The sequence below is a fragment of the Serratia sp. BNK-23 genome, from assembly GCF_047456145.1.
GTDB lineage: Bacteria > Pseudomonadota > Gammaproteobacteria > Enterobacterales > Enterobacteriaceae > Serratia > Serratia nematodiphila.
Window position 1 is genome coordinate 3,238,259 of sequence record NZ_CP179900.1, and the last position, 54,899, is coordinate 3,293,157.

The following is a 54,899-nucleotide window of genomic DNA, read 5'->3' on the forward strand; positions in this document are numbered from 1 at the left end:
TACAAAAAATGGTTCCAGCAGTAATACGCCCAAATGAATGAATTACAACCTTTAGCAAGCGCCGCCGGCATGACCGTCGGCCTTGCCGTTTGCGCCCTGATCCTCGGGCTGATTCTGGCGATGCTGTTCGCCGTATGGGAATCGTCCCGCTGGAAAGCGGTCAGCTGGCTCGGCACCGCCTGGGTGACCGTGTTGCGCGGCCTGCCGGAAATCCTGGTGGTGCTGTTTATCTATTTCGGCTCGTCGCAGCTGCTGCTGATGCTCTCCGACGGCTTTACCCTCAACCTCGGTCTGTTCCAGCTGCCGATTCAGTTGGCGATCGACAATTTCGAAGTCAGCCCGTTCCTGTGCGGGGTGATCGCCCTGGCCCTGCTCTATTCCGCCTACGCCTCGCAGACGCTGCGTGGCGCGCTCAAAGCGGTGCCGCAGGGGCAGTGGGAATCCGGTCAGGCGCTTGGACTGAGTAAGGCGGCGATCTTCTTTCGCCTGATCATGCCGCAGATGTGGCGCCACGCCCTGCCCGGCCTCGGCAATCAGTGGCTGGTGCTGTTGAAAGACACCGCGCTGGTGTCGCTGATCAGCGTGAACGATCTGATGCTGCAAACCAAGAGCATCGCTACCCGCACCCAGGAGCCTTTTACCTGGTATGTGATCGCCGCGGCCATCTACCTGCTGGTGACGCTGTTCAGCCAATACGTCATCAAACGCATTGAGCTGCGCGCCACGCGCTTTGAGCGGGGGCCGGCCTGATGATTGAATATTTGCCGGAGATCCTCAAAGGGTTGCACACCAGCCTGACGCTGACCGTCGCCGCGCTGATCGTCGCGCTGGTGCTGTCGCTGCTGCTGACGGTGATCCTGACGCTGAAAACGCCGATCCTGACGCCGCTGGTCAAGGCCTATGTGACGCTGTTCACCGGCACGCCGCTGCTGGTGCAGATCTTCCTGATCTACTACGGCCCCGGCCAGTTCCCGGCGATCCGCGACTACCCTTGGCTGTGGAACCTGCTGTCGCAGCCCTGGCTGTGTGCGATGATAGCGCTGGCTCTGAACAGCGCGGCCTACACCACGCAGTTGTTCTACGGCGCGGTGCGCGCCATTCCCGCCGGGCAGTGGCAATCGTGCGAAGCGCTTGGCATGTCGCGCCGGCAGACGCTGCGCATTCTGCTGCCGTTCGCCTTCAAGCGCGCGCTGTCGTCTTACTCCAACGAAGTGGTGCTGGTGTTCAAAAGCACCTCGCTGGCCTATACCATCACGCTGATGGAAGTGATGGGCTACAGCCAGCTGATGTACGGCCGCACCTACGACGTGATGGTGTTCGGCGCCGCCGGCCTGGTGTACCTGTGCGTCAACGGCCTGCTGACGCTGCTGATGCGCCTGGTGGAGCGTCGCGCGCTGGCGTTTGAGCGTCGCAACTGAGGCCGCCGCCCCCATGAGCCCCGCCATTGTGCGGGGCTTTTTTTATCCTCAAGGCAATACTTAATCATTTATATTGCATTTTAATTCACTCAATGGCAGGGTTAACAACAGGCATTCGCGCAAAAACCTCTGGCGATTACCAGTAAAAACAAACGATAGCGAATAATCACTTTCAGGATCCAGACAGGAGCTCTACGCATGAAAAAACTGCTGCTTGCCGCGACGATGTTAGCCGGGATGACCTTTAACGCCACCGCGGCCGAAACCATCCGCTTCGCCGCCTCCGCCACCTACCCACCGTTCGAATCGCTCGACGCCAACAACCAGATCGTCGGCTTCGATATCGATCTGGCCAACGCGCTGTGCAAGCAAATGCAGGCGCAGTGCACCTTCACCAACCAGGCGTTCGACAGCCTGATCGCCGCGCTGAAATTCAAGAAATACGATGCGGTGATTTCCGGCATGGATATCACGCCGGAGCGCAGCAAACAGGTCGCTTTCACCCAGCCTTACTACGCCAACTCGGCGATCGTGATCGCGCAAAAAGGCAAGTTCAGCTCGCTGGCGGATCTGAAAGGCAAAAAGCTCGGCATGGAAAACGGCACCACCCACCAGAAATACATGCAGGACAAGCATCCGGAGATTAACACCGTTTCTTACGACAGCTACCAGAACGCCATTCTGGAGCTGAAAAACGGCCGCATCGACGGCGTATTCGGCGACACCGCCGTGGTGAACGAATGGCTGAAAACCAACCCGCAGCTGGCGCCGGTGGGCGAGCACATCACCGATGCGCAATACTTCGGCACCGGTCTCGGCATCGCGGTGCGCCCAGACAACCAGGCGCTGCTGGCCAAGCTGAACGCCGCGCTGGACGCCATCAAGGCCGACGGCACCTACAAAGCCATCAACGACAAGTGGTTCCCGCAGTAAGTCCGCGTGTGGAGTCGCCCTCCTTCGGCGGCTCCATCTAATTGCCACCCCATCCGGTTAGTGCTAAATTTAATACTGAATTTAGCATCAAGGATAACATCATGACGGTTCAACCCATTCTTGCCGACTCGGCAGTCAGCATCAGCGATTTTAAGAAATCGCCCAACGCCGCCCTTAAAGAGGCACAAGGGCAACCGGTCGCCGTCCTGACCAACGGTAAGATTTCGGGATATTACGTCTCTCCGGAAACCTGGGAGGCGATCGCGGAGTACCTGGAAGATATCGAACTCGCTGAAATCGTTCGTTCACGGATGAACGGCAAACGCATTAAGGTCAATTTGGATGACTTATAAGCTTGAATTCGAAGAACATGCGCTGAAGGAATTTAAAAAACTGTCCCCGGTGATCCGGGAACAGTTCAAAAAAAAGCTGGCATCGGTGCTGGTTAATCCCCACATCCCCGCCAACAAACTCGCCGGTTTGCCTGATTGCTACAAAATCAAACTCAGAGCCTCAGGCTTTCGTTTGGTATATCGCGTCATGGAAACGGAGATCGTGGTTCTGGTCCTGTCTGTGGGCAAACGCGAACGTTCAGCGGCTTACACGGCTGCCAAAAAGCGCCTTTAACGCCGCACCAGCAGCGTCAGCACTTCGTAGTGCGAGGTATGCGGGAACATGTCGAACAGCTGCACCCGTTCGATGCGATACCCCGGCAACATCTCGATATCTTTCGCCATGCTCTCGGCGTTGCAGCTCGAATACAGAATATAGTCCGGCGCCATCCGGCTCAAATAGTCGCACAGCGCCTGGCCGATGCCGCGCCGCGGCGGATTGACCAGCACCAGCTGCGGCACCTGGCCTTCGGCGGTGGCGAAGCGGGTGGAATCGAGCGCTTGAAAATCTACCTGCAACAACCCTAACCGCTGCGCCGACTGGCGCGCACAGGCGATCGCCTCCGCGCTGATTTCGATGCCGGTCAGGCGCGTCTGCGGCTGCGCGCAGTGCAGACCGAAACCGCCGACGCCGCAGAACAGATCCCACATGCTGTCGATACCCAGCGCGCGCACCCAGTCGCGGGCGGTGGCATACAGATCGGCGGCCACCTGCGGGTTGGTCTGAAAGAAGCTTTGCGGGCGGATGAACAGCGGCACCTGATTGAACTGTTCCTCCAGCGCCTGCTGTTCGGTCAGCGCGATCTCGCGCTCCCCTTCCATGATCGCCATATGCACCGGTTGAATATTGGCGGAGATCACCCTGAGCTGCGGCAGCTGCTGCTGCAGCCACGGCAGCGCGGCGCGCAGCTGTGCCAGTTTGGTTTCCGAGCGCAGCACGAAACGCAGCATCACGCCGCCGTCGAGCGTGCTTTCGGTCAGCAGCAGGTATTTCAGCTCGCCACGTTTGCGCGCCACGTTATACGGCGTCAGGCCGGCGCGGGCGATAAAGCTTTTCAGCACAGCAAACATCGGCGCAAAGCCGGCGGGGTACAGCGGGCAGTAGCTCAGATCGACCGGCGTGCCGTCGCGGTGCAGCATGCCGAGCAGCGGTCGCTCCACGCTGCCGCTGACCACCATCTTGGCTTTATTGCGAAATGCGCTCAGTTCCCCCGCCACCGGCTGCAGCCACTGCGCGACGTCGCGCCCGGCCAGCAGCGATTGCAGGTGATGCTGTTTGTCGGCCAGTTGCTGCGGATAGGGCTTTTCCAGCCACTGACAGGAACGGCAGGTGCCCGCCGTATACAAAGCGCAATGCATGAAGATTACCGTGAAGTTCAGGATGACGAATTAAGGGCGCAGAGTTTACCACTCCGCGCGCCTAAAATCTCACTTGCGCGCGGTGAAGAAGCGGCGGCTGGCGGCAGGAACGAACAGCAACGCCAGGATCACCACGTCGGGGATCTTTTGCAGGATCAGAACGTGCAGGATTTGGCCGCTGGTTTCCCCCTCCACGGTGAACACCTCGGGGAAGACGCTGCCGATGGTGGCCAGCAGCAGGTAAAGCACCACGATGCACTGGCAGACCACATAGCCCCAGCGCCCCCAATTGCGGCCGCGCATCACCGCAAAGCCGCAGCTGATTTGCAGGCACAGCAGCATCAGGCCGGCCAGAAAGATAAAGGTGGAATCCCACGCCTGCGCGCTGGTGTTGACGAACTCCTGCGCGCCGTCGACGCCCAGCTCACCCAGCAGCAGCACCACGCTGATGCACTTGATCGCCACCATGGCGGTGCCCGCCACCATCACCGGCACCGGCGCATCCGAAGTCGATCCCATTCCCTGCCCGCTTTTCAGCATGTCTGACATATCCGTGTTCCGCTACGACGCGCCACCTATACAGGTGGCGCATGTAAAGTCAGGTAGTTAGTTGCAATATTTATTGATTGCAAAAATAGCAGGTTTGTTACGATTCAGCTACGGGCCGCCCGCTGCAATTCACGCGATCGTTGTTTTTCCGAGCGCGCCATAAACCACCAGGCGATCAGGCCGAGGATGCCCACCACCAGCAGGATCAGGCTGGCCAACGCGTTAATTTCCGGGTTCACCCCCATGCGCACGCTGGAAAACACCAGCATCGGCAGCGTGGTGGCGCCCGGGCCGGAGACGAAACTGGCGATCACCAGGTCATCCAGCGACAGGGTGAACGCCAGCATCCAGCCGGAGATCAGCGCCGGCGCAATCATCGGCAAGGTGATGACGAAGAACACCTTCAGCGGCGGCGCCCCCAGATCCATTGCCGCCTCTTCAATCGAGCGATCCACCTCGCGCAGACGCGAACTGATGACCACCGCCACATAAGCGGTACAGAAGGTGACATGCGCCAGCCAGATAGTGAACATGCCACGTTCCGACGGCCAGCCGAAGGCATGCCCCATCGCCACGAACAGCAGCAGCAGCGACAGGCCGGTGATCACGTCCGGCATCACCAGCGGCGCGGTCAGCATAAACGCGAAGCCGGTTGAACCGCGAAAGCGGCCGAATCGCACCATCACCACGGCGGCGATGGCCCCCAGTACCACCGCAGCGGTGGCGGAGGCGGCGGCGATGGTCAGGCTGAGCCCCACCGCGCTGATCATCGCCGAATCGTGGAACAGTTCGCTATACCAGCGCGTGGACCAGCCGGCCCACACCGTCACCAGCTTGGAGCTGTTGAAGGAGTAGATCACCAGCATCAGCATCGGCGCATACAGGAAGGTAAAGCCGACAGTCAGGATGGCGATGCGCCACGGTGAACGCACTACCGGCAAGTTGTTCATTCCTGCCCCCCTATTTCCTTGTTCTGGTGTTTGTGGAACCACAAAATTGGCACGATCAGCAACAGCAGCATGATGGTGGCGACCGCCGAGGCCACCGGCCAGTCGCGGTTATTGAAGAACTCCTGCCACAGCACGCGGCCGATCATGATGCTGTCCGGCCCACCGAGCAGTTCCGGGATCACGAACTCCCCCACTGCCGGAATGAACACCAGCATCGAACCGGCGATGATGCCGCCGCGCGTCAGCGGCACGATCACGCTGAAGAAGGTTTTCAGCGGCCGGGCGCCCAGATCCAGCGACGCCTCCACCAGCGAGTAATCCAGCCGGATCAGCGCCGTGTAAATCGGCAGCACCATAAACGGCAGATAGGAATAAACGATGCCGATATACACCGCCAGGTTGGTGTGCAAGATCACCAGCGGTTGATCGATCACCCCTAGCCACATCAGAAAGTTATTCAGCGTGCCGTTGTTTTTCAGGATCCCCATCCAGGCGTAGACGCGGATCAGGAACGAAGTCCAGGAAGGCAGGATCACCAGCAACAGCAGAATGTTGCGGGTCGACGCCTTGCTGTGCGCCACCGCCCAGGCCAACGGATAGCCGATGATCAGGCAACACAGCGTCGAGACCGCCGCCACGCGCAGCGACTGCAGGTAGGCATCGATATACAACGGATCGTCGGTCAGCTGCAGGTAGTTGGCGAAGTTGAGCGCAATGTTTAGCTTGCCGTCCACCCAGCTCATCAGCTCGGTGTAGGGCGGCACCGCCAACGCCAGCTTCGCCAGGCTGATCTTGAACACGATCAGGAACGGCAGCATAAACAGCAGCGTCAGCCATAAATACGGCAATGCGATCACCAGCTTGCGGCCGTGAGCCATCAGCAGGCGATGGAACAGGGCCTTGAGGGTGGAGGGCGTTTTGGCCGGCGGTTCCGGCGTGCGTTCAGAAAGCAGGGTCATACGGGTTACTCCTCACCGGCTCTACTACACCGTCAACACGACGCAGCTGTCGGTTTCCCAACACAGACGCACTTCATCGCCCCAGGTGGGCATCCCCTTGCGGAAACGATGGCCGTTTTGCAGCTGGGCGCTGATAATCTGCCCGCTGTGCAGCTTCACGTGGTAGATAGACAGATCGCCCAGGTAGGAAATGTGCGCCACTTCCCCCACCGCAAAGTTGCAGCCGTCTTCCGGCACCCGTTCGCACAGCAGGATCTTTTCCGGCCGCAGCGCCACCTGGATCGGCACACCGTCCACCACCGAGGCGTCCGGATCCACCTTGATCGCATGGCGCAACCCGGGGCTTTGCAGGATCAGCGCATCGTCGTGGCGCTCTTGCAGCACGCAGTCGAAGACGTTGACCGAACCGATAAACTCGGCGCTGAAGCGGCTGTTCGGATGCTCGTAGATCTCTTCCGGCTCGCCGATCTGCACGAACTTGCCGCGGTTCATGATGGCGATACGCCCCGCCATGGTCATCGCCTCCTCCTGATCGTGCGTCACCATCACGCAGGTCACGCCGACGCGCTCGAGAATGTCGGTCACTTCCAGCTGCATGCGATCGCGCAGCTTCTTGTCCAGCGCGCCCATCGGTTCATCCAGCAGCAGCAACTTCGGCCGCTTGGCCAGGCTGCGCGCCAGCGCCACCCGCTGCCGCTGGCCGCCGGAAAGCTGGTGCGGTTTGCGTTTGGCGTACTCCTGCATGTGCACCAGCGCCAGCATTTCCGCCACCCGTTCGGCGATCTCCGCCCGCGGCATTTTGTCCTGCTTCAGGCCGAACGCGATGTTCTGCTCCACGGTCATGTGCGGGAACAGCGCGTACGACTGAAACATCATATTGATCGGCCGCTGGTACGGCGGCACGTGCGACATATCCTGCCCGTCGAGCACGATCTGCCCTTCCGTCGGCTGTTCAAAGCCGGCCAGCATGCGCAGCAAGGTGGACTTGCCGCAGCCGGACGGGCCAAGCAGCGCAAAGATCTCGCCCTTGTAGATGGTGAGGCTGACGTCTTCGACCGCATTCTGCCCGTCGAAGGTTTTGGTGAGGTTACGGATTTCCAGCAGAGGGGTGAAAACCTTCTGCGACTTGGCTTGAGGACGAGGAATAGCGTCGTTCAATCGGGGTGCTCTCCGGCGTAAAGCGGCACAAAACCACGGCGAGCGCCGTGGCCCAAAACGGCAATGCAGGCGGGGAGCGCCCGCCTGCCGGTTTACCGACGATGGGGGGGATCCCCCCATCATCACTTCCCGCTTTTAACTTTAGTCCATGCGCGGGTAATGACACGGTCCAGCTTCGGCGACTGCACGTTGAGCGTGAACAGCTTGGCGCGCAGATCGGCCGGCGGATAGACGTTCGGGTTCTCGCGCACTTCGGCGTTCACCAGCGGCGTGGAGTCTTTCACCGCATTGGCGTAATAGACATAGTTGCTGATGCCCGCCATCACGTCAGGTTTCATCAGGAAGTTCAGGAACTGGTACGCGGCGTCTTTGTTCTTGGCGTCCGCCGGCATGGCGAACATGTCAAAGTAGGTCAGCGCTCCCTCTTTCGGGATCGCGTAGGCCACGTTCACGCCGTTCTTCGCCTCTTTGGCGCGGTTGGCCGCCTGCATCACGTCGCCGGACCAGCCGATCGCCACACAGATATCACCGTTAGCCAGATCGTTGATGTACTGAGAAGAGTGGAAGTAACGAATGTTCGGCCGCAGTTTCAGCAGCAGATCGTTGGCCGCGCCGGTGTAGTCCGCCGCATTGGTGCTGTTGGGATCCTTGCCCAGGTAGTGCAGCACGGTGGCGTAAACCTCGCTCGGCGCATCGAGGAAGGAGACGCCGCAGCTTTTCAGCTTCTCGAGGTTTTCCGGCTTGAGGATCAGATCCCAACTGTCGACAGGCGCGTCTTTGCCCAATGCCGCCTTCACCTTGTCGACGTTATAGCCGATGCCGGTGGTCACCATCAGGTATGGGATGCCGTATTTGTTGTCTTTGTCGTTGTGTGCAACCAGCTTCAGCATCTCGGGATCGAGATTCTTGTAGTTGGGCATTTTGCTCTTGTCGAGCGGTTCGAAGATGCCGGCCTGCGACTGGCGTTCGAGGAAGTTGGATGAAGGAACCACCAGATCATAACCGGTGCTGCCCGCCATCAGTTTGCCTTCCAACACTTCGTTGGAGTCAAAGACGTCGTACACCACTTTGATACCGGTTTCTTTCTGGAATTTGGCCAGGGTATCCGGCGCGATATAGTCGGACCAGTTATACACGTGCAGCGTTTTCTCTTCGGCTGACGCATTGACGGACGCGGCCATCAACAGGCTGGCAACCACACCCGATAACCACTTTTTACGTTGGGTGACCATCCGTAACTTCCTCCAAAACAGGGTGAATCATAGAATTGAACTTGTATCTGCAGCGATACAAAACCTTTCCTGATTGAGCGCAATCGTTGCAACCGCGAACTGAATGGCTATGCATATGATTGCATGCGCCTTTTTCACTGCCCTGCTCGCGTGGTCACAAGGGAAATCGCAAGCCCTTTGCAGAATCAGCAGCATAGCCGCTGCCATCGCAACCCGCCAGCCCCCAGGGTAAAAAACGCCTTTTATCGATTTTTTATGCAATTTTTCTCTATGTGATACGCCATTAACGGCGTAAAAGCCGAGAAAGATCGGGCGGCAGAGGCCAAAGTGCAGAATATTTAATTGCGGAGGGGAGTCACGGCAGCATGCCGCCGGAGCGACGGCATGCTTAAGGTATGGCGAGGATCAGTGCAGCATCGGCTGACGCACGGCGCCAGCGGGGATCTCTTCTTCGTCACCCATAAACAGCAGATCGTTCGCCCGCGCCTCGAGGATCACCATCGAGACCTGCTCTTCACCCTGCTGCATGAAGTGGGTGAACTGCTCGTAGGTGATGCCGACCGCCACGCTCAGCGACTGGCAGACGATCAGCTTCGGCAGGTTGTCGTCCTGAATGTCAACAAACGCCTTGATGGTCAGCGAGCTGGCGTTGATCTGGCTCAGGTCCGCCACCAGCGGGATCAGCGCGGTCGGCTTCACTTCGGCCAGCGCGGAGAACAGAATGACGTTGTCCACCAGATCTATCTTGGCGTCGAACACGCCGTCGAAGTTCTGCATGTGCGGCAGGTGCAGCGCCTGGCAGGAATCGCACTCAAAGAAAGAAATGCCCGACTGATCCAGCCAGCGCCGCAACAGCGCCAAATCGGGGACAATGAGTGAATCCATAATAACCAGCCTCACAATATTCAATACGCGAAAAGGCGCATAGCTTACGGAATATTCACCCGATACGCCACGATCAATGCGGCTTAATTCACTAATTCAGATATTGCACGGCGGGAAAGGCGCACCGCCCGCCCCGTCAACCGCCGGATTTCAGGCGGAAGCCCGGCCGGCCGCGCTGCTCAATGTATTCAATCATCATGCCGGCGATGTCCAGCCCGGTGGTGGTTTCCACCCCTTCCAGCCCCGGTGAGGCGTTGACCTCCATCACCAGCGGGCCGCGCTGGGCGCGCAGGATATCCACCCCGGCGACGTCCAGCCCCAGCGTGCTCGCCGCTTTGACCGCGATCGCCCGCTCCCTGGCGGTGATGGTCACCTTGCGGGCGGTGCCGCCGCGGTGCAGGTTGGAGCGAAACTCGCCGGGCTTCGCCTGCCGCTCGATGGCGGCCACCACTCGGCCACCCACCACCAGACAGCGCACGTCGCACCCCTGCGCCTCGCGCACGTACTCCTGCACCAGGATGTGGGCGTTCAGGCCGCGAAAGGCGTCGATCACGCTTTCCGCCGCCTGACGGGTTTCCGCCAGCACCACGCCGATGCCCTGCGTGCCTTCCACCAGTTTGACCACCAGCGGCGCGCCGCCGACCAGCTCGATCAGATCGCCTGTGTCGTCCGGCGAATGGGCAAAACCGGTGATCGGCAGATCGATGCCATGCCGCGCCAGCAGCTGCAGCGAACGCAGCTTGTCGCGGGCGCGGGTAATGGCCACGGATTCGTTTAGCGGGTAGCTGCCGAGCAGCTCGAACTGGCGCAGCACCGCCGTGCCGTAAAAGGTAATGGCAGAGCCGATGCGCGGGATCACCGCATCGTAACGTTCCAGCTGACGGCCGCGATAGTGAATGGTCGGCGCCGCCGGGTTGATGTTCATATAGCAAGAGAGCGGATCGATGATATCGATACTGTGCCCGCGATCTTCCGCCGCTTCACGCAGCCGCTTGCACGAATAGAGCGATCCGTCGCGAGAAAGAATGGCAATTTTCACTCGTCACCCCAAAAGCCAACGCCTGCCCGGCAGGCGGGTTAGCGGCCGCGGCGCTCAGGCGCGCGGATCGCGATCCTGATTATCTTTCGATGCGTCTGCATCTTGCGGTTTGCGGCGATCGTTTTCCGGCGGCAAGCCGCCGCGCATCAGCGGCCCGAACCCCTGCACCACGCGCCATACCAGAAACGCCGCCGCCGGCACCATCAGCGCCACGCCGAGGAAAATCATGCCGACCGCCGCCTGTTGCGACGCCAGCCAGCCCGGCAGCTGCAGGTGGCCGTGAATACTGAGGTAGGCCAATACCAGCATCACGATGCCCAGCCCTTCCAACACCAGCACCGGGCGCGGTAAGTCACCGAATGAACGCATATTTTTCTTCTCCAGAAGGTCTGCCCCCAGTGTAGTGAATTCCCGCCGACGGCGACAGCCCCGGCAGACTAATTGGTTACATGAATCAGATTAACAGGTAATTCCTGCTTTTTTTTCACCGCCTCAACGGGCATAGTAGGCGCCATCTGACGCAGGTAATGACTTTTTCGGTGACGGGATGTCGTTGCAATCGCGAATAATTTATCGAAAATCCAATTAAGGAGCGTTGCATGTTTGCAGTAATCTTCGGGCGTCCTGGCTGTCCTTATTGTGTCCGCGCTAAAGAACTGGCGGAAAAACTGACTGAAGAACGCGACGATTTCAACTTCCGTTACGTTGACATCCACGCGGAAGGCATCACCAAGGCCGATCTGGAAAAAACCGTCGGCAAACCGGTTGAAACCGTGCCGCAGATCTTCCTGGATGAGAAGCACATCGGCGGTTGCACCGATTTCGAAGCTTACGCTAAAGAACACCTGAACCTGTTCCAGTAAGTTTTTGAACGACAAAAAGGCGCTTAATGCGCCTTTTTTTATTGCCGCTGCCGCCGGTGCAATTGCTGGAGCGTGTGCAACAAACCGAGGGCGAACAGCATCAGCATCGCGCCGAACACGCACCAGAATACCGCGCTGGTGGCGTAAGCCAGTTCCTGCCAAAACGACGAGGACGGCGTCAGCCAGAAGTGGCGGATCAGCAGGCACAGCGGCAATGCATACAGCGCGCCAAGCAACGGGCAAAGCAGCCGCTTGCGGCTCGACAAATAGCTGGCGATCGCGCCGGGGATCACAAACAGCAGCAAGCCGGTTTCACCGTGGTGCTCATGATCCGTGCTGCCGAACAGGCCGGTTTGCTGGCCGAGAAACACCAGGCTGAACAACAGAAAACAGCTGAGAATGCCCAGCCAATATCTATAACTCGTCATGCGAATTCTCCCCCGCCCAATTACCGCATCAATAGAAATCGGCCCAGTCACCCGTGCGGTGACGCTGAACCGAATTTTTTCCTTGGTCAAAAGAGAGTTAAATGCGCACGGCGGCGCAGGAAATCAGCTTTCTGTGCTGGCTGTCATCGGTCATAGCGTCTAGAATGAACGCCGCCGAACGATGGTTCGCTTCGCCTTACGCTGGTGGTGATTTATGATGTCGTTTTAAGGCTGAATTTATCTCTTATAGTTATCTATATCAAGCACTTACTGGTAAACAATAAGTTATCCTCCGTGAACATAAACGTCGCTAGTTTGTTAAACGGTAACTACATTCTGTTACTGTTCGTGGTACTCGCACTGGGGCTGTGCCTCGGTAAACTCCGTCTGGGCTCCGTCCAACTCGGTAATTCCATTGGCGTTTTGGTGGTTTCGCTGCTGCTCGGCCAGCAACACTTCGCCATTAACACCGAGGCGCTGAATCTCGGCTTCATGCTGTTTATTTTCTGCGTCGGGGTGGAAGCCGGGCCTAACTTTTTCTCGATTTTCTTCCGCGACGGCAAGAATTACCTGATGCTGGCGCTGGTGATGGTCGGTTCGGCCATGGTGATCGCCATCGGCCTCGGCAAGCTGTTCCACTGGGACATCGGCCTGACCGCCGGCATGCTGGCCGGTTCGATGACCTCGACGCCGGTGCTGGTTGGGGCCGGCGATACGCTGCGCAACACCATCGTCAACGGCCCGGCGCTGCTGGCGGCGCAGGATCATCTGAGCCTCGGCTATGCCCTTACCTACCTGATCGGTCTGGTCAGCCTGATCTTCGGCGCGCGTTACCTGCCGAAGCTGCAGCACCAGGATCTGTCCACCTCCGCCCAGCAAATCGCCCGCGAGCGCGGCCTGGACACCGACAGCCAACGCAAGGTCTACCTGCCGGTGATCCGCGCCTACCGCGTCGGCCCCGAGCTGGTGGCCTGGGCCGACGGCAAGAACCTGCGCGAGCTGGGCATCTATCGCCAGACCGGCTGCTACATCGAACGCATCCGCCGCAACGGCATTCTGGCCAACCCGGACGGTGACGCGGTGCTGCAGGTGGGCGACGAGATCTCGCTGGTCGGTTATCCGGACGCCCACGCGCGGCTGGATCCGAGCTTCCGCAACGGTAAGGAAGTGTTCGACCGCGATCTGCTCGACATGCGCATCGTGACCGAAGAGATCGTAGTGAAGAACAGCAACGCGGTGAACAAACGCCTGAGCCAGCTGAAGCTGACCGACCACGGTTGCTTCCTCAACCGCGTGATCCGCAGCCAGATCGAAATGCCGATCGACGACAGCATCGTGCTCAACAAGGGCGACGTGCTGCAGGTAAGCGGCGACGCGCGCCGGGTGAAGAGCGTGGCGGAGAAGATTGGCTTTATCTCGATCCACAGCCAGGTGACCGATCTGCTGGCGTTCTGCGCCTTCTTCATCATCGGCCTGCTGATCGGCCAGATCACCATTCAGTTCAGCAACTTCTCGTTCGGCATCGGCAACGCCGCCGGTCTGCTGATGTCCGGCATCATGCTCGGCTTCCTGCGCGCCAACCACCCGACCTTCGGCTACATTCCGCAGGGCGCGCTGAACATGGTGAAAGAGTTCGGCCTGATGGTGTTTATGGCGGGCGTGGGTCTGAGCGCCGGCGCCGGCATCGGCCACAGCCTGGGCGCGGTCGGCGGCCAGATGCTGATCGCCGGGCTGATCGTCAGCCTGGTGCCGGTGATTATCTGCTTCCTGTTCGGCGCCTACGTGCTGCGCATGAACCGCGCCCTGCTGTTCGGCGCCATCATGGGCGCCCGCACCTGCGCGCCGGCGATGGAGATCATCAGCGACACCGCGCGCAGCAACATCCCGGCGTTGGGCTACGCCGGCACCTACGCCATCGCTAACGTGCTGTTAACGCTGGCGGGTTCGCTCATCGTAGTGCTATGGCCGGGCATACTCGGCTGATCGATTAGCGGGAGAGATGGATCGGCGATAAAAATATTTTGATTTTTTTGTCGCCGGCCAGAACTTTCGTTGGGGGCCGCAGTCTGAATTAGTGCCACTGCTTTTCTTTGATGTCCCCATTTTGTGGAGCCCGATAATCCCGCCTTTTAGGTTCAAGATTATCGGGTTTTTTGTTGCCCGCACTCCACCGCCCGCGGGACCACCATCAGATGGCAGCAACACCTCAACTGACGACATACAGCGCCGCGTCCGCTCCTTCCTGAAACATCGTTTCTCTTAACGTTTAGTGTCGGGCGGTCGGCTATCAAACAATGCATTTCCCAAGGTTTGATTTCAGAAGGAGGAGAGCGGAGTAACTGTATTAATTAGCAAGTGGGGCTGAACTCAACAACGGCCTTATCAATATCTTAATATCAAAAAAAGCAAGACACCTACGGTGCCTTGCTTTTCTTTTTACATTAACAAGCGCCAAAAAGAACGACAGAGAACAGAACGGAACCGTTCAGATAAATAGTGGCCTTCAATCCCGTAGGAATAAAGGAACCACAGGTCTCTGCGCACACTTTAAGCTGCCCACCAATGGGAATTGGAATCGGCGAAGAAACGCAAAAGTCACCGTAGACAGGAATGGTAAAACAAATTTGGTTGTTTGCAGGATTATAACTGGCCCCAACGCAAACCGAAAGTTTAAGCGCCAACACGCCCTGCTGCTTAAGGTCTACAGGTACCGGCGCCGGTGTTTTTTGCGAAAATCCAACCGCAGTAAAATCAGCAACATGTTCATTTTGAGCATGCGGATCTTGTTCATTGCATTTACAATCAGCCATTGGAATATCCTCGTAAGTTTTTTTAGATATTAATTAGCGAACAATGTAATTGCCGTGGAGCTAATTACACTGATGAATCTAGCAGCACAATAATTAATTTCCATTCCTTTGCCATTAAATAAAATCAATAAAACAACAATAAAATGATTAATAAGAATATTTTTATTTATGTAACCGAAACGGTTTGTTATTACCGAAATAATTGCAATTCAAAATAATATAATCAGAGATGAAGGGAGATAAAAAATGAGGATATTGCGAGTGAAAATTAAAAAAATGCCCTTAAACCAAGGATGTTAACCTTGTTAGCTTGAGTCACTTTCCTTTTTCCCTCTGTAGGTTGAAAAAATTTGGCTAAGCACCCGGCTTTCCTACCTGAAAATAAAAAACCGCCTGAAGAGCCGCATATCATCGCAAAATGCTCTTCAAACGGTTTTGTACAAGATCATGTATTCACAGCGCTAATCGCGGATTACTTTGATTCAGCCTGGCTTACGGTATCTTCGGCTTTCCAGATGCGGTATTTCACTTCCGCGTCTTTCGGCGCATACACCACGATCGGCAGGCGGCTGTTGTAACGCTGCATCGCGGCGTCGCCCAGGTTGGCGGCGATGAATTTCTTGGTCTTGGTGTTATCCGGGCAGGCCATCATGGTCGAGGCCGGTTCGGACAGCTTCTCCAGCACCAGGTAGTCGTAGCCCCAGCCGGACAGGGTTTTGGTCTCCAGGGTGCCGCCAATCATATGGCGGTTGCAGTCCACTTCCAGCGTCTTGCCGATCAGCAGCTCTACCTTGTAGTTCTCTTCGTGCTCTTGCTTCGGCAGGTAGATCACCTGGCGGTTCATGCCCTTCTCGGCTTTCGGGTAAGGCGCGACCTTTTCCAGCGGCTGTTTGCTGATATCCGCATCGTCGCCAGAGGTGGCCGCCATGGCGCTGGCGGAAACGGCCATCAGCAGGCCGGAAAATACAACGGATGCCTTGTTCATGTTTATCCCTACACTTTTTGTCAAATAATCCGTCTATAAACTAATACACTACCGCCAAGCTCGCCACAGGTTTAATCTTCTTTACAATAGGCGATAAATAGTGACAATCGCCTGGTATCGTCGATTATCTGGAGCAATGGCTCAGTGTGTCTTCAGTTGGGCGATATAGGCCTTCACCACCTGATAGACGTAATCCTGGCACGCCAGCCCGGTTTGCGGATCGTATTTGCCCTGATTGGTGATGTTGTTGGACAACACGCGAATGCCGACGAACGGCACCTTGAACTCGGCGGCAATCTGCGCAGCGGAGGCGGTCTCCATCTCTTCGACCGACGTCCGGTAGCTGTCGTGGAAATAGCGAATGCGATCCAGCTCGCTGTTCCACACGTCGGCCGAACCGATCACCCCTTCCACTACTTTGCCCTGTCGGTAATCGCTCTTAACGCTTTGCGCAATCGCCAGCAGTTTGGGGTCGGCGGGAAACTGACGCAGGCTGTGCGCCTTTTGGTCCTCACCGGCGCTGCCCTTGGAAGCCAACAGATCCATCGGCTGCCACTGCCGCGAGTCGCTGCCTTCCCCCAATGCCTTGACCGGCGTTTTGAACGCCCCAAGATTGACCGAATATTTGCCCAGCACGATGTCATACACCTTAAGGGCCGGATCGTGACCGCCGGCAGTGCCCTGGTTGATGATCGCCACCGGATGGAACTGCGTGGCGGCGATCGCCGTGGCCGCCGCCGCATTGGACATGCCCTTCAGAGTCTCCGACACCACCACCGGGTAGCCGTCTACGGTGCCGTGCCAAAAGCGCCAGCCGCCGATCTGCTCCTCACGCGGGTTCTCCAGCCGCTGGGCGAAACGTTCCGCTTCCACCGGCATTGCGCCCTGCACCACGATCGGCCCAGTGGCCGCAGGTTGGCCAAAGCTCAGCGGAGAAAAGACCGCACCGGCGGCCGCCAACAGTAAGACACGCGCTTTATTCTTCATCACCACACTCTCATCCCGAAAAAAGCAAACGATTACCTTAGCCGAAGGCGGTAGCGTCGGATAGGGTTTTCTTACCGGCGGACTAAGGTTTTCTTAAGACAGAATTATTACAGTGGCGCTATTCAATACTGTCACCGAGCCTGCGCGTGAATCCAGAATCGTCATTAAATCAATCCTCAACGGCACAGCAAATTAAGACAACTGCCCTTTACTCCCTGCCGACATCCTTTTACCGTTGGCAAGTTTTTGGCCTGCTGATCAGCGGTTTGGTGTTCCTGTGGCTCTCCCGCAACGAACAGCTGGACTGGGCGATCAGCAACTATTGGTACGATGCCGCCAGCGGGCATTTCCCGTGGCAAAACAATTACTGGCTGGATCTGATCAATCACCGTCTGTTGAAGCAGATAGTGATCGTGGGCGCGGTGCTGACGCTGTTTTGGGGCATCTATCGCCGCAGCGCGCGCCTGATTGTCAGCATGCTGCTTCTCGGCATCGGCCCGCTGGTGGTGGGCATTCTCAAGGCCACCAGCGCGCACTCCTGTCCGTGGGATCTGATCGAGTACGGCGGCAAGGCGATGTCCTTCCCGTTGTTCGGCGCGGTACCGGCGCTGCCGGGCCCCGGTCGCTGTTTCCCCGGCGGGCACGCCTCGAGCGGTTTCGCGGTCATGGCGTTGTTTTTCCTGTTTTATCCGCAGCGCCCGCGCCTGGCCTGGTGCTGCTGGTGCGGCGGTATTGCGCTCGGCATGTTGATGGGCTTTGGTCAGATCATGCGCGGCGCACATTTTCTTACCCATAACCTGTGGGCAGGTTGGTGGGTTTGGTTAAGCCAGTTGGCGATTTATTGGATAGTTAGCGGCTATTGGCGCCGCAAGATGAGGTAACGGTTATGGAGCAGTTAAACCATGTTCTTTTCGCCTGGATCAATGCGACCCCGGCATCTCCCGAATGGATGATCGATTTCGCCACCTTTCTGGCGCGCGATCTTATCATTATCGTGCCGCTGCTGATCGTCGGCCTGTGGCTGTGGGGGCCGCGCAGCCAGCTGGTTTCGCAGCGCGAAGTGGTGGCGAAAACCACGATCGCGCTGCTGTTCGCCATGCTTGCCGCCTCCGCTATCGGCGCGCTGCTGCCGCATGAGCGCCCGTTCGTCGCCGGCGTGGGTTATACCTTCCTGGCGCACGTGCCGGACAGTTCGTTCCCCAGCGATCACGGCACCGCCATCTTTACCTTTGCGCTGGCGTTCCTGTTCTGGCACCGGGTCTGGTCCGGCGCGCTGCTGATGATTGTCGCCGTCGGCATCGCCTGGTCACGCGTTTACCTCGGCGTGCACTGGCCGCTGGATATGGTCGGCGGTTTCCTGCTCGGCCTGGTCGGCTGCCTGTTCGCTCAGCTGGTATGGAATCTGTTCGGCGATGTCCTCGCCGACAGGCTGTCGCGCCTGTATCGCTTTCTGTTTGCCTTCGCCATTCGCCGCGGCTGGGTGAAAGAATAACCGCATAACATGACAGGGGCGTTACCGCCCCTGCTTTCACACCACGCCGGTGGTCACGCAAAATGCCCGCGTTTTTCCCGCTCCCAGCATCACTCCCGCCTCCCCTTCCGGCGCGTTCGGCCGACAGTTTGCCGGCTGGATAAAAGCAAGCAGCCGCCTGTTGCCCTGGACAGCGATGCGCCGCAGGCCATAGTTGAATTGCCCGGTGGCAAAACGCGTCACATAGCGGCGGCCTTGCGGCGCCAGCATAAAGAACTCGGCCTGATCCACGTAGCGCGTCAGATCGTCGGAGCACAGCAGTTCCTGCCCGAGCGCCTCTCCCAACAGCGCCGGCGTCGGCAAGTTTTGGCGGAACACCGCGTCGGGAATGCAATCGTAGTTGAGGCGGCACACATAGCGCAGCGGCTGCGGCCGATCGGCCAGGTTGGTAACCTTCATCTCTATGGCGAACTGCGCGCTCTGGGCCGCCAGACGCAGCGCCGGGCCGATGCGCCAACGCCCGCCCAACCGCTCGCCTTCACCGTGCAACGTCAGCTCATCGCCCGCCAGCTGCAGCCACACGCGTTGCATCTGGAGCGGCGCGCCGTCGTGACTCGGCCAGGCGGGACAGAACGCGGCGTCGTCAGCGCGCTTTCTTCCGGCGCCCCGCACGCTGCGGCGGCCCGATTTCAGCGAATGTCCGTCAAACTCGGCGTCCCAGATCGCGAGGCCCTGATACGGCAAAACCGTCAGCGCGCCACGGCAGTTCGCCAGCGTCAGCATCGGCCCGCGTTCTGCGCAGCGATGCGCGCTCACCGCGAAATCCGCGTTACGGAACAGTTCCTGCCGATACGTCCCGAAAGCTTCAGGAGCCAGGTCGATGTTGATCTTCATCTTTTTTCCCTCGACGTTTCGCCCTCGCAGGCCGCGAGCGGCCACTGAAAATGTTATTTAAATAACAAACAACCCTCCTCTAAGTTATACATATAACAGTGAAGTAACTATGATCTCGTCGACATTTTTCAAATCCCGCTAGGTTTATCGACATTGCAATGTTATTATTTTCACATTATCTATCCATGCTCTTTTCTCAACTTCACTAAGGAACCGCGATGACCACCGAAAACATCGATTACGCCAGCTATGTTGACCACACCCTGCTGGCCATGGACGCCACCGAAATGCAGATCGCCAAACTGTGCGAAGAAGCGCAGCAGCACAACTTCTATGCGGTATGCGTCAACTCCGGCTACGTGCCGCTGGCGGCCCAGCTGCTGCAGGAAAGCACGGTGAAAGTCTGCTCGGTAATCGGTTTCCCGCTGGGCGCCGGCCTGACCGTCGCCAAAGCCTTTGAAGCCAAAGCGGCGATCGCCGCCGGCGCGCAAGAGATCGACATGGTGATCAACGTCGGCTGGCTGAAGAGCGGCCTGCTGGACGAAGTGAAAGCCGACATCGCCGCCGTGCGCGAGGTTTGCGCGGCGATCCCGTTGAAGGTAATATTGGAAACCTGCCTGCTCAGCGATGCGCAGATCGTCCAGGTTTGTGAAATGTGTCGCGAACTCGATGTCGCCTTCGTGAAAACCTCCACCGGCTTCAGCACCGGCGGCGCTCGGGAAGAGCACGTCAAACTGATGCGCGAGACCGTGGGCAGCGAAATGGGCGTGAAAGCTTCCGGCGCCGTGCGCGATCGCGCCACCGCCGAGAAGATGATCAACGCCGGCGCCACGCGTATCGGCACCAGCTCCGGCGTCGCCATCGTCTCCGGCGCTCAGGCGGCAGCGGGCAGCTACTGATCGTCGCTATGCCCTGAGGGGCATAGCCAATACACTCCGATGCGGGACAATACGGGCGGTTGATGCGGCCCGATATTGCCCCGCATCGTTCTGTTTAGCGCCGGAAATGCCGGCTCGCCTTTTATCTCTACTACCTGTGGGAAGACGGATCTATGGAAACGCGGCGCGAAGAACGTATCAACCGGTTAGTTCAGGCGTTAAAACGCGCTGACAAGATCCACCTGAAAGAAGCCGCCGTGCTGCTGGGGGTCTCGGAGATGACCATTCGCCGCGATCTGAGCGCCGAACCGGCGGCCGTGGTGTTGCTCGGCGGCTACGTGGTGACCGATCCGCGCAGCAACGGCGTGACCAACTACTTCGTTTCCGATCAAAAAGCCAAACAGGTCACGGAGAAACGGCGCATCGGCCTGCTGGCGGCGCCGCTGATCAATGAAAACGACACGGTGTTTTTCGACTGCGGCACCACCACGCCGGCGATCATCGACGCCATCACCGACGAGCTGGCTTTCACCGCCGTGTGTCATTCGCTGAACACCTTCCTGGCGCTGCAGGACAAACCGAACTGCAAGGTGGTGCTGTGCGGCGGCGAGTTCAAGCCGAACAACTACATCTTTTCCAGCGTCGGCGGCCGCAACGAGCTCGATCACATCTGCCCGAACATCGCCTTTATCTCCGCCGCCGGCCTCAGCCTGCAGCACGGCGCCACCTGCTTCAACTTCGACGAGCTGGAGATGAAGCATCGCGCCATGGCGATGGCGCAGCAAAAGATCTTGGTGGCAGACCACAGCAAGTTCGGCAAAACCAAACCGGCCTGCATCGGCCCGCTGACGCAGTTCGATCGGGTGATCACCGATCGCCAGCCGGACGCCGACTTCATGGCGTTCTTCAACGATAACGCCATCGCTATCCGCTATTAGTCCGCCTTCAGCGCCGTCATAACCGACGGCGCACCGCTTCGATATCCCTCTTTCCCCGCCGAAAAATGAACAAATAATGCGCAATCAATTCACGTTTTTCGCTTATCCGCACGCAACATCAGGTTAATAAAATGCAACAGCTCACCCGCGTGATTATTTTTTCGCAGGCTAACCACGCGGTCGGTTGGGTGAATTAACGGCTATTTATGGCTTTTATATGATAAATCGAGCCAAAGGCCAGGAAGTTTAAATAAACGGCGGTTTACGCAATTGCAGCAAATCTCGCCAATACCTGTTAGGTATCTGTTATTTATATGATGAATGGTTACGCATTTTTATCCGCTAACCACGTAAGTAATTTCCCTTCGTTACTAGCGGTGATTTTCAACAAAAACAAAATAAAAACAAAAAGATAAACGTCATTTACCTTAAAAACATAATGTGATCTACATCACTAAAACTGCTTAATCCGGGTTTTTCGCTAGATCCAAAACCACGCATAAAATATATTGCTCGGCTTGCTGCTGAGCACAGCGCTTTATCCGGCTAATTATTGTACAAGCCGCATAATCGCAGAAACTTTCATGAGAGCGTTCTCAGCACAAAATCTTACACAAATGTGCAACAAATGCGCGAAAAATCGATAAAAAAGCTGATAACTGCACATATTGCGCATTTGAGAGCAGGATCACGGTTGTTTCTACTGTAAATCGTTATCTTGCCGCCAACAAAAATCGACAGGCAAAGACCTGTCGGTAGCGGTAACGACTTTTATCGTCCGCGACGGTGAAAAGTCTTTAGTGAATTACCCGGCGCTGTGCCTTGGTAATGAACGCAATAAACAACCAGGGGGACGCCAAAACATCCCCGCAAGCAACACCTGATTCTTACCGCAAGCGTTGCCTGAATAGGACGTTTGACGGTTTAACCTTAAGTTTTGCCTTTTAATTTTAAATTCGTGTTCACTTCGGAGATATTTATGGACACTACACAGACCGGCACAATTGCCTCTGCGGCCTCGGGCTCCAGCAGTACCTGGCGTAAAACGGATACCATGTGGATGTTGGGCCTGTACGGCACCGCCATCGGCGCAGGCGTCCTGTTCTTGCCCATCAACGCCGGCATCGGCGGTTTGATTCCTCTGATCATCATGGCCATCATCGCTTTCCCGATGACCTTCTTTGCCCACCGCGGTCTGTGCCGTTTCGTTCTGTCCGGCAAAAATCCCGGTGAAGACATCACCGCCGTGGTGGAAGAGCACTTCGGCATCACCGCAGGTAAGCTGATTACCCTGCTGTACTTCTTCGCCATCTACCCGATTCTGTTGGTTTACAGCGTGGCGATCACCAACACCGTCGACAGCTTCATCACCCACCAGTTGGGCATGACATCGCCGCCGCGCGCCATTCTTTCGCTGATCCTGATCGTCGGCCTGATGACCATCGTGCGCTTCGGTGAGCAGGCCATCGTGAAAACCATGAGCATCCTGGTCTTCCCGTTCGTCGCAGTGCTGATGCTGCTGGCGGTGTATCTGATCCCTAACTGGACCGGCGCCATCTTCGAAAACGTGTCGCTGTCCGGCAGCGGTACCGGCATGGGTCACGGCCTGATCATGACCCTGTGGCTGGCGATCCCGGTGATGGTGTTCTCCTTCAACCACTCGCCGATCATCTCCGCCTTCGCCGTCGCCAAACGCGAAGAGTACGGCGCAGACGCCGAGAAGAAATGCTCCCGCATTCTGGCTTACGCACACATCATGATGGTGCTGACCGTGATGTTCTTCGTGTTCAGCTGCGTGCTGAGCCTGACGCCGGAAAACCTGGCGGAAGCCAAGGCGCAGAACATCTCGATTCTGTCTTACCTGGCTAACCACTTTAACAACCCAATGATCGAGTACATCGCGCCGGTTATCGCCTTCGTCGCCATCACCAAATCGTTCCTGGGCCACTACCTGGGCGCCCGTGAAGGCTTCAACGGCCTGGTCGCCAAGTCGATGAAGAGCCGCGGCAAAACCGTCAGCACCGCCAAGCTGAACCGCATGACCGCTATCTTCATGCTGGTGACCACCTGGATCGTCGCCACCCTGAACCCGAGCATCCTGGGCATGATCGAAACCCTGGGTGGCCCAATCATCGCCATGCTGCTGTTCCTGATGCCGATGTACGCCATCCGTAAAGTGCCTGCCATGCGCAAGTACAGCGGCCACATCAGCAACGTGTTTGTGGTTGTGATGGGTCTGATCGCCATCTCTGCTATCGTGTTCAGCCTGCTCGGCTAATCACGTCCGGCCGGCGCCGCTGCGCGCCGGCCCTCCCGCACTGCCCCCATTTCCCGTATTCACCGCCTGAAACCTGAAGAAGGAGGCGAGACCATGGTCAGCGTTTTCGATATTTTCAAAATTGGCATCGGCCCATCCAGCTCCCACACCGTTGGCCCGATGAAGGCCGGCAAACAGTTCGTCGACGATCTGATCGCCCACCAGCAGCTGCAGGACACTACCCGCGTGGTGGTCGACGTGTACGGTTCGCTGTCGTTGACCGGTAAAGGCCACCACACCGACATCGCCATCATCATGGGCCTGGCCGGCAACCTGCCGCACGACGTGGACATCGACAGCATTCCGGGCTTTATCCGCGACGTCGAACAGCGCGGCCGCCTGCCGCTGGCCAACGGCCATCACGAGGTGGATTTCCCGCTGCACGGCGGCATGAACTTCCACAGCGACAACCTGCCGCTGCACGAAAACGGCATGCGCATCCGCGCCTTCGCCGGTGAACGCTTGCTGCACAGCAAAACCTATTACTCGATCGGCGGCGGTTTCATCGTCGACGAAGAGCACTTCGGCCAATCCACCGAGGGCGCCACGCCAGTGCCCTACCCGTTCAAATCGGCGCACGATCTGCAGCAGCATTGCAAAGAGACCGGGCTGTCGTTGTCCGGCCTGGTGATGCAGAACGAACTGGCGCTGCGCAGCAAAGCGGATATCGACGCGCACTTCGCCGACGTCTGGCAGGTGATGAGCGCCGGTATCGAGCGCGGCATCAACACCGAAGGCTTGCTGCCCGGCCCGATGAAGGTGCCGCGCCGCGCCGCCGCGCTGCGCCGCATTCTGGTGACCGGAGACAAGAACAATATCGACCCGATGAACGTGGTCGATTGGATCAACATGTTCGCGCTGGCGGTCAACGAAGAGAACGCCGCCGGTGGCCGCGTGGTCACCGCGCCGACCAACGGCGCCTGCGGCATCATCCCTGCGGTACTGGCCTACTACGACAAGTTCATCCGCCCGGTGAATGCCAACTCCTACACCCGCTATTTCCTGGCGTCCGGGGTGATTGGTGCGCTGTACAAGATGAACGCCTCGATCTCCGGCGCCGAAGTGGGCTGCCAGGGGGAAGTGGGCGTGGCCTGTTCAATGGCGGCGGCCGGGTTGACCGAGCTGCTGGGCGGCAGCCCGGCGCAGGTGTGTATCGCGGCGGAGATCGCCATGGAGCACCATTTGGGGCTGACCTGCGATCCGCTCGCCGGCCAGGTTCAGGTGCCGTGCATCGAACGCAACGCCATTTCCGCCGTCAAGGCAGTCAACGCCGCGCGCATGGCGATGCGCCGCACCAGCGAGCCGCGGGTTTGTCTGGATAAGGTGATCGAAACCATGTACGAAACCGGCAAAGACATGAACGCCAAATACCGCGAAACCTCACAGGGCGGGCTGGCGATCAAGGTCGTGGCCTGTAACTGATCGCCACGGCGAGGCACTAAAGGCGCCGGCCGGTCTGACTTGGCCGGCGCCGTTTCAATAGCGATCCTTTCCTGCCGCAACGCCCACCTGAATGCCCGCGCGAGGCCCCACAGCCCCAGGACGAGCGCTGTGCCGCAGCCAACCGTAAAGTTCGGCATTACGCCGGAATCCCATTTTGCGCATCACGCTCATCTTGTGGTTGCTGACGGTTTTCACGCTGATGTCCAGCATCCGGGCGATTTGCGTCACCCCCATCTCGCGCGTCATACAGCGCATGATCTCCTGTTCGCGCAGCGTCAGGCCGCGGTGCTGGCATATGCAGTTCCTGCCACAACCCGGCCGGTTCGGCCATTTGCTGCGCCGCTCCAGCTCGGCGCTCACCTGATACAGCGCCGAGACCAACGGCGTATCGTGGTAGATGACGCCGGCCTCCAGCGCGCAGCGGTTTCCGACGGTGCGTTTATGCCGCCCCTCCGGCATTCGCAACGAGAAATACAGCGTTTTGCGCCCTGCGGTCTGCGCCTCAAAGAAGTGACAAAAACAGCTTTGCACGCCGGGGGGAAAATAGCAGAACACCAGATCGGCTTCGTGAACCTGCTGCGCATCCAGTAACAGCGTGCGCTTGCCATAAGTGCTGAAGTGCAGCGCCAGGGCCTCCTGCCAACCGGCGCTGAAGTAACGGTTTTCATCAAATAGCGCGATTTTTATCATCGTGTTCATCCCTGCCTCCCCGCCGTTCCGGCTTCCCGTTTAACCGCCTGGGCACCCTTTGTCGGCGCCTGGCTGTTGTCGATGCGTAATTCATAAATCATGGTGGCGTTGGGTGGCACTTTCGGCGGATAGCCGGTTTCGCCGTAGGCCAGCGCTGGCGGCACGACCATCGTCAGCGATCCGTGGTTGTGCAGGTGGCTTATCGCCTCCCGAAACAGCGGCGGATACTCGGACAACGGTTGCGACAGCACCTTGCCGCTCAGTTCCATATCCTGGATCACCGTACCGTCGGTCAACGTCTCCTTCACGACCACATCAACCACCGTCGTTGGCGCCAGCGCGCCCTCCCCGGCGTAATCAACCCGATACCAGAAGCCCATCGCCGATTGCTTTACGTCCTTTTGTTGACTGAACTGCGTCAGGTAATCTTCATCACGCCGCCGCTGTTCGTTAACGCGTTTCTCACGCACGGCCACGGCGTTGGCATCCGCTTGCGCCGTCAGCGCATTCAGTTCATCCGGCGGCAGCCGCAAACGTCCCGAGACGCTATCGATGACGCCCGCCAACAGGCTGTCGCGATCCACCGGCACGCCCCAACTTTGACGCTCCGCCACTACCCCCTGAATGTCCCGCCCCAGCGCACTGCCCGCCGCATAGGACAGACGCTTGCGATCATCCTTCAACTGCTCCGGCGTCATCTCCCATTGCAGCCGCTTACGCAACGCCAGCAGGTCTTCGCGCGCCTGCTGAGTCGCCTTCTGCTCACCGGCCCGCTTCTGCTCGCTTTCTTCCAACGCGGCGCGCAGAGCGTTCAACGCCTCCTGGTGCTCGCGTTGGCGTTGTGCAAGCGTCTGTGCCAATGCCTGCGCGGCAGACTCAAGTTCGGTGACGCGCCGTTCGGCCTGCGCCGCCGTCGCTCTGCTTTGGGCGGTTTCCTGCGTCGCCTGACGCAGCAGCGCCTCGGCGCGCTGCGCGTCGGGCGAGCCGCGCCAGGCGGTGCCCAATCCGGCGATCCACTTTTGCAGCGTTGACGAATCGGGCAACGTCGCGACGGATGGCGTCGCTTTCTCCGCCCGCAACGCGGCGAGTTCCTGGCGCAACATCGTCAGTTCCATTCGCTGGCGCGCCAGCTGTTGGTCACGCGCCAATAATTCCTGGGTCAGCGTAAAAGCTTTGGCCGGTGAGGCTGGCTTATTGTTGTCCGACGGGCGCTTCGCGGGTTCACGCTTTTTTTGCCCCGACTCGCGTTCGACTGGCGCCGCTTTTTCGTTCGTCGGCACGATGTTTTGCCGTTGATACTGCTCGGCAAACTGCAGCAGCGCCGGCACGCCGTCGTCCGCCAGCGCGACGCCGGAGAACAGCAGAGCGACGCAGCCCAGCAGGCGCAGCCTCATTTAATCTGCTCCCCACGATCCGCCAAGCCGGTCAACACCGCCTGATTCACCCCGGCGCACAGATAGTTGACCTTGTAGCGATACAGCGCATCCACCGTCTCCTGCGTGTCACCGTTTACCCGGGCGCGCAGGCTGGCGTACTGCGAGGCGCCGCTCATCAGGCTGTCGAAGGCCTGCTTATAGCGCTGATACTGTTTCTCGTCGATCGCGCGCAATGCGCCCAGTTGCTGCTGGCACTGCTGCAGCTGTTCGGCCTCACGCTGCTTGCGCAAAGCCTCTTCTGACGGAGGTTGCACAACCTGATTTTTAGTGTTCACAGCGGGCTTGCCCGACTTTTGGCTTTGGCAAGCGGCGGCGCTCAACGCCAACAGGCACAGCAGCCCCATGCGCAGGGCGTGATTGACGTGCTTTATCATCATTGCGTTTCTTGTCCTTGTAGACGCTTATTCGTATTCCAACGTAAAAGTGGCCACCGCGCTGAAGGTACCGCGGCCGATGGACTTCGTCTGGATAGCCTCCGGTTCCCCTTGCACATAGGCCTGCAGCGTAAGCGTGGTGTTGCCGGCACTCAGGCGGAATTTATCGCTGGCGCGATTGAGCGGCAGCGCCTTGCCGCTGCTGTCTTCCAGCCCGATGCCGATCCCCGACGCCAGGCTGCCGGCATCCAATGCCAACAGGCCGGGCAGTTTGGCGTTTTCGGTGCCGGTAAACGTGATAGCCACCGTATTGCCCAGGCTGAGATCGCACTCGGTCAGGTGCAATGCGAAGGTTTGACTGTGGGAGCGGGTGTTCAGATACAGGTATTTGTCGACGATGGTGCCGAAATCCAGCGGAATGTCCTCATCCCCTGGCTGAATGACGCACGGCTCGGCCACCAGCATGCCGTGAAAGCGCATGTTTTCCGCCGCAGTCGCCGACTGCGCCATTATGCCGGCCGCCATGACCATGCCAGCCCCCAACAGCGCGCTCCGGCGCCGGTTCGTCTCTGTCGCGCGCATGACGCCACTCCCTTTGGTTGTGCTTGCGCCGACCGGGCGCAAGCGGCGTATTAGTCGTAGTAAAGCCGGAAATCGATCGCCGCACGGTAAGCGCCGGCGCTCAGCGTCGCCGGGGTGCGCACCGGCGTCACCGTATACGTCAGGGTGTTTTGTCCCGGCGTCAGCAATACCGGTTTGTTACGCGCGCCGAGGCGCACAGGCAGGCCGCTGGCATCCGTCAGCTGCAACCCCAACCCGGTGACGCCGGCAACCCTGACCAACCCCGGCGCGTCGTCATCCGTCGGCGCGGCAAACGCCACGGACACCGCAGGCTGGCTGCCGCTCCAGGCCAGCACCCCGGTCCAGGCGTCGCGGTTGCTCGCCGGCGCCCGCAGACAGTCTTTCAGCGTCAGCTCGAACGCCACCGGCGTGCCGCGATCGCCCGGGCGCTGGAAGTGCGCCGTTCCCGTCTCACCCAACCACACTTCCTGACGAGCGGTGGTCATTTCCAGGCTGCAGGCGCTTTCCGTCAACGCACCGTAGACGTGGAGCGTGCCGTTCGTCCCCTCCACGTCCCAGTTGTCCACCGCGCGGGCCGGCGGCATCAGCATCAGCATCGTGCCCGCCGTCAGCGGCACCATCAGCGCGGCCAACACCGTCAGGCCGATAGTGCGTCGCTGATGACGTTCATAGGCCTTTCCCAACAGCATGGGGATCTTTCGTTGCATGATTCGTTCACTCCGCTGTGTTCATGACTCGGTCTTCCCTGCTTGCGCGCGGCTCGTCATTTGGCGACCGGCACGACCTGGCAGGCACTGCCGGCGCAGCGGAAGTTCAACTGCGGCCGCCCGCCGTAATCGTTGATGTACGCCAGCGACGGACCGTTGCCGAGGCTCGCGGCGGGCACGTTCAGCGGGGCGCTGGCCTTCGGCGCCACCATCAACGGTTCAAAGCCGGCCGCCCCTTTGCCGCCCTTGCCGGCGCTCGCCTCAACGATCGTCACGTAATAAGGGGTCGAGTTGTTCACCACATACTTGTCACCCTGCCGGGTCAGCGTCAGCTGCTCCTGCCACGGCGCCGCGTTCTTCTTCGGGGCGAGCGCCGCCGGGCGATAAAACATTTTGATGCGGGTCTGCAACGCTATCTGCAGCGTGTTCGGCTTATTGCTCCGCGGCGGTATTTCCCGCAGGTTGAAGTAATACAGCGTCTCCCGGTCCTGCGGCAGCTGACGCGCGGCCGGCAGCGACTGGATCTTCACCTGGCTCGGTTTGCCCGGCTCCACCCGCTGCACCGGCGGCAGCACGGTGAAGGGGCTTTGGATCTTGTTGCCGCGATCGTCTTCGATCCATCCCTGCGCCAAATACGGCAACTGTTTGTTCTGGTTACTGATGTTGAGACTGACCGTTTTCAGGTCGCCGTCGAAAATCACGCGCGTGCGATCCAGCGCGATAGCCGCATGAGCGGGCAGGCCGACCGCGCCGAGCGTCAATGCGGCGGCGAGCGGGCCCACAAGGGAAACGGTCTTTCTGGTCATAGTCAGATTCATCATGTCTTCACGGTTCCAGTCGGCCGAAGGCGGGCAATCCCGCCCCGGCGGTTTAGCGGCGGAGCGCACTCCGCCGGGTGTAAGTCAGTTGGCGTCAGCCGCTGGCTTGTTGCCGGCAAAAGGACGGCAAGGCAGCAGCAGCGTGTTCATCAGCATTTCGGCCGGCAGCGGCGCCGGCAACTGGATTTCACACTGCGCCGCGCCGTTCCAATGCACGCGCATGCGCTCGCCGGGGTTGAGGCCGGACAGGTAAACGCTGCCGCCGTCATTGATGATGCCGGTCTCCTGTTTGCGGGCATTCAGCACCGTGGCGCCGAACGGCGGCTCGCTGCCGTCCGCCAGTTTGACGATCGCCATCGCCTTCTCGCCGGCTATCACCTCAAACTTGCGGTAGCCGATGGCCCCCTCGGTCAACGTGGCCTGCACCACGGAACGCGTCGCCTCGACGTTGTCGCTCAGGCTATTGAGATCGATGCTGGCCTTATTGCGGTAGTAGCTGTTTACATCCGCCACCACCGCTTTGCCGTAACGGTTGGTCAGCACCGTACTGCCGTAGCCGCGCACCGGCACGCCGGCGACACCTTCGGTATCCAGCAGCAAGCGCGTGCCGCCCGGCGTATTGACCCGGTGCAGCACCGCCCCTTCCGCCGCCATCGTCAGGCCGCCCTGCGCGCCGATGCCGACAGCGCTGTAACGGCCGGCCTGGTAGCTGGCATTGGCGTTGATCTGCGCCATATCGCCCTGATGGCTGTAATAGCCGCTGGCCGTCGCCCCGCTGCGTGCGGCGCCGGCGCTGATCTGATAGTTGTTGTGTTCATCGACCCGGTTGTAGTAACCGACCCGATGGGCGTTCTCTTCGCGATCGAGCGTCATGTTGTAACTGAGCGTCCCGGCGCTGCCCCAGGGCAGCGACAGCGACAGGTACATCCCGTCGTCATTGCGCTCGTTGTAACGGTTGCGATAGGCCGACAGCGATACGCTGACGTTCTTGAAATCGCCGATATCGAAGTAGCGCGATACCATCAGGTTGTAACGATCGTTCGGCGCCCGATCCCAATAGGTTTGGTGGCTGTAGTTGAGATAGGTGCTGAGCCCCAGATCGCGGAACTGTTTGTTGAAGGTGATGGTGTACATCTCCTTGCTCTTGCCGCTGCGTCCCCCTTCGTAACGCGCATCGAGGTAGTCCCCCATGCTCATGAAGTCCTCCTGGGAGAAGCGGTAGCCGGCGAAGGTGATCTGGCTGTCGTACTGGTCGAAGTTCTTCGAATAGCTCAACCGGTACGAACCACCGGTCAGAGCGCCCTCCTGCGGCAAGCGCGCACGCGACTGCGTGGCATCGAACGACAACGCCCCCAGCGCCATCAGATCGCGCCCGATCCCCAGCGACAGCGCGTTGTAATCGCCACCGGCGATGCCCCCGCCGTACAGCGACCAGCCGTTGCTGATGCCCCAGGAGAACTCACCGGTGCCGAACATCGGCCCGCGCAGGTGATGCCCCCACTCCGACGGCTTGCCCGTCGCCAGCTTGTAACGCACCGTACCCGGTCGCGTCAGATAAGGGATGTTGGCGGTATTCATCTTGAACGCCTGCACGCTGCCGTCTTGCTCTTCGACGCGTACGTCCAGCTCGCCGGAAACCGCGTCGTTGATGTCCTGAATGCGGAATGGCCCCGCCGCCACCTGCGTCTCATACAGCACGCGCCCCTGTTGGCTGACCACCACCTTGGCGTTGGTTTTCGCCACGCCCGTCACTTCCGGCGCATAGCCGCGCAGGTTGGGCGGCAACATGCTGTCGTCGGATCGCAGACTGACGCCGGTAAAGCGCAGGCTGTCGAAAATGTCGGAGTTCAGATAATCCTCCCCCATCGTCAGCCGCGAGCGCAGCGCCGGAATAGCCCGGTAGGCGTAATAGCGGCTCCAGTCGAACTGTTTGTCGGTCGACTGAGAAGAACCGGTCTGATGGCTGAGATTAGCCTGCCAGTCGGCGCGTAGACGCCAGGCGCCCAGATTGGCGCCGCCGGTGCCGTTGCCGCTCAGGCTGTAACTGCTGCCGCCTTTCTGATGTTTTTGCGTTTGAGCATTGACGTTATAGTCAAACAGCAGCCCGGGAATACCGTCATCCCAGCGCGAAGGCGGGTCCCAGTTTTCCGAGCTGTATTCCAGATAGGCCTGAGGAATGTTGAGGTACAGCGAGGAGCTGGCAAGATCGCCGCGGGCTTCCATCCCTGCCAGGCTGGAGGCGTCAAGGCAACGGCCGCCGTGCGTCCAGTTCAGCGTACTTAACAGCTTTTCTTTCAGCCCCAGTTGGTTGACCAACTCCGGCGAAAGACAGGCTTCGCTGCCTTTAGGATCGTTCTCGGGCGCCATAAACGTCACCGGCTGTTCCGCCAGATCGTTCTTATTGACGTGCACCACCATGGTATAAACGCCCGGCATGATGTAGCCGCTGCGCGTAAATTGGCTCAGATCGATATTTTTACGATCGTTGATGTCCAAGACGTCAGTATTGAATTGAATAACGTCGGCGGCATAAACCAACGCGATCGGATTTCCCAGAGAAAGGGCGACACAAAGCCCCAAGGCCTGAAGACGAAATAACTTCCCTGCCGGTGAAAGCATAATAAAGTCCTTTCAATAACGAATTAACCGTCAGTACGAAAAAAAAATCAAAAATAATCCAGCTTAAAACGCACTGTGGAAAAATACGCTCCCACCTTCAACGGCTGGTGATTCGGCATTAACGTCATGGAATAATTCAGCACTCGGTTGCCCGGTATTATTCCCTCCATCGGCAACGGCTCCCCTGGAATAACCGGCCTGCCGCGGCTGTCTTTTATCTTCAATGCGATGCCGCGCGCATCGCCCTGTACGCCAAACAAAGCGCCTTCCGCCAAACCATCAAACGTGACCTGAAAGAATTTCCAATCAGGCTTGTTTTCCGGACGTTCCAAAATGCAATTAACCAATTCAATACTGAAAGGTTTAGTCATTCCCTGGCCGTCACGAATGATCTGTCCGATAGGAAGCGTGTCCATATCGATTGTCTGATCGCGGCTGCCGGCGGCAATGGCGCAGGCCGTGTCGATAATGGCGCCGTGCATACTGACTTTGCCCCACCCCTGTGCGGCGGAAATTGCACTGCCGGGCGCAAACGCCAACGACGCCAAAAGAACGGCACTCGCCCGATTCCGTGAAAAAAACATCGCGACATTCCTTTGACACAGAGAGTCACCAGGCATGCGGCGTGCCCCATGCCTGGTTGATTAAGCCTGCGGTCTCACTTACTGATAAGCCAGAGTGAAGTCGGCTACGGCGGTGAAATCGCCCGGAACGATGGCTGCGGAAGCGCCTTCACCCTGCAGGTAAGCGGCGAAGTTCAGGCTGTTGTTGCCAGTATTCAGCGTCTGTGCCGCAGTCGCCTGACCCAGTTTGATCGGCTGGCCGCCATAAGTGATTGCTACGCCGGCGCCGCTGGCGGTCCCCGCGATACCCAACAGATCTTTGTTGGTTGACGACGCAATGCCGCTGAAGGTGGTTTTAACGGTTTTCAGCGTAGTGGTATCACACTGCTCCAGCTTGATTTCAAACGGACGCGGGTTGGATTTGCCGCCGTTTTTCAACGCCACGTTAGAAACCTGGCCCAGATCTACGGTCTGATCGATCGACTCGGGTGCAATAGAGCATGGCGCATCAATAATAGAACCCGTGAAGGTCACTTTACCGTGTCCCTGATCGGCTGCCTGTGCAAAAGAACTTGCGCCAAATGCAATCACTGCAGCCATCATGATTTTGTTAAGTTTCATAGAACCTATATTCCTTATAAGAAAAAATGCATATTCCAATCAAGAAAAAGAGCAACAGGAAATCTGCTCGCGCTTATATATGCGCAGCCCTGATTCTTTAGCATCTTGCTGGTTGGTTAACTGCCAAAACCAAAGAAACCGACAATAGATACGTCGATAACGGCAAGTCTGCAGCGGTCTACCCATTAATGAATTCGTCATATAAAAATAAACGAAATCACAACAAGCAGAGACCAATACTTTCTAATCCGCCCTTCTTGTCTGGCGGTGAATATTCTGGCAAATGCCCACCAGCAAAAAAAGTCTTTTTTTGATCAAGACGAACATTCGCAATTTATTTCCTAATTAAAGTTAATTTAGTGTTATTTTTAGGCTCATAGATCGTAAAAAATACTTTTATAGTGCAATATCCTGTTTTTCTCTGTTTCACAATTAATCAGATCGCAAAGCCGCTCTTTGTGAATATAATAAACCAAAACTTTAGGTTTCTGCGTGACACTCCCCCAGCCTGCAAACAGGTAGAAATGGAGTGGGAAACCCCTTTTTTTCAATCCTGATAAATAGATAGGATTTTTCTTGATTCGCGATTTACCTCGTTATTGGTAGGCAGTGAAACTTTGTTTTTTCTTAGGAATACAGCAATCGAAATACAGAGGAAGTGCTATGGAAGCGTTATCTCCAAAACAAAAGGAAATACGGCAATTGCAGCACGATCTGCTGCAAACATTATTCGCGCAGTCGCCCCGTCAATGTCCCGACACCGGACTGCCACCTCAGCATCTGTGGTTGTCTACCCGGCAACTGGCCAACGCCGTCAACGTCGGCGTTTACCGCGCCCGGCTACTGCTGTTGGAACTCGTCGCCAAACAAGAAGTGCTCGTAACGGACGGCTCCATCAACAACTCGTTGAGGTGGTACCCCACCGCCCTACTGCCAGCTGACAACAAGGAAATATCAGGAATAGATGCGCCTTATTCTCATTTAACGGAATAACGCCGGCACAGTCAGCCTAATTAGCCTTATTTCGTGGCGGCACCTAGCCAAATGACACTATATAATCGGGATATTATTGTGAGAAAAACAACCATCCTATTTTTACAACACTGCCTGGCATTATCTTTTTTCGTCCTCATTGGTAACGCCAATGCATTTACCTGTAAAACCTCCGACGGCGGGAACATTGGTCAGGGTGGTTCAATGACGCCGGTCGACGTCAGGGTAAAGATAGGCCCTGAATTGTCCATCGGGAAAAATGAAATCGTCAACGTCAGCCAGGTGACCTGTAAAAACGACGTCGCCAACTGGAAAGATATTTTACTCACCGGCAGCCCGGCGTTGACGATGAACACCGCCATTTTCGGTACGCTTGCCAACGGTATGACAATCAACGGCACCGACTACTTATCCCCGATCCAATCAGGTATCCAGGTGATGACGATTACCGGCCTAAACAGTGCCAGCATTTCCATCAGGGTTTACATCGTGCTCAACCGTTCGCCGACGCAGGATATCAAGGTGAACAAGGGCGACGTCATCGGCCAAATCAACTTTGAACAAAAAAATGACCAGTCAGGTTGCCCAAAATGTGGGCCTTACCGGTGGCGCCTGATCGCCGACAACGACGCCTACTTCGTCACCACCAGTTGCACTATCAACAACGGCCAGCAGATTAACGTCGACTTCGGTCAGATCCGCCAGGACTTTCTCACGCAGAGCGCCATCGACGCCCAAATCAAACAGGACAAGGCGCTCAGCTACCGGTGTGACGATCAGAGCGCGACACAAGACATTTTGGTTCGCATGGTCAGCGATGCCAGCGGCTTCTCCAGCGATTTCATCAAGACCTCCAATCCTAATGTCGGCGTAGCCATGGTGCACAATGGCGCGGTGGTGAAACCCAACAATACGTTCAGAACGCGCATCGTCAACGGGCTGGGCAACGACACCGTCACCTTTGTGCCAGTGAAGAACAATGTGCCTTACACCAGCATCGCCACCGGTCCGATGTCAGGCTCGGCCACGCTGATCTTCAGCGCACCTTGAGACGGGAGCCAGAATGAACATGACGAGGAAAACGCGTTGCGCTCTGCTGTTTACGCTGGGTGTGATCAGCGCCGCCCCCCAGGCCGCCGACCAGGGCACCAAGGTCAGTATCACCGCCACCGTGGTGGCGCCTCCGCCTTGCGTGATCAACGACGGGCGCACCATCGATATCGACTTTGGCAAGGTCGGCATCAAACGTATCGACGGTAATCGCTATATGCAACGCATCGATTACAGCATCAAGTGTGAGTTTCTGGATAACAGCCGCCAGCTGAAAATGAAGATCATGGGCAGCGCGGCGGCCTTTGACAGCAGCGTGTTGAACAGCAGCGTCAATGGGCTGGGCATCAAACTGCTGGCCAACGGCAAGGCTTTCGCCATCAATACGCCGCTGAACATCGATTACGCCAATCCGCCGACGCTTGATGCGGTGCCGGTGAAAAACAGCGCCGTCACCCTGGCGGAAGGTGACTTCTCCAGCGGAGCCACCATGCTGGTGGACTATTTCTGAAACGCCACGGATGCTGAAAATGAAAAAGCCGCAACGGAAGGTTGCGGCTTTTTCAGGAACCGCACGCGACGATGCGGCAGCGGTGTCAGGGCATTCAGCCGAAGATCCCGCCGAACCACTGGCTCAGCTTCATCATCACCATATCCCAGATGCGGCTGAAGAAGTTGCCCTCTTTTACCTCTTGCATCGCCACCAGCGGGTGCTGCTCGATGGTTTTGCCGTCCAGCTGGAAATCGATGGTGCCGACCACCTGGTTTTTCGCCAGCGGCGCTTCCAGCGTCGGTTGGGTCAGCTTGTAGCTGGCCTTCAGGTTTTTCATCTGCCCTTTCGGAATGGTGACCGAGGCGTCTTTCGCCACGCCGAGCGGCACTTCGCTGACGTCGCCGAACCACACTTTCTGGGTGACGAACGGCTTATCGGCCTTGATCGGCGTCGCGGTTTCATAGAAGCGGAAGCCCCAGGTCAGCAGCTTTTCGCTTTCGCTAAAGCGCACGCGATCGCTCGGCGCGCCTAAAACCACCGAGATCAGACGCATCGGGCCGTCGGTGGCGGACGCCACCAGGTTGTGGCCGGCGCCGCTGGTGTAACCGGTCTTGATGCCGTCGACGTTCAGGTTGCTGCTCCACAGCAGACGGTTGCGGTTAATCTGGCGGATCTTGTTAAAGGTGAACTCTTTCTCTTTATGCAGCGCGTATTCGTCCGGCACGTCGCGGATCAGCGCCTGGCTCAGCAGCGCCATGTCGCGCGCGGTGCTGTACTGCCCTTCCGCATCCAGACCATGCACCGTCAGGAAGTGGGTATTCTGCAGCCCCAGAGATTTGGCGTAGTTGTTCATCAGGCCAACGAACGAATCCTGGCTGCCCGCCACGTAGTCCGCCAGCGCGATGCTGGCGTCGTTGCCGGACTGGATCACGATGCCCTTATTCAGTTCCAGCACCGGCACCTGATCGCCCGGCTTGATGAACATCAGCGAAGAGCCGCGCAGCGCCGGGTTACCGGGCGCCCAGGCGTCTTTGCCGACGGTGACCATGTCTTCCGGCTTGATCTTGCCGGCCTTGATCGCCTGGCCGATCACGTAGCTGGACATGATCTTGGTCAGGCTGGCGGGATCGAGACGCGTATCGGCATTGCCTTCGGTCAGCACCTTACCGCTGTTGTAATCCATCAGAATGAAGGCCTTGGCGTCTACCTGCGGCGGCGCCGGCGGCTCGGCCGCGTGCACGGCCGGGGCGGCCAGCAACAGGATGCCTACGCTGAAGGTCAGTTTTTTCAGGGAAGTGGATAAGTTTTTTTTCATCATGACGTCGCCAGAGTGTCCATTCAAAACCATTGAAATAGCGTTAACTTTCAAACATGTTCACGTTTTAAGCCAACCAGCGAGAGTGGCCCGGTGCGCGCGTGCCGGCTGCAACCCCCTGCGGCGCCCGTAATGGGTAACGCAACGCACCGAAAATGCCCTTGCTGTGAGTTTATGTGATTTATCTTATTTTTGCAGGGTTTAGCGTGAATTTTCAGCATTTTTACATAACTGTACGCAGGCACGCACTTATCGTTCAAAAAAGCATCGCGACGCGCATTTTCGCATCTACCCACGGCTACACGGCCAAGCATCTGCACCGCTAAACATCTGCGCTTCCATACGTCTAAAAAAGATTAATATATTCCATAATGGCATATAGAACCGCTATTTGTTCTTTTTAAAGCGCTTATCCTCAGCGCTATCATCCGCACAACGACTTTTATACCGAATAATCCTGGAGATGAGTCATGGCGATCCCCCATTCCGTCATCGAGATGATTGGCAATACCCCGATGCTGGAACTGACCCAGTTCGATACCGGCCCGTGCCGGCTGTTCGTCAAGCTGGAGAACCAAAATCCCGGCGGTTCGATCAAAGACCGCGTGGCGCTGTCGATGATCGAACAGGCCGAGCGCGACGGCAAACTGCAGCCAGGAGGCACCATCATCGAAGCCACCGCCGGCAATACCGGCCTGGGGTTGGCGCTGGTGGCGGCGCTGAAAGGCTATAAGCTGCTGCTGGTGGTGCCGGACAAGATGAGCCGCGAGAAGATCTTCCACCTGCGCGCGCTGGGGGTGGAAGTGCTGCTGACCCGTTCGGACGTCGGCAAAGGGCATCCGGCTTACTACCAGGATTACGCCAAACGCCTGGCGGAAGAGATCCCCGGCGCTTTTTATATCGACCAGTTCAATAATCCGGCCAACCCGGCGGCCCATACCACCACCACGGCGCCCGAACTGTGGCGGCAGATGGAGCATGACGTGGACGCCATCGTGGTCGGCGTCGGCTCCGGCGGCACGCTGGGCGGGCTGAGCCGCTATTTCGCCGAGGTTTCGCCGCAGACGGAATTCGTGCTGGCCGACCCTGCCGGCTCTATTCTGGCGGACTATCTCGACCACGGCCAAGTCGGCGAAGCGGGCAGTTGGCTGGTGGAAGGCATCGGCGAAGACTTCGTCCCGCCGCTCAGCGACTTTGACCAGGTCCGTAACGCTTACCGCATCGGCGACGCAGAAGCCTTCACCACTGCGCGCGATCTGCTGCGCAAGGAAGGCGTGCTGGCGGGATCGTCCACCGGCACCCTGCTGGCCGCCGCATTGCGTTACTGCCGCGCACAGACCGAACCCAAGCGAGTGGTGACCTTCGTCTGCGACAGCGGCAACAAATACCTGTCTAAAATGTATAACGATCACTGGATGCTGGAACAGGGCCTGCTGAGCAAGCCACAGCACGGCGATCTGCGCGATCTGATCGCCTACCGCCACGACGAGGGCGCCGCCGTTTCCGCCGCGCCGGACGACACGTTGGCGATCGTGCACGCCCGCATGCGGCTGTACGACATCTCGCAGCTGCCGGTGCTGGAAGGCGATCGGGTGGTCGGTCTGATCGATGAGTGGGACCTGCTGAACGCCGTCCAGGCCGACGCCGCCCACTTCAGCCTGCCGGCCGGCAGCGCGATGACCAAACAGGTTCATACGCTGCAAAAGGAAGCCGGCTACGAGGAATTACAGGCCACCTTCAACCATGGCCACGTCGCGGTGGTGCTCGACGGCGAGCGCTTCCTCGGCCTGATTACCCGCACAGACGTGCTTAACGCCTGGCGCCAAAAATTACGTTAATAAGGACCCATTATGGCCAAGTTTGATACGTTGACCGTTCACGCCGGTTACACCCCGGATGCGACCGGCGCAGTGATGCCGGCGATTTACGCCACCTCTACCTACGCCCAACCGGCGCCGGGCGAGCATACCGGCTATGAGTATTCCCGCAGCGCCAACCCGACGCGCACCGCGCTGGAAAGCGCCATCGCCGAACTGGAAGGCGGCAGCCGCGGTTACGCCTTCGCCTCCGGCCTGGCGGCCTGCTCCACGGTGCTGGAGCTGCTCGATAAAGACAGCCACCTGATCGCGGTAGACGACCTGTACGGCGGCACCTATCGCCTGCTGGAAAAAGTGCGCAGCCGCACCGCCGGCCTGCGCGTCACCTACGTGGCGCCGGCGGATCTCGCCGGGCTGGAACAGGCGATCGAGCCGGACACTAAAATGATCTGGGTCGAAACGCCGACCAACCCGCTGCTCAAGCTGGCGGATCTGAGCGCCATCGCCGCGATCGCCAAAAAGCACCAGCTCATCAGCGTGGCGGACAACACCTTCGCCTCGCCGTATCTGCAACGCCCGCTGGATCTGGGCTTTGACGTGGTGGTGCACTCCGCCACCAAATACCTCAACGGCCACTCCGACGTGGTGGCCGGCGTCGCGGCGGTGGGCGATAACCCGGCGCTGGCGGAACAGCTCGGTTTCCTGCAAAACGCGGTCGGCGGCATTCTCGATCCGTTCAGCAGCTTCCTGACGCTGCGCGGCGTCCGCACCCTGGCGCTGCGCATGCAGCGTCACAGCGACAGCGCGCTGCGCATCGCCCAGTGGCTGGAGAGCCAGCCGCAGGTGGAAAACGTCTACTATCCCGGCCTGCCGAGCCACCCGCAGCACGAGCTGGCGGCGCGCCAGATGACGCGCTTCGGCGGCATGATCTCGGTACGGCTGAAAGGCGACGACGCCTATGCGCGCCGGGTCATCCAGCGTTCGCGCCTGTTCACCCTGGCGGAAAGCCTGGGCGGCGTGGAAAGCCTGATCAGCCAGCCGTTCAGCATGACGCACGCCTCCATTCCGCTGGAACAGCGCCTGGCAACCGGCATCACGCCGCAGCTGGTGCGCCTGTCGGTGGGGATTGAAGATGTGGAAGATCTGATCGCCGATCTGCAGCAGGCGCTGGCGGAATAATCGCCGCATCAGCGCTCGATCAGCCCGGCCGACGCGCCGGGCTTTTTTACGCCCGGCGTTCAGAGGCCGATGACGTCCTGATAAAAACGGTGTGCCACATCGGGGTGAGAGCGAATGCGGCCTTTCAGGTAGTTATACCCCACATCGCGCAGCAGCGGATTGAGCGGATCGCTGGCCGGACCGCGCGCCTGCGCCGCCAGCTGCGGCGGCAGTTGGTACAGCGGCACCACCGCGTCCAGACGCGCGCCGAGGAAGAACGCAATCGATAATCTGTCACTCCCCGCCGGCGGCGTTTCCACCCGGTGCACCGTGGCGCGCAGATAGCCGTTGGTCGCCAGCTCCAGCAGCTCGCCGATGTTCACTACGAAGGTATCTTCACGCGGCTGCGCGTCTATCCATTGCCCCTCGCTGACCTCCACCTGCAGCCCTTTTTGCGCGTCCTGCAGCAGGAAGCTGAGAAAACCGGAGTCCTTGTGCGCGCCGACGCCCTGTGCGCTGGCGGTGGCGTCCCGCCCCGGGTAGCGGATCAGTTTGATGTGCTCGTTGGGCTTCTCGCCGTATAAGCGATCGAAAGCCTGCTCCGGCAGCGAAAGTGCCAACGCGAAAGCGCGCAGCAGCCGCAGCGACATGGCGGTCATCGCCTGTTGCCACTCCAGCAGCAGCGGTTTCAGCGCCGGCAGCGCCGCCGGCCACTGGTTTGGCCCCTGCAGACGCGCCCAGCGCGGCGTGTCGTCAGCCAGCGTCAGCGCCGGGCGTTCAGCGCCGATATCGAACTGCTCGCGCCAGTCAGGCTGCCCGCGCGTGAGTTCCGCCGCCGCCCGGTTGTAACCGCGAAAGTGCGGCGAATGCACCATCTGCACCGCCAGCTTGTCGGCTTCCGGCAGGGCGAAAAATTGTCGCGCGGCGTGCTGCAACCGCGCATTCAACGCGCCGTCCACGCCGTGACCGCGCAGATAGAAGAAACCGACGTCGCGCGCCGCCGTGCGCAAATCGTCAAGAAAAGCGCGCCGCCGGCGCGCATCACCGTCAAGCTGCGAAAGATCCAGCAGCGGCAACGTCTTCAGCGTCGTCAGATGCGTCATCATGCGGTTCCTCTTCTTCCCCGATTACGATCGGGCTGCCGTACAGGCGAATAATCAACATTGACCCTCCCCAGCGGGTGGCTGCATTTGCCCCATAGTTACCACCGCGCTCGCCGGGGCGGCCAATATTGTTGCGTTCTAAGTTATGCAAACGTTCAACAAACTGTCGCAAAACCGTCATCAATGTTTCTTATGCTCTGCGCAATTTCGCCGACGCCGCTGGCTGGCGACGTGCGCTATCCGCTATCCTGTAAACGACCTCATACCCTGCCTGCCGGAGAAATACTGATGGATTTAGCCTTATTCGACCTGGATGAAACCCTGATTGACGATGACAGCGCCAGCCTGTGGATCCGCTGGCTGGTCGGCCAGGGGTTCGCGCCGGCGGAGCTGGAACTGCAGGAGCAGCAGCTGATGCAGCTCTATTATCAGGGCAAGCTGTCGATGGAGGACTACATGCAGGCCACGCTGGCGCCGCTGACCGGCCTGAGCGTGCAAACCGTGGCCGGCTGGGTGCAACGCTACATCCGGCGCGACATCCTGCCGCGCGTCTATCCCGCCGCCCGTGAACGCCTGCAGTGGCACCGCGAGCGCGGCGACTGCATTCTGGTGATCTCCGCCACCGGCGAACACCTGGTGGCGCCGATCGCCGAACAGCTCGGCGCCGACGATGCGCTGGCGATCGGCGTGGAAATCAGCGACGGCCGCTTCACCGGCAACACCTACGGCACCATGACCTATCAACAGGGCAAGGTGATCCGCCTGCAGCACTGGCTGGCGCACCACCCGCACCTGAAGTTCGAGCACAGCCACGGCTACAGCGACTCTCTCAACGACAAGGCGATGCTGCAATTCGTCGACAGCGCCACGGTGATCAATCCCGACAGCGAACTGAGCGCGCTGGCGGCGGAGCACGGCTGGGAAGTGTGCCGCTGGGAGCGTTGAGCGGCAGACAAAAAATGCCCTGCGGTGTGACAAAAAGCGCATTGTGGCGTAGGTATTAAGGGTCTTTAATCCGCTAACGGAGTTATCCCATGCTGACCATTTGGGGTCGTGAGAATTCGAACAACGTCAGGAAGGTGCTGTGGTGCGCCGCCGAACTGGGGCTGAGCTATACCCACATCAACGCCGGCGGGGCGTTTGGCAAGGTCAACGAAGAGAGTTACCGCGCGCTGAACCCGAACGGCCTGGTGCCGTTACTGCAGGACGATGACTTCGTGCTGTGGGAGTCCAACACCATCGTGCGCTACCTGGCGGCGAAATTCGGCGACGCGACGTTCTATCCGCAAGATCTGCAGGCGCGCGCCGCCGCCGAGAAATGGATGGACTGGACCACCTCGACCATCGTTCCGGCCTTCACCATCGTCTTTTGGGGCCTGATCCGCACTGCGCCAGAGTTGCGCGACATGGCGAAAATCGAAGCGGCGATCGCCACGCTGGAAAAACACTTCGACGTCATCGAACAGACGCTGGCGCACCAGCCTTACCTCTCCGGCGGCGCGTTCGGTTTCGGCGATATCCCGCTCGGCAGCTTCGCCTACGCCTGCTTCGAAATGCCGATCGCCCGCCGCCCACGGCCGAACATGGAGCGCTGGTATCAGCAGCTGCGCGCACGCCCGGCCTACCAGCGCGGCGTGATGAGCGCACTCACCTGACGCGTGCGGGGCGTTACGACGCCCCGACCTTCAGCAGCTTGCCGTCCCGTTCGTCCGTCAGCAGATACAGGTAGCCATCCGGCCCGCTGCGCACCTCGCGGATGCGTTCGCCGCGATCGCCCAACAGCCGCTCTTCCGCCACCACTTTGTCGCCCTCCAGCGTCAGGCGAATCAGTTCCTTTTGCGCCAGTGCGCCGATGAACAGCGAATGCCGCCAGGCGGGGAAACGCTGCCCGTCATAAAACGCCATGCCGCTGAGGCCGGGCGAAACCCGCCAATAGTGCAGCGGCTGTTCGGTGCCGGGCACCCGTTCCCCTTTGGCCTCCGGTATCGGTTGGCCGGAATAGTTGATGCCATAGGTGGCCAGCGGCCAGCCGTAGTTTTTACCCGGCAGCGGGATATTGAGCTCATCGCCGCCGCGCGGACCGTGTTCATGCTCCCAGATCGCGCCGCTCCACGGATTCAGCGCCAACCCTTGCGGATTACGGTGGCCGTAGGACCAAACCTCCGGGCGTTTACCTGCCTGGCCGACCCAGGGGTTGTCCGGCGGTACCGCGCCCTCGGCGGTCAGCCGCACCAGCTTGCCCTGCAGTTTGTCGGTCTCCTGCGCCGTCGGCCGCTGGTTGTTTTCGCCCAGCGCGATAAACAGGTAGCCCTGCCGATCGAACGCCAGCTTGCCGCCAAAGTGATTGCCGACCGACAGCTTAGGTTGCTGACGGAAGATCACCTTAAAGTTTTCCAACCGCGCGCCATCGTCGCTCAGGCGGCCATAGCCGACCGCCGTACCGGCTTTGCCGCCCTCGCCCGGTTCGGCGAAGCTGAGATATACCCGGCGACTGGCGGCGAAGTCGGGGGCCGGCAACACCTCCAGCAGGCCGCCCTGCCCCTCGGCGTAGACCTGCGGCACGCCGGCGATCGGCGGCGACAGGCCCTTGCCCTGCAGCCACAGCCGCAGCCGGCCGGGCCGTTCGGTGATAAGCAGGCCTTGTTCCGCCGGCAAGAAGGCCAGCGACCATGGGTGTTCCAGGCCGTCCTGCAATTGGCTGACCGTCGGCGCGGCGTGCAGCAGGCCGCTGCACAGCAGCAAACCGGCCAGCAGAGTCAATCGGGGCATGGCGTCCTCCTGAAGATGAAATGACCCGTTTAGTGTAGCCCAGCCCGTCGTAATGGGTGTTTACATTACATTTCAACGGGTTGTCTTTTAGCCACAGTGTGCTTAAGTTAATCCATAACCCAGGAGGAAAAATGGACATTACCGTTACCGACGCGATTGACGAACATACCCTCGATGCGATCAGGCAAGGCCTGCGCGCTTACAACCTGCCGCATATCGACGCCAGCCACCGCAAGCCGCTCAGCGTCTATGCGCGCGACGAGGCCGGCACGGTGATCGGCGGGCTGACCGCCGAAACCTGGGGCAACTGGCTGAGCGTCGAGTGGCTGTGGGTGGCGGATACCCAGCGCGGCAGCGGCCTCGGCGGCCGGCTGATGCGCGCCGCCGAGCACGAGGCGCAGGCGCGCGGCTGCCGCTACGCCCGTCTCGACACCTTCAGCTTCCAGGCGCGGCCGTTCTACGAAAAGCTCGGCTATCAGCTGCAAATGACGCTGAAAGAGTATCCGGTGGAACATGAGTGCTATTTTCTTACCAAAACCCTGACTGATTGATGGATGGACAGATGGACAGCAAAAGCATGGTGGTGAACTGTGTGGCGTACAAAGCCGGCCAACGGCTGGGCGAAGTGACCATCGACGATATCAGCGAGGTGGTCAAACAACCGGACACCTTCGTCTGGCTGGGGTTGCGGCAGCCGGAACCGGCGTTTATGCGCAAGGTGCAGGAGGAGTTCGGCCTGCACGATTTGGCGATCGAAGACGCGCTGTGTGCGCACCAGCGGCCGAAGCTGGAGACCTACGGCGACTCGCTGTTCATCGTGGTGAAAACCGCGCAGTGGGGCGAGCACGACGAAATCGAATACGGCGAAACCCACTTCTTCGTCGGCAAAAACTTTCTGGTGACGGTGCGCCACGGCGCCTCGCCCAGCTACGCGCCGATCCGCGCCAAGGCGGAAGAGAACCACAAGCAGATGTGCCGCGGGCCGGGCTTCGCCCTCTATTCGGTGTTGGACTTCGTGGTGGATAACTACCGCAGCGTGGTAACGCGCTTCGAGAGCACCATCGAGAACATCGAAGCCAACATGTTTCAGTCGGAGTTCGATCAGGCGGCGATCGAGAACGTCTATACTCTGCGCCGCCACCTGCTGGCGCTGCGCAACGCCGCGCTGCCGATGGATGAAATTTGCAACCAGCTGATCCGTCTGCACGAAGAAGTGATCCCGAAAGAGCTGCGCGCTTACGTGCGCGACGTGCAGGATCACGCGCATCAGGTGGTCAGCAACATCGACGACATGCGCGAAATGCTGACCAACGCCATGCACGTCAATCTGGCGCTGGTGACGGTCAAACAAAACGAAGTGGTGAAACGGCTGGCGGGGTGGGGGGCGATTTTGGCTATCCCGACGGTGATCTTCAGCCTGTACGGGATGAACTTCGCCGACATGCCGGAGTTGAAATTCCCGTGGGCCTATCACGCCACGCTGGGGGCGACCGCCGTCGGCTGTATTTTCCTGTATCAGAAGTTGAAGAAGTCAGGCTGGCTGTAAGCGCCAAAACGGCGGATTTTTCCGCCGGAGAAACGATCGGCGGGGCAGCCGGATCCGCCGACTGCCCCGCTGCTTCAATACAGCATCGGCCGCCGATCGCGATGCACATGATTGTAGCGGCCGATGCGCTTGTCATCGGCCGTGCTGATATCCATCGATGCCAGCACCATGCCTTCGCCTGTCAGGCTCTGCGTCAACGGGTAGCCATCGGCGTCGACGATCACCGATCCGCCGATCCACGCAACGCCGCGCTCCGTTTCGCAGCGATCGCACACCGCGATGAACAGCCGATTGACGGCGGCGTTGGCCTGCGCCTTCACCATCTCCGCCGGCCGTTCGCCCTGCGGACGCGGCGCCTGCGGCCAGTTGACCGGCGCGCACAGCAGCTGAGCGCCGGCCAGCGCCGGCAGCCGCACCCACTCCGGGAATTCAAGATCGTAGCAGATCATCACCGCCAACCGGCCAAAGCGGGTCTCGACGACCGGTGGCGGCCGATCGCCGGGGGTAAAGATCGTGCTCTCCTCATGCCACAGGTGGGCCTTGCGATAAATCGCCCTCACGCCCTGCGCATCGATCAATGCCGCGCTGTTGGCCACCCCACCATCGGGCAGCCGCTCGCAGAAACCGGCGACGATCGCCACATCCAACTCACGCGCCAGGGCCCCCCACAGGCTGAGGCTGGGCCCGTCTTCGCTCTCGGCCAACGCCCGCGCCTCCGCCTTATCGCGCAACACATAGCCGCTGTTCACCAACTCCGGCAACACGATGACGTTGGCGCCGCGCTGCGCCGCATGACGGATCGCCTGAGCGGACTGCGCCCGATTATGCTCTGCTTCCCCTACCCGCAGCGCTAACTGGCAGCATGCGACGCTGATTTTACCCATGGCTCACCTTCTCCTTACCCTCACCGTTAAACCGACAGGGCGGCGATGCGCCCTGCTCCTCAGTAAATCAGTAAAGGCGCCGTGATAAAAGCCCGGATCGCGCCTCAGCGTTCAGTTTGCGCCTGCAGCTGCGGCGTCGGGCGGCTCAGCAGGCTGCCCAGCACGAAGGCGACGCCGCCGCCCAGCAGACCGCCGTAGATCGGGCTGTTGGCGTCGATGCCGTGCCAGACCATCAGCCCCACCACGCACAGGCTGCCGGTCAGCATGCTGGCGATGGCCCCAACGCTGGTGGCGCGCGGCCAGAAGATCGCCCCCACCAGCGGGATCAGCATGCCGCCCACCAACAGGTTGTAAGCCAGCGTCAGCGCCGCCAGTACGTCACGCACCACAAACGCCAGCCCCAGCATGACCGCGCCCATGAAAAGCGTGGTGAAGCGCCCGGCGGCCAGCCCGCCGGAAGGTTTACGGCGGATGGCCGGCAGCACGTCCTCCAGCGCGATGGTCGAAGACGCCAACAGGCAGGCGCTGGCAGTGGACATCAGCGCCGCCAGGGCCGCGGCGGCCACCAGCCCGCTGACGCCGACCGGCAACACCGCCTGCGCGATGGCGGCGAAGGCGCCGTCGGTGTTGCTGAGCGACGGCAGCACGATCTTGCCGGCCATGCCTATCAGCGCGCCGGTCACGCCGTACAGCACGCAATAGACGCCCGCCCCCAGCCCGGCGAAGCGCGCCACATTGGCGCTGCGGGCGGTGAACACCCGCTGCCAGATGTCCTGGCCGATCAGAATGCCGAAGAAGTAGATCAGGAAGAACACCAGAATGGTGTCCAGCCCGATCGACGACAGCTGGTAGTAACCGGCGGGCAGCAGGCTGGTGAACGCCTCCCAGCCGCCGGCCTTGACGATGCTCATCGGCATCAGCACCAGCATCATGCCGACGGTCATGATGATGAACTGAATGATGTCGGTCAGCGTCAGCGACCACATGCCGCCCAGCGTCGAATACAGCACCACCAGCCCGCCGCCGAGCAGGATAGACGCGCTGAACGACAGGCCGAACATCACCTGCATTACGCTGCCGATGGCGATGATCGAGGTCACCGCCACCATCAGGTCATACGCCAGCATGATCGCGCCGCTGGTGACCCGCGCCGCCGGGTGATAGCGCCGCGACAGCACCTGGCTGACGGTATACAGCTTCAGTTTGAGCAGCGGCTTGGCCAGCACCAGACTCAGCACCACAATGCCCAGCCCCAGCGCGCCGCACAGCCAGACGCCGGAGATGCCGTAGGTGTAGCCGAGCTTGACGCTGCCGATGGTCGACGCGCCGCCGAGCACCACCGCCGACAGCGTGCCCAGATACAGCCCCGGCCCCAGGTTGCGCCCGGCCACCAGATACGCCTCTTTGGAATTGGCGCGGCGAATGCCCATCCCCCCCACCGCGCCTATCACCAGAAAGTAAAACACCACGACCAGCAGATCGAGATTCATGGGTACCTCCACTCCGTAGTTATTGTTATCAGGGGCCCCGACGCAACCGCTCCGCCGGTAGAGTCAGTGAGCCGGCCTCAGCGGGCCGGCAGCACGCACAGCATTTCAAACAGTAGGTTGGCCGCCAGCAGCGCGGTGTTACCGGAGCGATCGTAAGGCGGCGACACCTCCACCACGTCGCCGCCGACCAGGTTCAGTCCATGACAGCCGCGCACGATCTCCAGCCCTTGCCAGACCGACAGCCCGCCGACCTCCGGCGTGCCGGTGCCCGGTGCGAAGGCCGGATCCAGCCCGTCGATATCGAAGCTGAGATAAACCGGCGCTTCGCCCATCTGTTCGCGGATCTCCGCCATCAGCGGCGTCAGCGACCGGTGCCAGCAGGCCTCAGCCGGCACCACACGAAAGCCCTGGCGGCGTGACCAGTCGAAGTCATCCGCCGCATAGCCGCTGCCGCGCAGGCCAATCTGCACCACTTTTTCCGGCGCCAGCAGCCCCTCCTCAAACGCGCGGCGGAAGGTGGTGCCGTGCGCCAGCTGTTCGCCGAACATCTCCTCGTTGGTATCGGAATGCGCATCGACGTGGATCAGCCCGACCGGGCCATGACGACGGGCGACGGCGCGCAGCACCGGCAGCGTCAGGGTGTGATCGCCGCCGAGCGTCAACGGCGTGCAGCCGTGCGCCAGGATCTCGTGGTAAGCCGCCTCGATGCGCTGCACGCTGTCCGCCAGGCTGTAGGGGTTGATGGCGACATCCCCCAGATCGGCCACCTGCAGCCGTTCAAACGGCGCAGAGCCGGTGCCCATGTTGTAAGGACGGATCATCACCGATTCCTGGCGGATCTGGCGCGGGCCATAGCGAGTGCCGCTGCGGTTGGAGGTGCCGATATCGAGCGGAATGCCGACAAAGGCGGCGTCCAGACCGCGCGCCTGTTCTGCCGCGGGCAGGCGCATCATGGTGGGGAGGCCGGCAAAGCGCGGCATATCGTTACCGCTTTGGGGTTGGTTCAGCATGGCGTTTCCTTGTCGTTATCTGCGATGGATTGAAACATTTGAGCAACATTCGCAGGCTACCCCGGTGGCCACCTCGGCTACCATTCCCGCTTTTGCATGTAAACATCGGAAAACGCGATGCAACTAACCTATTGAAGTATTGATTTTTATTTCAACTTCATGCCATAAGAAAGGCCATATCTTCAGCGCCGCACCTATTTCTTCGATGTTAAAAATGGGTTAACCGGCCGACGTTCTGCGGAGGGGGAATGCTCACCAACCTAAGCGATATCGATCTGAAACTGCTGCGGGTGTTCGTCGCGGTAGCGGAAGCCCAGGGCGTCAGCGCCGCGCAGGAAGCGCTGCTGATGAACCAATCCACCATCAGCACCCATCTGGCCTCGTTGGAAACCAGACTGGGTTTTCGCCTGTGCCAACGCGGGCGCTCCGGCTTCCGGCTGACGCCCAAGGGCGAACGCATGCTGATCGCCTGCCGTTCGCTGTTCAACGCCGCCCGCGACTTCACCCGGGTCAGCCAGTCGCTGAACGGCCTGCTGACCGGCGATCTGCAAATCGGTCTGGTGGACAATCTGGTTTCGCTGCCGGGCAATCCGTTCAGCCAGGCCATCAAGCACTTTCAGCGGCGCCATCAGGACGTGCAATTGCAGTGCCGCATCTGTTCGCCGAACGAGATTGAGCAAGGGCTGCTGCACCAGCAGCTCGATCTGGGCATCGGCTACTTCGGCCAACAGCTGGAGGAGTTACGTTATCAGCCGTGGCTGGAGGAAATACAGGCGATCTACTGCAGCACGGATCACCCGCTGTTCGCGGTGGAAGAACCCGAGCGCGAGCAGATTGAAAACGCGCGCTGGGTCAAGCGCGGCTACCTGCTGGCGCAGCAGCTGTGCCCGATCGCGCCGCCTCACTTGGCGGCGGTGGCTCACCATATGGAAAGCGTCGCCCATCTGGTGCTGAGCGGTACCTGCCTTGGCTATCTGCCCACCCACTACGCGGCGCGCTGGGTGGAACAGGGGCTGCTGCGGCAGTTGGGCGGCACGGCGCTCTCTTATCGCGCCACGCTTAGCCTGGTCAGCCGCCCCGTCCAGCCCAACGAGGCGTTGAACGCGCTGCTGGAGGATTTGGCGCGCGCCGGCGAAAAAAAGCCCCGCATGCGCGGGGCCTGACGGACGTTAACTGACCGGCATGCGCGCCGGATCGGGATACTGGTATTCAAAACCCAGCTCGTTGCAGATGCGGTTGCCGTCCACCAGCCGCTCGTCCTGCTCCGCCTCGTCGGCGAACTGCGGCGGCTCCAGATGCAACTGCTCGGCCAGCGCCGGATAAAATTCGCGCTTGGCCGGATGACGCGGCGCGCACAGGTTGTACACGTGGCCGCCCTTCGGCAGCTTCAGCAACAGCTGGATGGCGGCGATGACGTCGTCCTGGTGCACCAGATTCACCCCCTGCGAACCGCCCTTCACGTCGAGCTTGCCCGCCAGGAAGCGGCCGGGGTGACGATCGGCGCCCACCAGCCCCGCCAGGCGCAGAATGTCCACCGAGGTGTTCGGCAATTCATGCAGCCAACGTTCCAGCTCGGCCAACACCCGCCCTGACGGCAAGACCGGCCGCAACGGCGACTCTTCGCGCAGCGTGCCTGCGGTTTCGCCGTACACCGAGGTGGAACTGGTGAAGATCACCCGCGGCACGCCAAAGGCCATCGCGCTGTCCACCAGCATACGCACCGCATTGAAATAGTTTTCGCTGCCTTCGACGGTGCGGCGAGCGGGCAGTGTCACCACCAACGCATCCACGCGCAGCAGCGATTCCAGATCGTCCGGATCGCACACCAGCTCCGGCGTCAGTTCCAGTTGGTAGCATTCGATGCCGCTCATGCGCGCGGCCTCGACGCCGTCCGGCGTGGTTTTGCTACCGACCACGTCATACCCGCGCCCCATCAGCGACAGCGCCAACGGCATGCCCAGCCAACCCAAACCAATAATGGCTACCTTTTTCATCCTCTTCCTCTCCTGAAGATCGCAGCGCCCTACCCCTAAGGCTACGCCACTGCGCACGGCGATACAATCTGCCCGGCTTAAGGTCAGGTAAAGCTGTCTGTGGCTAATAACCTAACCTGTTTCAATAAATTAAATTTATGACGTTAAAAAAGGGTTGCGCGGTGGACAGCGGATAGTTTAGCTTAATTGGCATACGGTTTTTACCGGCTTTTGATTAGAGAAAAACACCATGACACGCGTTCAGTTCAACCACCATCATCACCATCACCCTGACTAGTCTTTCAGGCGATGAGTGCTGGAAGACGGTTTGTTAATCTTCCAGTGGCGCGCAGAACGCAAGAGAGAGCCCTCGGAAGATTTCTTCCGAGGGTTTTTTTTTGGCTCCGGACAGACAGAAAGAATAGTTTTTACAATAAATTCATAAAATTACAGATTAAACAGAGGTTACCATGCTGGACAAGACACGTTTACGGATCGCAATGCAGAAGTCGGGCCGCCTGAGCGATGAATCCCAGGAACTGCTGGCGCGCTGCGGCATCAAGATCAACCTGCAGCAGCAGCGTCTGATCGCCTTCGCCGAGAACATGCCGATCGATATCCTGCGCGTGCGCGACGACGATATTCCGGGCCTGGTGATGGACGGCGTGGTCGATCTCGGCATCATCGGCGAAAACGTGCTGGAAGAAGAGCTGCTCAGCCGCCGCGCCCAGGGCGAAGACCCGCGTTACTTCACGCTGCGCCGCCTCGATTTCGGCGGCTGCCGCCTGTCGCTGGCCACCCCGCTCGATGCCGAATACGCCGGCCCGCAAAGCCTGCAGGACGCCCGCATCGCCACCTCTTACCCGCACCTGCTGAAGCAATACCTCGACAAGCAGGGCGTGCGCTTCAAATCTTGCCTGCTGAACGGCTCGGTGGAAGTGGCGCCGCGCGCCGGTCTGGCCGACGCCATCTGCGATCTGGTCTCAACCGGCGCCACGCTGGAGGCCAACGGCCTGCGTGAAGTCGAAGTGATCTACCGCTCCAAGGCTTGCCTGATCCAGCGCGACGGCGAAATGCCGGAAGCCAAACAGCAGCTGATCGATCGCCTGATGACCCGCATTCAGGGCGTGATCCAGGCGCGTGAATCCAAATACATCATGCTGCACGCGCCGAGCGAGAAACTGGACGAGATCGTCGCGCTGTTGCCGGGCGCCGAGCGCCCGACCATTCTGCCGCTGGCCGGCGCGCAGAACCGCGTGGCGATGCACATGGTGAGCAGCGAAACCCTGTTCTGGGAAACCATGGAAAAACTGAAAGCGCTCGGCGCCAGCTCGATTCTGGTGCTGCCGATTGAAAAGATGATGGAGTAACGCCATGTCGACCTTCAACACGCCGATCGATTGGGCGACCAGCAGCGCCGAACGCCAGGCCGAGCTGCTGATGCGCCCGGCCATCGCCGCCTCTGACAGCATCACCCGCACGGTGAGCGAGATCCTCGACAACGTGAAGGCCAACGGCGATCGGGCGCTGCGCGACTATAGCGCCCGTTTCGACAAGGCGGAAGTCTCGGCGCTGCGCGTCAGCGCCGAGCAGATCGCCGCCGCCGCCGCGCGGTTGGGCGACGACATCAAACAGGCGATGGCGGTGGCCGTCGCCAACGTGGAAACCTTCCACAACGCGCAGCGACTGCCGCCGGTGGACGTCGAAACGCAACCGGGCGTGCGCTGCCAACAGGTGACCCGCCCCATCGACTCGGTCGGCCTGTATATTCCCGGCGGATCGGCGCCGCTGTTCTCCACCGTGCTGATGCTGGCGACGCCGGCACGCATCGCCGGCTGCCGCCGGGTGGTGCTGTGCTCACCGCCGCCGATCGCCGATGAGATCCTGTATGCGGCGCAGCTGTGCGGCGTGCAGGAAGTGTTTCAGGTCGGGGGCGCGCAGGCGATCGCTGCCCTGGCGTTCGGCACCGAGAGCGTGCCGCGCGTGGCGAAGATCTTCGGGCCGGGCAACGCCTTCGTGACCGAAGCCAAGCGGCAGGTCAGTCAGCGCCTTGATGGCGCGGCCATCGACATGCCGGCCGGCCCTTCGGAGGTGCTGGTGATCGCCGACGCCGGCGCCACTCCGGCGTTCGTCGCTTCCGATCTGCTGTCGCAGGCCGAACACGGCCCGGATTCGCAGGTGATCCTGCTGACGCCGGACGCGGCAATGGCGCAGGCGGTGGCCGAAGCGGTGGAAAGCCAGCTGGCCGAGCTGCCGCGCGCCGAGACCGCCCGTCAGGCGCTGGCGAGCAGCCGCCTGATCGTAGCGCGCGATCTGGCTGAGTGCGTGGCGATCAGCAACCGCTACGGCCCGGAGCACCTGATTATTCAGACCCGCAATGCGCGCGAACTGGTGGACGGCATCACCAGCGCCGGCTCGGTGTTCCTCGGCGACTGGTCGCCGGAGTCCGCTGGCGATTACGCCTCCGGCACCAACCACGTGCTGCCGACCTACGGCTACACCGCCACCTGCTCCAGCCTTGGGCTGGCCGATTTCCAAAAACGCATGACGGTGCAGGAGCTGACGCCGCAGGGCTTCAGCAACCTGGCCGCCACCATCGAGACGCTGGCTGCCGCCGAGCAGCTGATCGCCCACAAGAACGCCGTGACCCTGCGCGTCGCCGCCCTGAAGGAGCAAGCATGAGCATCGAAAAACTGGCGCGCGCCAACGTTCGCGAGCTGACCCCTTATCAATCGGCGCGCCGCCTCGGCGGCAAGGGCGACGTATGGCTGAACGCCAACGAATACCCGATCGCCCCGGAATTCCAGCTGAGCGCGCAAACCTTCAACCGCTATCCGGAGTGCCAGCCGGCGCAGGTGATCGAACGCTACGCCGCCTATGCCGGGGTGAAGAAAGAGCAGGTGCTGGTCAGCCGCGGCGCCGACGAGGGCATCGAGCTGCTGATACGCGCCTTCTGCGAGCCGGGCAAAGACGCCATTCTGTTCTGCCCGCCGACCTACGGCATGTACGCCGTCAGCGCCGAAACCTTTGGCGTGGAGCGCCGCACCGTGGCCGCCAAAGAGGACTGGCAGTTGGATCTGCCGGCCATCGCGGACAGCCTGGACAACGTGAAGTTGATCTACGTCTGCAGCCCGAACAACCCGACCGGCAACCTGATCGACCCGGACTCTCTGCGCAGCCTGCTGGAGCTGGCCAAAGGCAAGGCGATCGTCGCGGTGGACGAAGCCTATATCGAGTTTTGCCCGCAGGCTTCGGTAGCCGGTTGGTTGAGCGACTACCCGCACCTGGCTATTCTGCGTACGCTGTCAAAGGCCTTTGCGCTGGCCGGCCTGCGCTGCGGCTTTACGCTCGCCAATGAAGATCTGATTGCCCTGCTGCTGAAGGTGATCGCCCCTTACCCGCTCTCGACGCCGGTGGCGGATATCGCCGCGCAGGCGCTGAGCGAAGAAGGTATCCGCACCATGCGCCAGCGCGTCACCGACATCGCAGCCACCCGCAGCTGGCTGCAGCAACAGCTGGAAAAATGCGCCTGCGTCGAGCAGGTTTTCGCCAGCGACAGCAATTACCTGCTGGCTCGCTTCACCGCCTCAAGTAATGTGTTTAAAAGCTTGTGGGATCAGGGCATTATCTTACGAGACCAAAACAAACAGCCCGGGTTGTCCGGCTGCCTGCGCATCACCATAGGCACCCGCGACGAATGTCAACGCGTGGTGGACGCCTTGTCCGCCCTGCCCGGCGCCAACCAGACTCGCCAGGAGCCAATGTGAGCCAAAAAATCCTCTTTATCGATCGTGACGGCACGCTGATCGCCGAGCCACCGGAAGATTTCCAGGTTGACCGCCTGGACAAGCTGGCGCTCGAGCCAGACGTGATCCCTTCCCTGCTGGCGCTGCAACAGGCGGGATATCAGCTGGTGATGATCACCAATCAGGATGGGCTCGGCACCGCCAGTTTCCCGCAGGAGACCTTCGATCCGCCGCACAACCTGATGATGCAGATC

60 protein-coding genes and 1 other annotated feature (2 of these 61 running past the window's edge) are annotated in these 54,899 nt (G+C 59.9%); of the genes, 29 read left to right on the top strand and 31 right to left on the bottom strand.

What is annotated here, in order from left to right; genetic code table 11:
• The 6 genes from artJ (ACMGF9_RS15390) to ACMGF9_RS15415 all read left to right on the top strand — a co-directional run.
• A protein-coding gene (gene artJ / locus ACMGF9_RS15390) for an arginine ABC transporter substrate-binding protein (protein WP_004928409.1) crosses the window boundary here: on the top strand, positions 1 to 24 show its final stretch. 708 nt of this gene lie to the left of the window's left edge; the window shows 24 of its 732 coding nt (coding positions 709-732); its start codon lies off the left edge, out of view; the stop codon is at positions 22 to 24.
• A gap of 9 nt (positions 25 to 33) precedes the next feature.
• A complete protein-coding gene (artQ, locus tag ACMGF9_RS15395; RefSeq protein WP_004928413.1) occupies positions 34 to 750 on the top strand; it encodes an arginine ABC transporter permease ArtQ in 717 nt (238 codons plus the stop codon).
• Positions 750 to 1,418 (top strand): arginine ABC transporter permease ArtM, encoded by a 669-nt coding sequence (artM, locus tag ACMGF9_RS15400; RefSeq protein ID WP_015377298.1) that lies wholly within the window; start codon positions 750 to 752, stop codon positions 1,416 to 1,418. The genes artQ and artM overlap by 1 nt, the downstream gene beginning before the upstream one ends.
• Positions 1,419 to 1,616: 198 nt before the next feature.
• Positions 1,617 to 2,351: an arginine ABC transporter substrate-binding protein gene (gene artJ / locus ACMGF9_RS15405; RefSeq protein WP_015377297.1), complete on the top strand. Its 735-nt coding sequence runs from the start codon at positions 1,617 to 1,619 to the stop codon at positions 2,349 to 2,351.
• Positions 2,352 to 2,452: 101 nt separating this feature from the next.
• Positions 2,453 to 2,704, top strand: a complete 252-nt coding sequence (locus ACMGF9_RS15410) for a type II toxin-antitoxin system Phd/YefM family antitoxin (RefSeq protein WP_004928423.1) — start codon at positions 2,453 to 2,455, stop codon at positions 2,702 to 2,704.
• Positions 2,694 to 2,978 carry a type II toxin-antitoxin system RelE family toxin gene (locus ACMGF9_RS15415; protein WP_015377296.1) on the top strand — a complete coding sequence of 95 codons (285 nt, stop codon included), beginning with the start codon at positions 2,694 to 2,696 and terminating at the stop codon, positions 2,976 to 2,978. Before ACMGF9_RS15410 ends, ACMGF9_RS15415 begins: the two co-directional genes overlap by 11 nt.
• Here the strand turns inward: ACMGF9_RS15415 and rlmC are convergent.
• The 9 genes from rlmC to ACMGF9_RS15460 form a co-directional block, all read right to left on the bottom strand.
• A complete protein-coding gene (rlmC, locus tag ACMGF9_RS15420) occupies positions 2,975 to 4,102 on the bottom strand; it encodes a 23S rRNA (uracil(747)-C(5))-methyltransferase RlmC (RefSeq protein ID WP_414160309.1) in 1,128 nt (375 codons plus the stop codon). The two genes, ACMGF9_RS15415 and rlmC, sit on opposite strands and share 4 nt — an antisense overlap.
• A 69-nt stretch (positions 4,103 to 4,171) precedes the next feature.
• Entirely contained in the window at positions 4,172 to 4,651 is a 480-nt protein-coding gene (locus ACMGF9_RS15425; protein ID WP_015377294.1) for a YbjO family protein, read from the bottom strand.
• 104 nt (positions 4,652 to 4,755) lie between these two features.
• Positions 4,756 to 5,601 (bottom strand): putrescine ABC transporter permease PotI, encoded by an 846-nt coding sequence (potI, locus tag ACMGF9_RS15430; RefSeq protein ID WP_004938644.1) that lies wholly within the window; start codon positions 5,599 to 5,601, stop codon positions 4,756 to 4,758.
• Positions 5,598 to 6,560 carry a putrescine ABC transporter permease PotH gene (gene potH / locus ACMGF9_RS15435; protein WP_414160310.1) on the bottom strand — a complete coding sequence of 321 codons (963 nt, stop codon included), beginning with the start codon at positions 6,558 to 6,560 and terminating at the stop codon, positions 5,598 to 5,600. Before potH ends, potI begins: the two co-directional genes overlap by 4 nt.
• A 24-nt stretch (positions 6,561 to 6,584) precedes the next feature.
• Complete coding sequence (gene potG, locus ACMGF9_RS15440; RefSeq protein ID WP_049187444.1) at positions 6,585 to 7,718, bottom strand: putrescine ABC transporter ATP-binding subunit PotG; 1,134 nt, start codon at positions 7,716 to 7,718, stop codon at positions 6,585 to 6,587.
• A gap of 122 nt (positions 7,719 to 7,840) precedes the next feature.
• Complete coding sequence (gene potF, locus ACMGF9_RS15445) at positions 7,841 to 8,950, bottom strand: spermidine/putrescine ABC transporter substrate-binding protein PotF (RefSeq protein ID WP_118892262.1); 1,110 nt, start codon at positions 8,948 to 8,950, stop codon at positions 7,841 to 7,843.
• Between the two features lie 405 nt (positions 8,951 to 9,355).
• Entirely contained in the window at positions 9,356 to 9,835 is a 480-nt protein-coding gene (locus ACMGF9_RS15450; RefSeq protein ID WP_004938666.1) for a YbjN domain-containing protein, read from the bottom strand.
• Positions 9,836 to 9,971: 136 nt separating this feature from the next.
• Positions 9,972 to 10,874, bottom strand: coding sequence for a 30S ribosomal protein S6--L-glutamate ligase (rimK, locus tag ACMGF9_RS15455; protein WP_414160311.1), 903 nt, complete (start codon positions 10,872 to 10,874; stop codon positions 9,972 to 9,974).
• A gap of 54 nt (positions 10,875 to 10,928) precedes the next feature.
• Positions 10,929 to 11,243, bottom strand: a complete 315-nt coding sequence (locus ACMGF9_RS15460; protein WP_015377290.1) for a YbjC family protein — start codon at positions 11,241 to 11,243, stop codon at positions 10,929 to 10,931.
• A 230-nt stretch (positions 11,244 to 11,473) separates the two neighbouring features.
• On the opposite strand from ACMGF9_RS15460, the gene ACMGF9_RS15465 reads away from it, so the two are divergent.
• Positions 11,474 to 11,737, top strand: coding sequence for a GrxA family glutaredoxin (locus tag ACMGF9_RS15465; RefSeq protein WP_004938676.1), 264 nt, complete (start codon positions 11,474 to 11,476; stop codon positions 11,735 to 11,737).
• Positions 11,738 to 11,775: 38 nt separating this feature from the next.
• Here ACMGF9_RS15465 and ACMGF9_RS15470 read toward each other — a convergent pair whose 3' ends face one another.
• On the bottom strand, positions 11,776 to 12,165 hold the full coding sequence (locus ACMGF9_RS15470; protein ID WP_015377289.1) for an inner membrane protein YbjM: 390 nt from the start codon (positions 12,163 to 12,165) through the stop codon (positions 11,776 to 11,778).
• Between the two features lie 294 nt (positions 12,166 to 12,459).
• Here ACMGF9_RS15470 and ACMGF9_RS15475 point away from each other — a divergent pair, with 294 nt between their 5' ends.
• Positions 12,460 to 14,148: an aspartate:alanine antiporter gene (locus ACMGF9_RS15475; protein ID WP_004938680.1), complete on the top strand. Its 1,689-nt coding sequence runs from the start codon at positions 12,460 to 12,462 to the stop codon at positions 14,146 to 14,148.
• Between the two features lie 458 nt (positions 14,149 to 14,606).
• Here the strand turns inward: ACMGF9_RS15475 and ACMGF9_RS15480 are convergent, their stop codons facing one another.
• From ACMGF9_RS15480 to ACMGF9_RS15490, 3 genes are all read right to left on the bottom strand, one after another.
• Positions 14,607 to 14,975, bottom strand: a complete 369-nt coding sequence (locus ACMGF9_RS15480) for a hypothetical protein (protein ID WP_071824279.1) — start codon at positions 14,973 to 14,975, stop codon at positions 14,607 to 14,609.
• Positions 14,976 to 15,447: 472 nt separating this feature from the next.
• Positions 15,448 to 15,960 (bottom strand): serine protease inhibitor ecotin, encoded by a 513-nt coding sequence (gene eco, locus ACMGF9_RS15485; RefSeq protein ID WP_015377287.1) that lies wholly within the window; start codon positions 15,958 to 15,960, stop codon positions 15,448 to 15,450.
• A gap of 141 nt (positions 15,961 to 16,101) precedes the next feature.
• Positions 16,102 to 16,947 (bottom strand): 5'-methylthioadenosine/S-adenosylhomocysteine nucleosidase, encoded by an 846-nt coding sequence (locus ACMGF9_RS15490; protein WP_004938686.1) that lies wholly within the window; start codon positions 16,945 to 16,947, stop codon positions 16,102 to 16,104.
• A 146-nt stretch (positions 16,948 to 17,093) separates the two neighbouring features.
• Here ACMGF9_RS15490 and ACMGF9_RS15495 point away from each other — a divergent pair, with 146 nt between their 5' ends.
• Positions 17,094 to 17,828, top strand: coding sequence for a phosphatase PAP2 family protein (locus ACMGF9_RS15495; protein ID WP_033633475.1), 735 nt, complete (start codon positions 17,094 to 17,096; stop codon positions 17,826 to 17,828).
• A gap of 5 nt (positions 17,829 to 17,833) precedes the next feature.
• Positions 17,834 to 18,439, top strand: a complete 606-nt coding sequence (gene ybjG / locus ACMGF9_RS15500) for an undecaprenyl-diphosphate phosphatase (protein WP_015377285.1) — start codon at positions 17,834 to 17,836, stop codon at positions 18,437 to 18,439.
• A gap of 36 nt (positions 18,440 to 18,475) precedes the next feature.
• On the opposite strand, the gene ACMGF9_RS15505 is transcribed toward ybjG, so the two are convergent.
• Entirely contained in the window at positions 18,476 to 19,312 is an 837-nt protein-coding gene (locus tag ACMGF9_RS15505) for a hypothetical protein (protein ID WP_015377284.1), read from the bottom strand.
• Between the two features lie 218 nt (positions 19,313 to 19,530).
• On the opposite strand from ACMGF9_RS15505, the gene deoC reads away from it, so the two are divergent.
• From deoC to ACMGF9_RS15525, 4 genes are all read left to right on the top strand, one after another.
• Positions 19,531 to 20,211 (top strand): deoxyribose-phosphate aldolase, encoded by a 681-nt coding sequence (deoC, locus tag ACMGF9_RS15510; RefSeq protein ID WP_004938693.1) that lies wholly within the window; start codon positions 19,531 to 19,533, stop codon positions 20,209 to 20,211.
• A gap of 152 nt (positions 20,212 to 20,363) precedes the next feature.
• Positions 20,364 to 21,128, top strand: coding sequence for a DNA-binding transcriptional repressor DeoR (deoR, locus tag ACMGF9_RS15515; protein ID WP_015377282.1), 765 nt, complete (start codon positions 20,364 to 20,366; stop codon positions 21,126 to 21,128).
• A 979-nt stretch (positions 21,129 to 22,107) separates the two neighbouring features.
• A complete protein-coding gene (locus ACMGF9_RS15520) occupies positions 22,108 to 23,406 on the top strand; it encodes an HAAAP family serine/threonine permease (protein WP_004938697.1) in 1,299 nt (432 codons plus the stop codon).
• A gap of 93 nt (positions 23,407 to 23,499) precedes the next feature.
• On the top strand, positions 23,500 to 24,867 hold the full coding sequence (locus tag ACMGF9_RS15525) for an L-serine ammonia-lyase (protein ID WP_015377281.1): 1,368 nt from the start codon (positions 23,500 to 23,502) through the stop codon (positions 24,865 to 24,867).
• Between the two features lie 54 nt (positions 24,868 to 24,921).
• Here the strand turns inward: ACMGF9_RS15525 and ACMGF9_RS15530 are convergent, their stop codons facing one another.
• The 9 genes from ACMGF9_RS15530 to ACMGF9_RS15570 all read right to left on the bottom strand — a co-directional run bounded on the left by ACMGF9_RS15530 (position 24,922) and on the right by ACMGF9_RS15570 (position 33,298).
• The gene (locus ACMGF9_RS15530) at positions 24,922 to 25,587 is read right to left on the bottom strand and encodes a helix-turn-helix transcriptional regulator (protein WP_021504367.1); all 666 of its coding nucleotides are present in this window, start codon (positions 25,585 to 25,587) and stop codon (positions 24,922 to 24,924) included.
• A complete protein-coding gene (locus ACMGF9_RS15535) occupies positions 25,584 to 26,972 on the bottom strand; it encodes an FKBP-type peptidyl-prolyl cis-trans isomerase N-terminal domain-containing protein (RefSeq protein ID WP_414160312.1) in 1,389 nt (462 codons plus the stop codon). Before ACMGF9_RS15535 ends, ACMGF9_RS15530 begins: the two co-directional genes overlap by 4 nt.
• The gene (locus ACMGF9_RS15540) at positions 26,969 to 27,391 is read right to left on the bottom strand and encodes a hypothetical protein (RefSeq protein WP_261438428.1); all 423 of its coding nucleotides are present in this window, start codon (positions 27,389 to 27,391) and stop codon (positions 26,969 to 26,971) included. The genes ACMGF9_RS15535 and ACMGF9_RS15540 overlap by 4 nt, the downstream gene beginning before the upstream one ends.
• A 24-nt stretch (positions 27,392 to 27,415) precedes the next feature.
• Positions 27,416 to 27,970: a fimbrial protein gene (locus ACMGF9_RS15545; protein ID WP_261438429.1), complete on the bottom strand. Its 555-nt coding sequence runs from the start codon at positions 27,968 to 27,970 to the stop codon at positions 27,416 to 27,418.
• A gap of 50 nt (positions 27,971 to 28,020) precedes the next feature.
• Positions 28,021 to 28,659, bottom strand: coding sequence for a fimbrial protein (locus ACMGF9_RS15550; RefSeq protein WP_261438433.1), 639 nt, complete (start codon positions 28,657 to 28,659; stop codon positions 28,021 to 28,023).
• 74 nt (positions 28,660 to 28,733) lie between these two features.
• Positions 28,734 to 29,498, bottom strand: coding sequence for a fimbria/pilus periplasmic chaperone (locus tag ACMGF9_RS15555; RefSeq protein ID WP_414160313.1), 765 nt, complete (start codon positions 29,496 to 29,498; stop codon positions 28,734 to 28,736).
• An 81-nt stretch (positions 29,499 to 29,579) separates the two neighbouring features.
• The gene (locus ACMGF9_RS15560; RefSeq protein WP_080392969.1) at positions 29,580 to 32,114 is read right to left on the bottom strand and encodes an outer membrane usher protein; all 2,535 of its coding nucleotides are present in this window, start codon (positions 32,112 to 32,114) and stop codon (positions 29,580 to 29,582) included.
• Between the two features lie 47 nt (positions 32,115 to 32,161).
• On the bottom strand, positions 32,162 to 32,698 hold the full coding sequence (locus tag ACMGF9_RS15565; protein ID WP_015377273.1) for a fimbrial protein: 537 nt from the start codon (positions 32,696 to 32,698) through the stop codon (positions 32,162 to 32,164).
• Between the two features lie 78 nt (positions 32,699 to 32,776).
• Positions 32,777 to 33,298, bottom strand: coding sequence for a fimbrial protein (locus ACMGF9_RS15570; protein WP_004938731.1), 522 nt, complete (start codon positions 33,296 to 33,298; stop codon positions 32,777 to 32,779).
• Positions 33,299 to 33,961: 663 nt separating this feature from the next.
• Between ACMGF9_RS15570 and ACMGF9_RS15575 the strand changes: the two genes are divergently transcribed.
• The 3 genes from ACMGF9_RS15575 to ACMGF9_RS15585 all read left to right on the top strand — a co-directional run bounded on the left by ACMGF9_RS15575 (position 33,962) and on the right by ACMGF9_RS15585 (position 35,852).
• A complete protein-coding gene (locus ACMGF9_RS15575) occupies positions 33,962 to 34,291 on the top strand; it encodes a hypothetical protein (RefSeq protein WP_075684364.1) in 330 nt (109 codons plus the stop codon).
• Between the two features lie 243 nt (positions 34,292 to 34,534).
• Entirely contained in the window at positions 34,535 to 35,341 is an 807-nt protein-coding gene (locus ACMGF9_RS15580; RefSeq protein ID WP_021504374.1) for a fimbrial protein, read from the top strand.
• Between the two features lie 19 nt (positions 35,342 to 35,360).
• On the top strand, positions 35,361 to 35,852 hold the full coding sequence (locus ACMGF9_RS15585; protein ID WP_226882947.1) for a fimbrial protein: 492 nt from the start codon (positions 35,361 to 35,363) through the stop codon (positions 35,850 to 35,852).
• A gap of 94 nt (positions 35,853 to 35,946) precedes the next feature.
• Here ACMGF9_RS15585 and ACMGF9_RS15590 read toward each other — a convergent pair whose 3' ends face one another.
• Entirely contained in the window at positions 35,947 to 37,152 is a 1,206-nt protein-coding gene (locus ACMGF9_RS15590) for a serine hydrolase (protein ID WP_015377270.1), read from the bottom strand.
• 467 nt (positions 37,153 to 37,619) lie between these two features.
• Between ACMGF9_RS15590 and ACMGF9_RS15595 the strand changes: the two genes are divergently transcribed.
• Both ACMGF9_RS15595 and ACMGF9_RS15600 read left to right on the top strand, forming a co-directional pair.
• Positions 37,620 to 38,987 carry a pyridoxal-phosphate dependent enzyme gene (locus ACMGF9_RS15595; protein ID WP_021504375.1) on the top strand — a complete coding sequence of 456 codons (1,368 nt, stop codon included), beginning with the start codon at positions 37,620 to 37,622 and terminating at the stop codon, positions 38,985 to 38,987.
• 12 nt (positions 38,988 to 38,999) lie between these two features.
• Positions 39,000 to 40,145 carry a trans-sulfuration enzyme family protein gene (locus tag ACMGF9_RS15600; RefSeq protein WP_015377268.1) on the top strand — a complete coding sequence of 382 codons (1,146 nt, stop codon included), beginning with the start codon at positions 39,000 to 39,002 and terminating at the stop codon, positions 40,143 to 40,145.
• A 59-nt stretch (positions 40,146 to 40,204) separates the two neighbouring features.
• Here the strand turns inward: ACMGF9_RS15600 and ACMGF9_RS15605 are convergent, their stop codons facing one another.
• Together ACMGF9_RS15605 and ACMGF9_RS15610 are read right to left on the bottom strand one after the other, a co-directional pair.
• Positions 40,205 to 41,227 (bottom strand): isopenicillin N synthase family dioxygenase, encoded by a 1,023-nt coding sequence (locus ACMGF9_RS15605; protein ID WP_160125468.1) that lies wholly within the window; start codon positions 41,225 to 41,227, stop codon positions 40,205 to 40,207.
• Positions 41,172 to 41,408, bottom strand: coding sequence for a hypothetical protein (locus tag ACMGF9_RS15610; protein ID WP_071796764.1), 237 nt, complete (start codon positions 41,406 to 41,408; stop codon positions 41,172 to 41,174). The genes ACMGF9_RS15605 and ACMGF9_RS15610 overlap by 56 nt, the downstream gene beginning before the upstream one ends.
• 107 nt (positions 41,409 to 41,515) lie before the next feature.
• On the opposite strand from ACMGF9_RS15610, the gene ACMGF9_RS15615 reads away from it, so the two are divergent.
• Positions 41,516 to 42,172 carry an HAD family hydrolase gene (locus tag ACMGF9_RS15615; protein ID WP_015377266.1) on the top strand — a complete coding sequence of 219 codons (657 nt, stop codon included), beginning with the start codon at positions 41,516 to 41,518 and terminating at the stop codon, positions 42,170 to 42,172.
• Between the two features lie 89 nt (positions 42,173 to 42,261).
• Positions 42,262 to 42,882: a glutathione S-transferase family protein gene (locus ACMGF9_RS15620; protein ID WP_414160314.1), complete on the top strand. Its 621-nt coding sequence runs from the start codon at positions 42,262 to 42,264 to the stop codon at positions 42,880 to 42,882.
• 13 nt (positions 42,883 to 42,895) lie between these two features.
• On the opposite strand, the gene ACMGF9_RS15625 is transcribed toward ACMGF9_RS15620, so the two are convergent.
• Positions 42,896 to 43,996, bottom strand: a complete 1,101-nt coding sequence (locus ACMGF9_RS15625) for a PQQ-dependent sugar dehydrogenase (RefSeq protein WP_021504378.1) — start codon at positions 43,994 to 43,996, stop codon at positions 42,896 to 42,898.
• A gap of 131 nt (positions 43,997 to 44,127) precedes the next feature.
• On the opposite strand from ACMGF9_RS15625, the gene ACMGF9_RS15630 reads away from it, so the two are divergent.
• The gene (locus ACMGF9_RS15630) at positions 44,128 to 44,547 is read left to right on the top strand and encodes a GNAT family N-acetyltransferase (RefSeq protein ID WP_016928392.1); all 420 of its coding nucleotides are present in this window, start codon (positions 44,128 to 44,130) and stop codon (positions 44,545 to 44,547) included.
• 11 nt (positions 44,548 to 44,558) lie between these two features.
• A complete protein-coding gene (locus tag ACMGF9_RS15635) occupies positions 44,559 to 45,542 on the top strand; it encodes a magnesium and cobalt transport protein CorA (RefSeq protein WP_015377262.1) in 984 nt (327 codons plus the stop codon).
• A 74-nt stretch (positions 45,543 to 45,616) separates the two neighbouring features.
• Here the strand turns inward: ACMGF9_RS15635 and ACMGF9_RS15640 are convergent, their stop codons facing one another.
• The 3 genes from ACMGF9_RS15640 to speB all read right to left on the bottom strand — a co-directional run bounded on the left by ACMGF9_RS15640 (position 45,617) and on the right by speB (position 48,926).
• Positions 45,617 to 46,426: a nitrilase family protein gene (locus ACMGF9_RS15640; RefSeq protein WP_312424268.1), complete on the bottom strand. Its 810-nt coding sequence runs from the start codon at positions 46,424 to 46,426 to the stop codon at positions 45,617 to 45,619.
• Between the two features lie 104 nt (positions 46,427 to 46,530).
• Positions 46,531 to 47,916, bottom strand: coding sequence for a sodium:solute symporter (locus ACMGF9_RS15645; RefSeq protein WP_414160315.1), 1,386 nt, complete (start codon positions 47,914 to 47,916; stop codon positions 46,531 to 46,533).
• Between the two features lie 77 nt (positions 47,917 to 47,993).
• Entirely contained in the window at positions 47,994 to 48,926 is a 933-nt protein-coding gene (gene speB / locus ACMGF9_RS15650) for an agmatinase (protein WP_015377259.1), read from the bottom strand.
• 248 nt (positions 48,927 to 49,174) lie between these two features.
• Between speB and ACMGF9_RS15655 the strand changes: the two genes are divergently transcribed.
• A complete protein-coding gene (locus ACMGF9_RS15655) occupies positions 49,175 to 50,089 on the top strand; it encodes a LysR family transcriptional regulator (protein ID WP_049187404.1) in 915 nt (304 codons plus the stop codon).
• Positions 50,090 to 50,095: 6 nt separating this feature from the next.
• Here ACMGF9_RS15655 and ACMGF9_RS15660 read toward each other — a convergent pair whose 3' ends face one another.
• Positions 50,096 to 50,920: an SDR family oxidoreductase gene (locus tag ACMGF9_RS15660; protein ID WP_193158903.1), complete on the bottom strand. Its 825-nt coding sequence runs from the start codon at positions 50,918 to 50,920 to the stop codon at positions 50,096 to 50,098.
• A gap of 229 nt (positions 50,921 to 51,149) precedes the next feature.
• Here ACMGF9_RS15660 and hisL point away from each other — a divergent pair, with 229 nt between their 5' ends.
• From hisL to hisB, 5 genes are all read left to right on the top strand, one after another.
• A complete protein-coding gene (gene hisL, locus ACMGF9_RS15665; RefSeq protein ID WP_100396937.1) occupies positions 51,150 to 51,197 on the top strand; it encodes a his operon leader peptide in 48 nt (15 codons plus the stop codon).
• Positions 51,173 to 51,299 (top strand) — a sequence feature (His leader region). (Overlaps the previous gene by 25 nt.)
• A gap of 70 nt (positions 51,300 to 51,369) precedes the next feature.
• Positions 51,370 to 52,269 (top strand): ATP phosphoribosyltransferase, encoded by a 900-nt coding sequence (gene hisG, locus ACMGF9_RS15670; RefSeq protein WP_015377256.1) that lies wholly within the window; start codon positions 51,370 to 51,372, stop codon positions 52,267 to 52,269.
• Positions 52,270 to 52,273: 4 nt separating this feature from the next.
• On the top strand, positions 52,274 to 53,581 hold the full coding sequence (hisD, locus tag ACMGF9_RS15675; protein WP_004938796.1) for a histidinol dehydrogenase: 1,308 nt from the start codon (positions 52,274 to 52,276) through the stop codon (positions 53,579 to 53,581).
• Positions 53,578 to 54,666 carry a histidinol-phosphate transaminase gene (gene hisC / locus ACMGF9_RS15680; RefSeq protein ID WP_044031583.1) on the top strand — a complete coding sequence of 363 codons (1,089 nt, stop codon included), beginning with the start codon at positions 53,578 to 53,580 and terminating at the stop codon, positions 54,664 to 54,666. Before hisD ends, hisC begins: the two co-directional genes overlap by 4 nt.
• A protein-coding gene (gene hisB / locus ACMGF9_RS15685; RefSeq protein ID WP_015377254.1) for a bifunctional histidinol-phosphatase/imidazoleglycerol-phosphate dehydratase HisB crosses the window boundary here: on the top strand, positions 54,663 to 54,899 show its 5' end (the start). It continues 831 nt past the right edge of the window; the window shows 237 of its 1,068 coding nt (coding positions 1-237); its start codon is at positions 54,663 to 54,665; its stop codon lies off the right edge, out of view. Before hisC ends, hisB begins: the two co-directional genes overlap by 4 nt.

Bases quoted from the DNA above. Each gene is read 5' to 3' on its own strand.
- artQ (WP_004928413.1), top strand. From the start codon at position 34: ATGAATGAATTACAACCTTTAGCAAGCGCCGCCGGCATGACCGTCGGC.
- artM (WP_015377298.1), top strand. From the start codon at position 750: ATGATTGAATATTTGCCGGAGATCCTCAAAGGGTTGCACACCAGCCTG.
- artJ (WP_015377297.1), top strand. From the start codon at position 1,617: ATGAAAAAACTGCTGCTTGCCGCGACGATGTTAGCCGGGATGACCTTT.
- ACMGF9_RS15410 (WP_004928423.1), top strand. From the start codon at position 2,453: ATGACGGTTCAACCCATTCTTGCCGACTCGGCAGTCAGCATCAGCGAT.
- ACMGF9_RS15415 (WP_015377296.1), top strand. From the start codon at position 2,694: ATGACTTATAAGCTTGAATTCGAAGAACATGCGCTGAAGGAATTTAAA.
- rlmC (WP_414160309.1), bottom strand. From the start codon at position 4,102: ATGCATTGCGCTTTGTATACGGCGGGCACCTGCCGTTCCTGTCAGTGG.
- ACMGF9_RS15425 (WP_015377294.1), bottom strand. From the start codon at position 4,651: ATGTCAGACATGCTGAAAAGCGGGCAGGGAATGGGATCGACTTCGGAT.
- potI (WP_004938644.1), bottom strand. From the start codon at position 5,601: ATGAACAACTTGCCGGTAGTGCGTTCACCGTGGCGCATCGCCATCCTG.
- potH (WP_414160310.1), bottom strand. From the start codon at position 6,560: ATGACCCTGCTTTCTGAACGCACGCCGGAACCGCCGGCCAAAACGCCC.
- potF (WP_118892262.1), bottom strand. From the start codon at position 8,950: ATGGTCACCCAACGTAAAAAGTGGTTATCGGGTGTGGTTGCCAGCCTG.
- ACMGF9_RS15450 (WP_004938666.1), bottom strand. From the start codon at position 9,835: ATGGATTCACTCATTGTCCCCGATTTGGCGCTGTTGCGGCGCTGGCTG.
- ACMGF9_RS15460 (WP_015377290.1), bottom strand. From the start codon at position 11,243: ATGCGTTCATTCGGTGACTTACCGCGCCCGGTGCTGGTGTTGGAAGGG.
- ACMGF9_RS15465 (WP_004938676.1), top strand. From the start codon at position 11,474: ATGTTTGCAGTAATCTTCGGGCGTCCTGGCTGTCCTTATTGTGTCCGC.
- ACMGF9_RS15470 (WP_015377289.1), bottom strand. From the start codon at position 12,165: ATGACGAGTTATAGATATTGGCTGGGCATTCTCAGCTGTTTTCTGTTG.
- ACMGF9_RS15480 (WP_071824279.1), bottom strand. From the start codon at position 14,975: ATGGCTGATTGTAAATGCAATGAACAAGATCCGCATGCTCAAAATGAA.
- eco (WP_015377287.1), bottom strand. From the start codon at position 15,960: ATGAACAAGGCATCCGTTGTATTTTCCGGCCTGCTGATGGCCGTTTCC.
- ACMGF9_RS15490 (WP_004938686.1), bottom strand. From the start codon at position 16,947: ATGAAGAATAAAGCGCGTGTCTTACTGTTGGCGGCCGCCGGTGCGGTC.
- ybjG (WP_015377285.1), top strand. From the start codon at position 17,834: ATGGAGCAGTTAAACCATGTTCTTTTCGCCTGGATCAATGCGACCCCG.
- ACMGF9_RS15505 (WP_015377284.1), bottom strand. From the start codon at position 19,312: ATGAAGATCAACATCGACCTGGCTCCTGAAGCTTTCGGGACGTATCGG.
- deoC (WP_004938693.1), top strand. From the start codon at position 19,531: ATGACCACCGAAAACATCGATTACGCCAGCTATGTTGACCACACCCTG.
- deoR (WP_015377282.1), top strand. From the start codon at position 20,364: ATGGAAACGCGGCGCGAAGAACGTATCAACCGGTTAGTTCAGGCGTTA.
- ACMGF9_RS15520 (WP_004938697.1), top strand. From the start codon at position 22,108: ATGGACACTACACAGACCGGCACAATTGCCTCTGCGGCCTCGGGCTCC.
- ACMGF9_RS15525 (WP_015377281.1), top strand. From the start codon at position 23,500: ATGGTCAGCGTTTTCGATATTTTCAAAATTGGCATCGGCCCATCCAGC.
- ACMGF9_RS15530 (WP_021504367.1), bottom strand. From the start codon at position 25,587: ATGAACACGATGATAAAAATCGCGCTATTTGATGAAAACCGTTACTTC.
- ACMGF9_RS15535 (WP_414160312.1), bottom strand. From the start codon at position 26,972: ATGAGGCTGCGCCTGCTGGGCTGCGTCGCTCTGCTGTTCTCCGGCGTC.
- ACMGF9_RS15540 (WP_261438428.1), bottom strand. From the start codon at position 27,391: ATGATGATAAAGCACGTCAATCACGCCCTGCGCATGGGGCTGCTGTGC.
- ACMGF9_RS15545 (WP_261438429.1), bottom strand. From the start codon at position 27,970: ATGCGCGCGACAGAGACGAACCGGCGCCGGAGCGCGCTGTTGGGGGCT.
- ACMGF9_RS15550 (WP_261438433.1), bottom strand. From the start codon at position 28,659: ATGCTGTTGGGAAAGGCCTATGAACGTCATCAGCGACGCACTATCGGC.
- ACMGF9_RS15555 (WP_414160313.1), bottom strand. From the start codon at position 29,498: ATGATGAATCTGACTATGACCAGAAAGACCGTTTCCCTTGTGGGCCCG.
- ACMGF9_RS15560 (WP_080392969.1), bottom strand. From the start codon at position 32,114: ATGCTTTCACCGGCAGGGAAGTTATTTCGTCTTCAGGCCTTGGGGCTT.
- ACMGF9_RS15565 (WP_015377273.1), bottom strand. From the start codon at position 32,698: ATGTTTTTTTCACGGAATCGGGCGAGTGCCGTTCTTTTGGCGTCGTTG.
- ACMGF9_RS15570 (WP_004938731.1), bottom strand. From the start codon at position 33,298: ATGAAACTTAACAAAATCATGATGGCTGCAGTGATTGCATTTGGCGCA.
- ACMGF9_RS15575 (WP_075684364.1), top strand. From the start codon at position 33,962: ATGGAAGCGTTATCTCCAAAACAAAAGGAAATACGGCAATTGCAGCAC.
- ACMGF9_RS15585 (WP_226882947.1), top strand. From the start codon at position 35,361: ATGACGAGGAAAACGCGTTGCGCTCTGCTGTTTACGCTGGGTGTGATC.
- ACMGF9_RS15590 (WP_015377270.1), bottom strand. From the start codon at position 37,152: ATGATGAAAAAAAACTTATCCACTTCCCTGAAAAAACTGACCTTCAGC.
- ACMGF9_RS15595 (WP_021504375.1), top strand. From the start codon at position 37,620: ATGGCGATCCCCCATTCCGTCATCGAGATGATTGGCAATACCCCGATG.
- ACMGF9_RS15600 (WP_015377268.1), top strand. From the start codon at position 39,000: ATGGCCAAGTTTGATACGTTGACCGTTCACGCCGGTTACACCCCGGAT.
- ACMGF9_RS15605 (WP_160125468.1), bottom strand. From the start codon at position 41,227: ATGACGCATCTGACGACGCTGAAGACGTTGCCGCTGCTGGATCTTTCG.
- ACMGF9_RS15610 (WP_071796764.1), bottom strand. From the start codon at position 41,408: ATGACGGTTTTGCGACAGTTTGTTGAACGTTTGCATAACTTAGAACGC.
- ACMGF9_RS15615 (WP_015377266.1), top strand. From the start codon at position 41,516: ATGGATTTAGCCTTATTCGACCTGGATGAAACCCTGATTGACGATGAC.
- ACMGF9_RS15620 (WP_414160314.1), top strand. From the start codon at position 42,262: ATGCTGACCATTTGGGGTCGTGAGAATTCGAACAACGTCAGGAAGGTG.
- ACMGF9_RS15625 (WP_021504378.1), bottom strand. From the start codon at position 43,996: ATGCCCCGATTGACTCTGCTGGCCGGTTTGCTGCTGTGCAGCGGCCTG.
- ACMGF9_RS15630 (WP_016928392.1), top strand. From the start codon at position 44,128: ATGGACATTACCGTTACCGACGCGATTGACGAACATACCCTCGATGCG.
- ACMGF9_RS15635 (WP_015377262.1), top strand. From the start codon at position 44,559: ATGGACAGCAAAAGCATGGTGGTGAACTGTGTGGCGTACAAAGCCGGC.
- ACMGF9_RS15640 (WP_312424268.1), bottom strand. From the start codon at position 46,426: ATGGGTAAAATCAGCGTCGCATGCTGCCAGTTAGCGCTGCGGGTAGGG.
- ACMGF9_RS15645 (WP_414160315.1), bottom strand. From the start codon at position 47,916: ATGAATCTCGATCTGCTGGTCGTGGTGTTTTACTTTCTGGTGATAGGC.
- speB (WP_015377259.1), bottom strand. From the start codon at position 48,926: ATGCTGAACCAACCCCAAAGCGGTAACGATATGCCGCGCTTTGCCGGC.
- ACMGF9_RS15655 (WP_049187404.1), top strand. From the start codon at position 49,175: ATGCTCACCAACCTAAGCGATATCGATCTGAAACTGCTGCGGGTGTTC.
- ACMGF9_RS15660 (WP_193158903.1), bottom strand. From the start codon at position 50,920: ATGAAAAAGGTAGCCATTATTGGTTTGGGTTGGCTGGGCATGCCGTTG.
- hisG (WP_015377256.1), top strand. From the start codon at position 51,370: ATGCTGGACAAGACACGTTTACGGATCGCAATGCAGAAGTCGGGCCGC.
- hisD (WP_004938796.1), top strand. From the start codon at position 52,274: ATGTCGACCTTCAACACGCCGATCGATTGGGCGACCAGCAGCGCCGAA.
- hisC (WP_044031583.1), top strand. From the start codon at position 53,578: ATGAGCATCGAAAAACTGGCGCGCGCCAACGTTCGCGAGCTGACCCCT.